Here is a 48007-nt window from a genome sequence, read left to right on the forward strand (position 1 = left end):
GTCTTCTTCTTTTTCAACCATGATTTCTGCATTTTGAGCTTCATCAGTTAACCCAACAAAGATATTTAAATGCTCTGTTAAAATCTTAGCTCCAAGTGCTACCGCTTCTTGCGGACCCGTACTGCCATCAGTCCAAACATCGAACGTTAACTTGTCAAAGTTAGACAACTGTCCTACACGTGTATTTTCCACTTGGAAAGCTACGCGTGAAACTGGAGTGTAAAGAGCATCAATTGGAATTACACCAATAGGTTGATCTTCTCTCTTGTTTTGAACAGCAGGAGTGTAGCCGCGGCCGCGACGTGCAGATAAGCGCATGCGCATATGACCGTTTTTACCGATTGTAGCAATATATAAATCCGGGTTAAGAATTTCTACATCACTATCATGAGTGATATCAGCAGCCGTAATGACTCCTTCACCCGAAACGTCAATTTCTAGCGTCTTTTCCTCATCGGAATAAATCTTTAGAGCTAGCTTTTTCACATTAAGGATGATTGAAGTTACATCTTCTACGACGCCTTCAATAGTTGAGAACTCATGTAGCACTCCATCAATTTGTATAGCTGTGACAGCAGCACCTGGGAGTGAGGATAATAGGATACGACGTAAGGAGTTACCCAATGTTGTACCATACCCACGCTCTAGTGGCTCTACGAGGAATTTACCGAATTTGGCATCGTCGTTGATTTCAACCGTTTCGATTTTTGGTTTTTCTATTTCGATCATCAACAAACCCTCCTTCAAAACGTCAAAACCCCGGTAAGTAAGCTTGTCACTTAACCGAAATTCCCCATGTATACGTTCCCGCTGTGCGCAACAACTGAAAAATTAATCTTCTGTAAGAACGCAAACTCAGTATTATATCCCATTATTGACAGGAATACAAAATCTATACAGAAAAATTAAACACGGCGACGTTTTGGCGGACGACATCCGTTATGTGGTACTGGAGTTACATCTTTAATTGCAGTTACTTCTAGTCCAGCAGCTTGAAGTGCACGAATAGCAGCTTCACGTCCTGCACCTGGTCCTTTAACTGTAACTTCAAGAGTTTTCATACCATGTTCAATAGATGTTTTAGCAGCAGTTTCTGCAGCCATTTGTGCAGCGAAAGGAGTAGATTTACGAGATCCACGGAATCCTAATGCTCCAGCACTTGACCAAGAAATAGCATTACCATGTGCATCAGTGATAGTAACGATAGTGTTGTTGAATGTTGAACGAATATGTGCAATACCAGTTTCTATATTCTTTTTCACACGACGTTTACGTGTATTAGTTTTGCGTGCCATGAAAAGTAACCTCCTTTACTAATTATTTTTTCTTGTTAGCTACTGTACGACGAGGTCCTTTACGCGTACGTGCATTGTTTTTTGTGTTTTGTCCACGAACAGGAAGACCACGACGGTGACGTAAACCACGGTATGAACCGATTTCCATTAAACGTTTGATGTTAAGGGAAATTTCACGACGTAGATCGCCTTCTACTTTTAACTTGTCAATGATATCACGAATTTTGTTTAATTCGTCTTCCGTTAAATCACGAACGCGAGTTTCTTCAGAGATACCAGCTTCTGCAAGAATTTTAATCGCTGTTTGTTTTCCAATACCATATATATATGTTAATGAGATAACAATTCGTTTGTCACGGGGAATATCTACTCCAGCAATACGTGCCATGCTTGAGTGCACCTCCTTCTATTTAGCCTTGTTTTTGTTTATGTTTAGGGTTTTCGCAAATAACCATAACTTTACCTTTTCTGCGGATAACTTTACACTTTTCGCAGATTGGTTTGACTGATGGTCTGACTTTCATTGCTATCTAACCTCCTTATACAGATCGGAGCGTAACCGGAATTATTTAAACCGGTATGTGATTCTGCCGCGAGTTAGATCATACGGGGAAAGCTCAACCGTAACTTTATCTCCAGGCAAAATGCGAATAAAGTGCATACGAATTTTACCGGATACATGAGCTAAAACAGTATGACCATTTTCTAATTCTACCTTAAACATTGCATTTGGCAAAGTCTCTTGTACTGTGCCTTCTACTTCAATTACATCGTCTTTCGCCATTAAAGTGATTCTCCCTTCTCTATGCGTGAACCTATTACAGGTACACATCTTTCCGTCAACTTTACTCCAGTCCAATTATCCTCAAAAGTCTTACAATTCTGCATCAAGTATTCACCATTTTTGTAGAACCAGGCTTTAACTGAGGACCTTATCAGCTGGACCGAAATGAGGATTTTATGGGTCCTCATGTAAGTCTTGACCGATTCCGTGACCGACATACTCTCAAAAAAAGAGAAGCAATTAGTCTCGACATAGGCTTGAATAGCATGGGAGATGTTTGAAAGGCGCACGCCTGGCATAGCTACTTTCTACCCTCTATATCACGACTCTTTAGGAAATCTACTAGAGTCGTTGCATTTCTTCAACAATTTTGCCGACCGGATATGTCCATGAAGATTACTTAAAACGTAATCGCCCAATTCAGGGAATACCAAGTGCAAGAACCTGATCGATAAATGTGTAAATGCCGTTGCGAAATCCATTATACCCTTTGTATGAAAGGAATGCACCATATTTAAACAGGAAGTTTTTAAATGGCAGGATTTCATAAATTATCAAGAATGATTATTTTTGCAATGGATCAAGTAGCACATCAATGTTTTCAAATACCTTATTAATATCTTGCTGTCCATTAATGTCGACCAAGTACCCTTTTTCTCCGTAGAAATCAAGAAGTGGCTTAGTTTGTTTCAAATTCACATCTAAGCGATTTTGAACCGTTTCTTCATTATCGTCAGCACGTTGATATAAGTCTCCGCCGCAACGGTCACATACATCTTCTTTTGTTGGAGGATTGAAAACAAGGTGATATGTCGAACCGCAAGATTTGCAAATGCGACGACCTGTCAATCTTTCCATTAAGATGCTTTTATCAACATTGATATTAATTACAAAATTAATTTTTCGATCTAAATCAGCAAGAATGTTTTCAAGAGCTTCTGCTTGTGCCACAGTACGTGGGAAACCATCAAGTAGAAATCCTTTTACGCAATCTTCCTTGCTTAAACGCTCACGAACAATGCCGATGGTTACTTCATCAGGAACCAATTCGCCCTTATCCATGAATGATTTAGCCTTTAGACCTAATTCTGTTCCATCTTTGATAGCTGTTCGGAACATATCTCCAGTAGAAATATGAGGGATGTTATATTTTTCTACGATTTTTTCGGCTTGAGTACCTTTACCAGCACCCGGTAGCCCCATTAAAACTAGATTCAATGTTCTTCCCCCTCAAACTCTATAATGGGTAAAGGGAACATATCGTTCCCAGAACTCATTACTTTATAAAGCCTTTATAGTGTCTCTTCACTAGTTGTGCTTCTAGCTGTTTCATCGTATCAAGGGCAACCCCGACTACGATTAGCAAACTAGTTCCGCCAATCTGAGCAGATTGTGGAAGATCAGCAAGCTTTATGAAGAATACCGGTAAAACGGCAATGGCTGCTAAGAATAAAGAGCCAACGAACGTTAAGCGATATAAAACACTAGTTAAATATTCTTGTGTACTCTTACCTGGACGAATCCCTGGCACATAGCCACCTTGCTTTTTCAGATTTTCAGACATTTGCTCAGGATTAACCTGAATGAACGCATAAAAATATGAGAAGGCAATAATAAGAGCAACATATATGATCATGCCAATTGGCTTAGTATAATCAAGGTTTGTTGAAATCCAAGTAGTCACGCTATTCTTCCCGAAGAAAGAGGCGATCGTTGTTGGAGTGATAATAAATGCAGTTGCGAAGATTACCGGGATAACACCCGCAGCATTTACTTTCAATGGTAAATGGGTAGATTGACCACCCATTTGCGTACGACCCACCGCAGCACGTTTGGCATATTGGATTGGAATCTTACGTAATGCTTGCTGAATGAAGATTACAGCAACCACGATTGCTAATACTGCTACTATGATAAGGATAATGGTTACAATTCGTAAGAATAGTTGGTCCCCAGCATTTTCAAACTGCTGTGCATAGATCTGGTTGGCCGTATTAGGCAAACTAGATACAATACCAGCAAAGATAATAATGGAAATCCCATTACCGACACCTTTAGCAGTAATCAACTCTCCTAACCACAAAAGAAAAGCTGTTCCTGCCGTTAAGACAGTCGCAATAAGCAAGTATGTTGCAACCCCAGGAGATTCAATTAACGAGCCACCCGACATATTGTTAAATCCATAAGACATACCCAAAGCTTGGATAAATCCAAGGACAATAGTGAAGTAACGTGTAAATTGAGCCAATTTACGGCGCCCTGCCTCCCCTTGTTTCGACCATTCAGTGAACTTTGGAACAACGTCCATCTGTAATAGCTGTACGATGATTGATGCCGTGATATACGGCATGATCCCCATCGCCAAAATAGAGAAGTTTTGCAGTGCTCCGCCGCCAAAGGTATTTAAAAGACCGATGACGCTCATTTGGTCCTGTTCAGCAAGAAAACCGGCATTCACATGCGGTACAGGAATAAATGTACCGATGCGATAGACGATTAACATGAGAAGGGTAAAAATTATCTTATTTCTTATTTCACCCACGCGCATAAAATTGGAGATCGTGCGAAACATTAGATCACCTCTGTGTTACCGCCAGCAGCTTCGATAGCTTCTTTTGCAGTAGAAGAGAATTTGTGAGCTTTAACAGTAAGCTTTTTCTCAATGTTTCCTTTAGCAAGAATCTTGATTCCTGCTTTTTCTTTACTTACGATACCAGTCTCAAGTAAAAGAGCTGGAGTTACTTCAGTACCGTCTTCGAAAAGATTTAACGTATCAAGATTTACGATAGCATAGTCTTTACGGTTAACGTTGGTAAATCCACGTTTAGGCAAACGTCTGAATAGAGGAGTTTGACCCCCTTCAAATCCAAGGCGTACACCGCCGCCAGAGCGAGCGTTTTGTCCTTTGTGTCCTTTACCTGCTGTTTTACCGTTACCAGATCCAATACCGCGACCTTTACGTTTACGTTCTTTACGAGAACCTTCTGCAGATTTTAACTCATGAAGTTTCATGTTGGCACCTCCTTGTTAAGTTAAAAATTATTTTATTGTTCTTTTACAGTAACAAGATGAGATACTTTGGTAATCATACCACGAATCGCAGGGTTGTCATCTTGAACAACCGTTTGATGCATTTTGTGTAAACCCAAAGTGTTAACTGTAACACGTTGATCTTCAGGACGACCGATCAAGCTGCGAGTGAGGGTAATTTCTAATTTATTAGCCATTATACGATTTCCCTCCTTATCCTAACAGTTCTTGTACTGATTTACCACGTAACTTAGCTACGTCCTCAGCACGTTTTAATTGCTTCAATCCTTCGATTGTTGCACGAACCATATTAATAGGTGTGTTAGTACCTAATGATTTAGACAAGATATCACTAATTCCGCCTAATTCAAGGACCGCACGAACAGGACCACCAGCAATAACTCCTGTACCTTCAGAAGCTGGTTTCAAAAGAATGTGACCAGCGCCAAAGTGACCATTCACAAGGTGAGGAATTGTAGTTCCTACCATTGGTACAGTAATTAGATTTTTCTTAGCATCCTCAATAGCTTTACGGATTGCATCCGGAACTTCTTGAGCTTTACCAGTACCAAATCCAACATGACCGTTTTTATCACCTACAACAACTAGTGCAGTGAAACGGAAACGACGTCCGCCTTTAACAACTTTAGCTACACGGTTTACGGTAACTACGCGTTCTTCAAGTTCTAATTTATTAGGATCAATGCTACGCATCTGTATATGTCCCTCCTTATCCATTAAAATTCTAAGCCGTTTTCACGAGCAGCGTCAGCTAATGCTTTAACACGACCATGGAAGAGGTAACCACCGCGGTCAAATACCACAGCTTTTAAACCTTTTTCAATAGCACGTTTCGCAATAAGTTCGCCAACTTTTTGAGCTGCTTCAGCGTTGCTACCAGCTTCAATGCTAATCTCTTTATCAAGAGTTGAAGCACTTGCTAATGTTACGCCTTTTGCATCGTCAATCAATTGTGCGTAAATGTGTTTGTTTGAACGGAACACATTTAAACGAGGACGAGCTTCCGTTCCAGAAATCTTTGCACGTACACGTGCATGGCGTTTCTGACGAGTAGCATTTTTATCAAGCTTCGTAATCATTTACGTCACTCCTTTCGTTTACTTAAGCAGCATTACTTACCAGTTTTACCTTCTTTACGACGAACGAATTCGCCAACGTAACGGATACCTTTACCTTTATACGGTTCAGGTGGGCGAGTATCACGAATGTTAGCTGCAAGAGCACCTACACGTTCTTTACTAGCACCTTTAACGATTACTTTTGTATTAGAAGGAACTTCGACTTCAACGCCTGCTTCTGGTTCTATTTCTACAGGGTGAGAATATCCTACGTTAAGGATAAGCTTAGTACCTTGCTTTTGAGCACGGTACCCAACCCCAATAAGTTCTAGTGACTTTTCGAATCCTTTTGAAACTCCTTCAATCATGTTAGCGATAAGAGCGCGAGTAGTACCGTGTAAAGAACGGTGAGCTTTCTCGTCAGACGGGCGTGTAACAGTTACCACGTTCTCTTCAACAACGATTGTAAGATCAGGATTAAATGATCTAGTTAATTCACCTTTAGGGCCTTTAACAGTTACTTCACTTCCGTTTACAGTAACTGTTACGCCTGCAGGGATTTCAACAGGTTTTTTACCTATACGAGACATATTGTGCACCTCCATTCTTGTGAAAATGTATTACCAAACGTATGCTAAAACTTCTCCGCCAACTTGTTTAGAGCGAGCTTCCTTGTCTGTTAAAACTCCGTGAGAAGTAGAAACAATTGCGATACCTAAACCGTTTAGAACGCGTGGTACCTCTCCAGTTTTTGCATATACACGCAAACCAGGTTTGCTGATACGTTTAAGACCAGTGATAACACGTTCGTTGTTTGCACCGTATTTTAAGAAGATACGGATGATACCTTGTTTGTTGTCTTCGATTAATTCAAAGTCACGTACGAAGCCCTCACGCTTTAAGATCTCAGCAATTTCCTTTTTGATCTTTGAAGCAGGAACTTCTAGCTTTTCGTGACGAACCATATTCGCATTACGGATGCGAGTAAGCATATCTGCAATAGGATCTGTCATGACCATTTTATTTTACCTCCTTCCCAAACTCGGGTTTTACCAGCTAGCTTTTTTAACGCCAGGAATTTGTCCTTTATGTGCAAGTTCGCGGAAACAAATACGACATAGTTTAAATTTACGTATTACAGAATGTGGACGGCCGCAACGTTCGCAACGTGTATATTCTTGTACTTTAAACTTTTGTTCGCGTTTTTGCTTTACGATCATAGACTTTTTAGCCACGATTTCGCCTCCCTTTATTTAGAGATTACTTTTGGAACGGCATTCCAACTTGAGTAAGTAGTTCACGAGCTTCTTCGTCAGTGTTGGCAGTCGTTACGATAACGATATCCATACCACGAACTTTGCTCACTTTATCGTAATCAATCTCAGGGAAGATAAGTTGTTCTTTAATACCTAATGTATAGTTCCCACGTCCGTCAAAAGATTTCTTTGAAACGCCGCGGAAATCACGTACACGTGGTAAAGATACAGATACTAGCTTATCAAGGAATTGATACATACGTTCTCCACGTAGTGTAACCTTCGCTCCGATAGGCATACCTTCACGCAAACGGAATCCTGCGATTGATTTTTTAGCTTTAGTTATTACTGGTTTTTGACCAGCGATAAGTGTTAATTCTTCAACTGCTGTATCTAAAGCTTTTGAGTTAGATACTGCGTCACCAACACCCATGTTAATAACGATCTTTTCAATAGTTGGTACTTGCATTACTGATTGATAGTTGAATTTACCCATTAATGATGGTGTAATTTCGCTGTTATATTTTTCTTTAAGGCGGCTCATTGCTTCGTGTACCTCCCTTCATTTATGACTTATTTATCTAAAGATTCACCTGATATTTTAGCTACGCGTACTTTCTTGCCGTTTTCAATCTTATATCCAACACGAGTCGGTTTACCTGTTTTCGGATCAAGAGGCATTACATTGGATGCGTGAATAGCAGCTTCTCGGCTGATAATTCCACCTTGTGGATTAACTTGAGATGGCTTAGAGTGCTTTTTCACAATATTAATTCCTTCAACAAGCACACGATTTTGTTTCGGATATGCTTCAAGAATTGTTCCTTGTTTGCCTTTGTCCTTACCAGAGATGACTACGACTTTGTCACCTTTTTTAACATGCATTAGCTTGGCACCTCCTTGAAAGGCTTTACGAAATTTAACTATTATAAAACTTCTGGAGCTAGAGAAACGATCTTCATGAAACTGTTATCACGTAATTCACGAGCAACAGGTCCAAAAATACGAGTTCCACGTGGGCTCTTATCGTCACGGATAATTACACATGCGTTCTCATCGAAACGAATGTAAGAACCGTCAGGACGACGCATACCACGTTTTGTACGAACAACAACAGCCTTAACGACTTCACCTTTTTTAACAACGCCTCCAGGTGTTGCTTGTTTAACGGTACAAACTATAACATCGCCGATATTAGCATATTTACGTCCAGAACCACCTAGTACTTTAATAGCTAGAACTTCACGTGCACCTGAATTGTCAGCGACTTTTAAACGAGATTCTTGTTGAATCATGTACGGTACCTCCCTTCGGAATTAACTTAATCCGAACAAAATTAAATGATTACTGATTTTTCTACTACTTCTAGAAGACGGAAACGTTTTGTAGCTGAAAGTGGACGAGTTTCCATGATACGTACTACATCGCCTGCTTTAGCTTCATTCAGCTCGTCATGAGCTTTTAACTTTTTAGAGTATTTTACGCGTTTACCGTATAAAGAATGCTTTTTATAGGTTTCTACAACGACTGTTACGGTTTTATCCATTTTGTCGGATACTACGCGGCCAGTGTAGACTTTGCGTTGGTTGCGTTCGCTCATTATGCAAACCTCCATTCATTATCGATTAGTGACACCGATCTCTCTTTGACGAACAACTGTTTTCATACGAGCGATCGATTTGCGAACTTCACGGATGCGAGCTGTATTTTCAAGTTGTCCAGTAGCTAACTGGAAACGAAGATTAAATAGTTCTTCTTTAAGAGATTTTAGTTTTTGTTCAATTTCAGCAGTGGTTAGATCTTTGATTTCATTAGCTTTCATTTGTTTCACCACCAATTTCCTCTCTTTTTACAAACTTACATTTGATTGGAAGTTTGTGTGCTGCAAGGCGCAATGCTTCTCTTGCCACCTCTTCAGATACACCAGAGATTTCAAACAATACTTTGCCCGGTTTAACGACTGCTACCCAACCTTCAGGAGCACCTTTACCGGAACCCATCCGTACTTCAAGCGGCTTAGCAGTGTAAGGTTTGCTTGGGAAGATCTTGATCCAAACTTTACCTCCACGCTTCATGTAACGAGTCATCGCTACACGAGCTGCTTCGATTTGACGGTTAGTGATCCAGGAAGCTTCTTGAGCTTGAAGTCCAAATTCTCCGAAATGAACTTCACGTCCGCCTTTAGCCATCCCTCTCATCTTACCGCGATGTTCACGACGGTATTTTACGCGTTTTGGCAATAACATATTATTTTCCTCCTTCCTCAGATTTCTTCTTAGTAGGAAGAACTTCTCCACGGTAGATCCAAACTTTCACGCCTAGCTTCCCGTAAGTAGTATCTGCTTCAGCATGAGCATAATCTATGTCAGCACGAAGTGTGTGAAGTGGAACTGTTCCCTCGCTGTAGTGTTCAGCACGAGCAATATCTGCACCGCCAAGACGACCAGAAACTTGAGTTTTGATTCCTTTAGCGCCTGAACGCATTGTACGTTGAATAGCTTGTTTTTGAGCACGACGGAATGAAACACGATTTTCTAATTGACGAGCGATGTTCTCAGCAACCAATTTCGCATCAAGATCTGCTCTTTTGATTTCGATGATATTGATGTGAACTCTTTTGCCAGTTAATTGGTTTAATGCTTTACGAAGTGCTTCAACTTCAGTGCCGCCCTTACCGATAACCATACCTGGTTTAGCAGTATGAACTGATACATTGATGCGGTTAGCTGCACGTTCGATTTCAACCTTGGATACAGAAGCATCACTTAGACGTTTCGCGATATACTCACGAACTCTAAGGTCTTCATGCAAAAGAACTGCGTAGTCTTTATCAGCGTACCATTTGGATTCCCAATCACGGATGATCCCGATACGCATACCGACTGGATTTACCTTTTGACCCACAGATTACCCCTCCTTCTTTTCTGATACAACGATTGTAATATGACTAGTACGTTTGTTAATTGCACTCGCACGACCTTGAGCGCGAGGACGGAAACGTTTTAATGTTGGTCCTTCGTTAACGTATGCCTCTGAAACGACTAGGTTATTGATATCCATTTCGTAGTTATGTTCTGCATTTGCGATAGCAGATTTCAGAATTTTTTCTACGACTGGAGAAGCAGATTTTGGTGTTAAGCGAAGAATCGCTACTGCTTCACCTACTTGTTTTCCTCGAATTAAGTCTGCGACTAAACGCACTTTACGAGGAGCAATACGAACTGTTCTAGCGACAGCTTTTGCTTGCATGAGATGCCCTCCTCTCATTAACGTCTTGTTTTCTTGTCATCACTTGCGTGACCTTTATAAGTGCGTGTAGGCGCGAATTCGCCTAGTTTGTGACCTACCATGTCTTCTGTTACATAAACCGGCACATGCTTACGACCGTCATAAACAGCGATTGTATGTCCGATGAATTGCGGGAAGATTGTTGAGCGACGAGACCAAGTTTTTACTACCTGTTTCTTGTCTGCTTCATTTAATTTTTCAACTTTTACCAATAAATGATCATCAACAAAAGGCCCTTTTTTTAAGCTACGACCCATGCGAGTACCTCCCTTCGTGATCGTTCTACGGTCCGATTAATGAACCGTAGCTCAACCCCGTTATTTTTTACGACGACGAACGATAAATTTATCGGATTTATTTTTCTTCTTACGTGTTTTGAATCCAAGAGTTGGTTTACCCCAAGGAGACATTGGTGATTTACGTCCGATTGGTGCTTTACCTTCACCACCACCGTGTGGGTGATCATTCGGGTTCATTACTGATCCACGTACAGTTGGGCGTTTACCTAACCAACGATTACGACCAGCTTTACCAATGTTGATAAGTTCATGTTGTTCGTTACCAACTTGACCGATTGTAGCACGGCAAGTAGCAAGAATCATACGAACCTCACCAGAATTTAAACGTACAAGAACATAACGACCTTCTTTACCAAGTACTTGTGCAGATGTACCTGCAGAACGGACTAATTGTCCACCTTTTCCTGGTTTTAATTCGATGTTATGAATTACTGTACCAACTGGGATGTTAATTAGAGGAAGTGCGTTACCCACTTTAATATCGGCTTCTGGGCCAGACATAACTTCCAAACCTACTTCTAGGTTTTTAGGAGCTAGGATATAACGTTTTTCTCCATCAACGTAATTAATTAATGCAATGTTTGCAGAACGATTTGGATCGTACTCAATAGTAGCAACGCGTCCTGGTATACCATCTTTATTCCGTTTGAAATCGATGATACGGTATTGACGCTTGTGGCCGCCACCTTGATGACGAACTGTTAACTTACCTTGGTTATTACGGCCGCCTTTATTGTGTAAAGGAGCAAGTAATGATTTTTCGGGTTTGTCTGTAGTAATCTCAGCAAAATCCGAAGTTGTCATATTACGTCGACCGTTAGAGGTAGGTTTATACTTCTTAATCGCCATTTGTATTTCCCTCCTTCTCTAATGAATTAAGCTTCGAATAGCTCGATTTCTTTGCTGTCAGCAGTTAATTTAACAATAGCTTTACGGCGCTTGTTAGTATAGCCTGCATGTTTGCCCATGCGTTTGAATTTACCTTTGTAGTTCATGATATTTACCTTTTCAACTTTTACGCCGAAAACTTCTTGAACCGCATCTTTAACTTGAGTTTTGTTAGCTCTAACATCAACTTCAAAAGTATACTTCTTTTCAGCCATAGCGTCTGAAGAAGCTTCTGTGATTACGGGGCGCTTAATGATATCGCGTGCATCCATTATGCAAGCACCTCCTCTACTTTTTCGACAGCTGATTTAGTCAAGATCAATTTGTTGTGTGAAACAACATCAAGAACATTAAGACCAACAGCTTCAACCACAGTAACACCTGGGATGTTACGTGCAGAAAGAGCAACCTTCTCATCTAAACCGTCAGTAACGATCAACGTTTTAGTATCTACAGAAAGATTTTTTAGTACAGCTACAAATTCTTTCGTTTTTGGAGCTTCGAAAGTCAAGCTTTCAAGTACTAAGATGTTTTCTTCCAATGCCTTTGCAGACAATGCAGATTTAATAGCTAAGCGACGTACCTTTTTAGGCAACTTGTAAGAGTATGATCTTGGAGTTGGTCCAAAAACGATACCACCGCCACGCCATTGTGGAGAACGGATAGAACCTTGACGCGCACGTCCAGTTCCTTTTTGTTTCCAAGGTTTACGTCCACCGCCTGCAACTTCAGAACGGTTTTTAACTTTATGAGTTCCTTGACGTAAGGAAGCTCGTTGCATGATGATTGCTTCAAATAATACATGATTATTAGGTTCGATACCAAAGATGGATTCGTTTAGCTCGATGTCGCCAACTTGTGAACCTGTTTGGTTGAACAATGTAACTTTTGGCATTCTATTGCTCCTCCTTTCTCAGAAATTACTTTGCTTTAACAGCAGTTTTAACTTTGATCAGCGCTTTTCTAGCACCAGGTACATTACCTTTGACCAATAGTAGATTACGTTCAACATCAACTTTAACGATAGCTAAGTTTTGAACAGTAACTTGTTCCCCACCCATACGTCCTGGTAATAGTTTACCTTTGAATACGCGGTTTGGAGCAACAGGACCCATTGAACCTGGGCGACGGTGGTAACGAGAACCATGAGTCATCGGTCCGCGAGATTGTCCGTGGCGTTTAATAGCACCTTGGAAACCTTTACCTTTTGAAATTCCTATTACATCTACTAAATCGCCTTCAGCGAAAATACTAACATTGACTTCTTGACCGATCTCGTATGAAGCAAGATCCGTTCCGCGGAATTCGCGAATGAAGCGCTTAGGAGTAGTATTTGCTTTTTCAACGTGTCCCTTTTCAGGTTTGTTAGAAAGCTTTTCGCGTTTGTTTTCAAAACCAACTTGAATTGCTTCATAACCGTCAGTTTCAACAGTTTTCTTTTGAAGTACTACATTGTTAGCAGCTTCGATTACTGTTACCGGGATAAGTTCGCCATTTTCAGCAAAAACTTGAGTCATACCGATTTTTCTTCCTAAGATTCCTTTGGTCATAAGTCACACCTCCTAGAGTAATTGTTCTTATTATATAAATTATAATTTAATTTCGATGTCAACGCCTGACGGTAAATCTAAACGCATCAATGAATCAACTGTTTGCGGAGTTGGATTAACGATATCGATTAGACGTTTATGCGTACGCATTTCGAATTGTTCGCGAGAGTCTTTGTATTTATGAACCGCACGAAGGACCGTATAGATAGATCTTTCAGTTGGCAATGGAATTGGACCAGCAACAGTCGCACCAGAACGTTTTGCAGTTTCAACAATTTTCTCAGCAGATTGATCAAGGATTCTGTGATCATATGCTTTCAAACGAATACGAATTTTTTGTTTTGCCATAATTTTCCCTCCTTTTCGCCTATTTTATAAAATAGACCTTCTCAATGGAAATTTCCCACACACTCGCCATGGCAAAGCGGCCGGGTGTGTCAGCAACCTTCCATATCATCGCAGTCAAAGACCAACATTGTCTATTATACATAACACACAAGTTAAATGCAAGTTAAACTTAAATCTTTCTTGTGCAACACACTTTTATTATTATACATACAATCTTTAGGATTTACAAGTAGATTCTATATCTCTATTTCTAACCAGTTTCTTCTATTATAATCCTAAAGGCAAAAAAAAGAAGCAGACGGCGTCCCATCTGCTTCTTCCGGAAGGCGTCCCTTCCAATATTCGATTTAGAATCGATTATTCTTGGATTGTAGCAACTACACCAGCGCCTACAGTACGTCCACCCTCACGGATAGAGAATTTAGTACCTTCTTCGATAGCGATAGGAGCGATAAGTTCTACTGACATTTCAATGTTATCTCCAGGCATAACCATTTCTACGCCTTCAGGAAGGTTACAAATACCAGTTACGTCAGTTGTACGGAAGTAGAACTGCGGACGGTAGTTTGTGAAGAATGGAGTATGACGTCCACCTTCTTCTTTAGAAAGAACATATACTTCAGCTTTGAATTTGCTGTGTGGAGTGATTGTATTTGGCTTAGCAAGTACTTGTCCACGTTGGATATCTTCACGAGCAACACCACGAAGTAGAGCTCCGATGTTGTCACCAGCTTCAGCATAATCAAGAAGTTTACGGAACATTTCAACACCAGTTACAGTTGTTGGTTTTGCTTCGTCGTTGAAACCGATGATGTCTACAACGTCACCGACTTTAACTTGTCCACGTTCAACACGTCCTGTAGCAACTGTTCCACGACCAGTGATTGAGAATACATCCTCAACTGGCATCATGAATGGTTTGTCAGTGTCACGAGTTGGTTCTGGAATGTACTCGTCAACAGCAGCCATTAATTCATGAATTTTTTCTTCCCAAGCAGCATCTCCTTCAAGAGCTTTAAGAGCAGAACCTTTGATAACTGGAACGTCATCGCCAGGGAAATCGTATTCAGAAAGAAGATCACGAATTTCCATTTCTACTAATTCAAGAAGTTCTTCGTCATCAACCATGTCGCATTTGTTCATGAATACAACTAGGAAAGGAACACCAACTTGTTTAGAAAGAAGGATGTGCTCACGAGTTTGAGGCATTGGGCCATCAGCAGCAGAAACTACTAAGATACCACCATCCATTTGTGCAGCACCAGTGATCATGTTTTTAACATAGTCAGCATGTCCTGGGCAGTCAACGTGTGCATAGTGACGAGTAGCTGTTTCGTACTCAACGTGTGCAGTAGAGATTGTGATACCACGTTCTCTTTCTTCTGGCGCACCATCAATTTGGTCATACGCGCGTGCTTCTGCTCCACCAGCTTTAGCAAGTACAGTAGTGATTGCAGCAGTTAGAGTTGTTTTACCATGGTCAACGTGTCCAATTGTTCCAACGTTAACATGCGGTTTTGAACGATCATATTTAGCTTTTCCCATTAGGAATTCCTCCTTAAAAATATAAAAATAGTTTAAGTATATAAGGGCTGTGAAAGAAGATAAATTCTTCCAACACAGCTTACATAAGTAGTTATACTTTAATAAGAGATGAAAATCAATTATTCACCTTTATTTTTTTTGATGATTTCTTCAGAAATGCTCTTAGGTACTTCTTCATAGTGATCGAAGTGCATAGAGAATGTTCCGCGTCCTTGAGTGTTTGAACGTAATGAAGTTGCATAACCGAACATTTCGGATAGTGGAACCATCGCTTTAACCATTTGAGTGTTTCCGCGAGCTTCCAAACCTTCTACGCGTCCACGACGAGATGTAATATCTCCCATGATATCGCCTAGGTAATCTTCAGGGATTACAACTTCCACTTTCATGATAGGTTCAAGGATAACCGGCTTACATTTTGAAGCAGCATTTTTAAGCGCCATTGATGCAGCGATTTTAAATGCCATTTCATTGGAGTCAACGTCATGGTAAGATCCGTCGAATAATTTTGCTTTAATATCAACTAATGGGTAACCAGCAAGTACTCCACGGTCAAGTGAATCAACTAATCCAGCTTGTACTGCAGGAATATACTCACGAGGTACTACACCACCGACGATAGCATTTTCAAATTCGAATCCTTTACCTTCTTCGTTTGGTCCAAATTCAATCCAAACGTGTCCGAATTGTCCACGTCCACCAGATTGACGAACGAATTTACCTTCAACTTTAGCTGAACCACGGAAAGTTTCACGGTAAGCAACTTGAGGAGCACCTACGTTAGCTTCCACTCTGAATTCACGACGCATACGGTCAACAAGGATGTCCAAGTGAAGTTCACCCATACCAGCGATAATTGTTTGACCAGTTTCTTGGTCAGTATGCGCACGGAATGTTGGATCTTCGTCTTGAAGCTTTTGTAAAGCTTGAGACATTTTGTCTTGGTCTGCTTTCGATTTTGGTTCAACAGAAAGTGAGATAACTGGTTCTGGGAATACCATTGATTCAAGGATAACTTGATCCTTATCATCACATAGTGTATCACCAGTAGTCGTATCTTTCAAACCAACAGCTGCAGCGATATCCCCAGCATATACTGTAGAAATCTCTTCACGGCTGTTTGCATGCATTTGAAGGATACGTCCAATACGTTCACGTTTACCTTTTGTTGAGTTGATTACATATGATCCAGATTCTAATGTACCAGAGTACACACGGAAGAATGTAAGCTTACCAACATAAGGGTCTGTCATAACTTTAAACGCTAAAGCAGAGAACGGTTCAGAATCATCTGAGTGACGTTCTACTTCTTCTTCAGTATCCGGAAGAGTACCTTTGATTGCAGGTACGTCTAATGGAGATGGAAGGAAGTCAATAACGTTATCAAGCATTAATTGAACACCTTTATTTTTGAACGCTGAACCACAGATAACTGGGAAGAATTCAACATTAACGGTTGCAGTACGGATAGCAGCTTTTAATTCAGCAATGCTGATTTCTTCGCCACCAAGGTATTTTTCCATTAAGTCTTCATTAACTTCAGCCACCGCTTCGATTAATTTCTCACGGTACTCTTCAGCTAATTCAAGGTGTTCTGCAGGAATTTCACCAACAGTGATATCAGTCCCTAAATCATTTGAGTAGAAATGAGCTTTCATTTCAATTAAGTCAATGATAGCGGAAAAATTATCTTCAGCACCAATTGGTAATTGGACCGGGTGAGCGTTTGCTTGCAAACGATCGTGGATAGTTCCTACTGAATAAAGGAAATCCGCACCGATTTTGTCCATTTTGTTAACGAATACGACACGTGGTACACCGTATGTTGTAGCTTGGCGCCAAACTGTTTCAGTTTGAGGCTCAACACCTGATTGGGCATCAAGTACAGCTACAGCTCCATCAAGTACACGTAGAGAACGTTCAACTTCAACTGTGAAGTCTACGTGTCCCGGTGTATCAATGATGTTTACGCGGTGACCTTTCCACTGTGCAGTTGTTGCAGCGGATGTGATCGTGATTCCACGTTCTTGTTCTTGCTCCATCCAGTCCATTTGTGAAGCACCTTCGTGTGTTTCACCAATTTTGTGGATTTTACCAGTATAGTAAAGAACGCGTTCTGTTGTAGTCGTTTTACCAGCATCAATATGTGCCATGATACCGATATTACGAGTATTTGCTAAGGAGAACTCTCTTGCCATTTGTCTTTCTCCTTCCTATTATAAGGATTTTATTGTTATTGATCTTACCAGCGATAGTGAGCAAATGCTTTGTTAGCTTCTGCCATTTTGTGCGTATCTTCACGTTTCTTAACAGCTGCTCCAGTGTTGTTTGCAGCATCCATGATTTCGAAAGCTAAACGCTCTTCCATCGTTTTTTCTCCACGAAGGCGAGAGTAGTTTACTAACCAACGAAGACCTAGAGTTGATTTACGGTCTGGACGTACCTCAACTGGTACTTGGTAGTTAGCTCCACCCACACGGCGTGCTTTTACTTCTAATACAGGCATGATGTTTTTAAGTGCTTGATCAAACACTTCGATTGGCTCATTGCCAGTACGTTCTTTAATTAACTCAAATGCAGAGTAAAGTATTTTTTGTGATTTTCCTCTTTGTCCATCAACCATTAATTTGTTGATTAAGCGAGTCACAAGTTTAGATTTATAAATTGGATCTGGTAATACATCTCTTTTTGTTACGGGTCCTTTACGAGGCATTATATTTCCTCCTTTCTCGGATTATTTTTTTGCTGCTTTCGGACGCTTAGTACCGTATTTAGAACGGCTTTGCATACGATTGTTAACTCCTGCTGTATCAAGAGCACCACGTACGATATGGTAACGTACCCCTGGTAAATCCTTTACACGTCCACCGCGGATTAGTACCACGCTGTGTTCTTGTAAGTTGTGACCGATACCTGGGATATAAGCTGTTACCTCGATACCGTTAGTTAAACGTACACGCGCATATTTACGTAAAGCGGAGTTTGGTTTTTTCGGTGTCATAGTTCCCACACGAGTACAAACACCACGTTTTTGCGGAGATGATACGTTAGTTTGTGCTTTCTTAAAGCTGTTGTAGCCTTTGTTAAGTGCTGGAGAGTTAGATTTAACCTCTTTAGACTCGCGTCCTTTACGCACTAATTGATTAATAGTAGGCATTACATTTTTCCTCCCTTCGCAATTTCATGTCTAGTACCACACATCCAGGTGGTTCATAAATGGGTAAAAACAAAGTCCTTGCAAATAGTATTGCAAAAACATTTTTACTTTTTAATGGCAACAGTTGCTGCTCCGACATCAATACCACATGCTTTTCCAAGCATTTTCATCGAATCAACATATGTGATAGGAACATCCACTAGTTTAGCGGTCTCAACAACACGCCCAGTCAAGTATATATCTGCATCATCAGCGATGATAACTTCTTGAATTAAATTGTTCTTCAAAGCTCTAACTGTTTGTTTCGTTCCTATAACCACTGACTTTGCCTGTATTACTTTTTCATAAGACATGGTCCATATCCTCCAAAGTTACAGGGTAACATAGGAGCACCTTTGCTATAGTATCATTTTTAGTCAGATGCTGTCAACTTGTTTCAAAAAATTATTTAAGCAAAAGGTTTTCCAGTTAAATCATTCTATAGGTTTTTAAGTCTACCAAATTGGTTCTATCATAACTAATTTTTTACTGATTACTCTTTATTAATAAAAAGAAACCAGCTCATTTAATCCGAACCTCAATCCCCCAATATCGTTAGGGGGATCAAGTTCTTCAGTATTTATATGAGCTGGGTCTAATTATCCTTTAGTCAACCGATACTGTCTCAGGATTCTCTACGACAACAGGGTTAGCTTTTCTGTAGCGAGGCATACCTGTTCCAGCTGGAACAAGTTTACCGATGATAACATTTTCTTTCAGTCCAAGCAATTCGTCGCGTTTTCCTTTAATTGCTGCATCAGTCAATACTCTAGTTGTTTCTTGGAATGATGCTGCAGACAAGAAGGAATCCGTTTCAAGTGATGCTTTTGTAATTCCTAGTAATACAGGACGACCTGTAGCAGGTAGCTTGCTGGTTAGCAATGCGTTTGTGTTTGCCACGGTGAACTGGTTAACATCCAATAGCGTACCTGGAAGAACTTCAGTTTCCCCTGCATCAAGAACACGAACTTTACGCATCATTTGTCTAACCATAACCTCGATATGTTTATCGCCGATTTCTACCCCTTGCATCCGGTATACTTTCTGTACTTCATGAAGTAGGTATTCCTGAACAGTAAGAACATCCGTAACTTTCAACAATTCTTTAGGATCGATAGAACCCTCTGTTAACTCCTCGCCTCGACGAACGAAAGTATCAACAGACACTCTTAAACGCGCTGTGTATGGCGCTGTATAAGTACGTGATTCAACCGCACCTTGGACCACGATTTCTTGTTGTTTATCGCGGATTTCATTGATTGAAACGATAGTTCCCTCAATTTCAGAAATAACTGCTTGACCTTTAGGGTTCCTCGCTTCAAATATTTCTTGGATACGAGGTAAACCTTGAGTAATATCGTCTCCGGCAACCCCACCTGTATGGAATGTACGCATTGTTAACTGAGTACCAGGTTCACCGATTGATTGGGCAGCAATGATACCAACTGCTTCTCCCACTTCAACTTCCTGACCGGTAGCCAAGTTACGTCCGTAACATTTCTTACATACACCATGGCTGGTGTTACATGTAAAGGCAGAGCGAATCCATGCAGTTTCAATACCTAGAGATGCAATATAAGCTGCTAGATCCTCAGTGATAAGGTCATTTTCAGCCACAATTACTTCATCTGTTTCTGGATGTCTAATGGCTTTTCTTGCATATCGGCCAATTAAACGTTCTTCAAGATGCTCGATTATTTCTGTTCCCTCTCTCAAGGCAGAAATTTTCAAGCCGCGGTCTGTTCCACAGTCATCATCACGGATGATAACATCTTGGGCTACGTCTACTAGACGACGTGTAAGGTAACCAGAATCGGCAGTTTTAAGGGCTGTATCGGCAAGACCTTTACGAGCACCATGTGTAGAGATAAAGTACTCTAACACAGTTAGACCTTCACGGAAACTTGATTTGATCGGTAATTCGATGATACGTCCAGCCGGGTTGGCCATCAGTCCACGCATACCCGCAAGCTGCGTGAAGTTGGAAGCATTACCACGGGCACCGGAGTCACTCATCATGAAGATCGGATTGCGTCGGTCAAGAGATTTCATCAGTTTAGACTGAATAGTATCTTTTGCTGCGCTCCAGATCGAAATGACGCGATCATAACGCTCATCTTCGGTAATTAGACCACGTCTAAATTGTTTTAGGACGTTATCCACTTTTGTTTGAGCTTCCGTAATGATTTCTTGTTTTTCTTTTAATACAACAATATCAGCTACACCAACAGTGATACCTGCTTTTGTCGAATATTTGAATCCAAGATTTTTCATCCGGTCAAGCATTTTAGATGTTTCGGTGATTTTGAAACGTTTAAACACTTCCGCAATGATATTACCAAGAATTTTCTTCTTGAACGGATCAATAGCTGGTTGTGCTTTAATCAATTCAGGGATATTAGCGCCTTTTTCCACGAAATATTTCTCTGGAGTTTTAGTTTCCAAGTTATAACGTGTAGGTTCGTTAATATATGGGAATGATTTTGGCAGAATTTCATTAAAGACCAATTTACCAACGGTAGTGATTAGAAGCTGGCTGTTTTGTTCTTCCGTGAACGTTTCATTATTCAGTGATGATGCATGCACTGCACAACGAGAATGTAAGTGAACATAACCATTTTGGTATGCAAGCAACGCTTCACTAGTATCTTTAAAGATCATACCTTCACCGATAGCGCCTTCTCTTTCTAATGTTAGGTAGTAGTTACCTAATACCATATCTTGAGAAGGAGTAACGACTGGTTTTCCATCTTTAGGATTCAAGATGTTCTGGGCAGCAAGCATTAGCATACGTGCTTCAGCTTGAGCTTCAGAAGATAAAGGAACGTGGACGGCCATTTGGTCACCATCAAAGTCAGCGTTATATGCTGTACATACTAACGGATGCAAACGAATTGCACGGCCTTCAACCAATGTTGGCTCAAACGCTTGAATGCCAAGTCTATGAAGAGTTGGTGCACGGTTAAGTAATACTGGATGCTCCCTAATGACTTCTTCAAGTACATCCCAAATCTCAGGAGATAGTCGTTCAATTTTTCGTTTTGCAGATTTGATGTTATGAGCTAATCCTCTTTGAACGAGTTCCTTCATAACGAATGGTTTGAATAATTCAATCGCCATCTCTTTCGGCAGACCACATTGGTACATTTTCAGGTTAGGACCAACTACGATTACAGAACGACCAGAGTAATCGACACGTTTACCAAGAAGGTTCTGACGGAAACGACCTTGTTTACCTTTTAACATGTGTGATAAAGATTTCAATGGGCGGTTACCCGGGCCAGTTACTGGGCGACCACGACGTCCATTATCGATTAAAGCGTCAACGGCTTCTTGAAGCATACGCTTTTCATTTTGGACGATAATGCTTGGAGCGCCAAGATCAAGCAATCTTTTCAAACGATTGTTACGGTTAATAACACGACGATATAGATCATTTAAGTCAGATGTCGCAAAACGACCGCCATCTAATTGAACCATTGGACGAAGTTCTGGTGGTATAACTGGAAGCACATCAAGAATCATCCATGAAGGCTCGTTACCAGAATTACGGAAGGCTTCTAATACTTCCAAGCGTTTGATTGCACGAGTTCTACGTTGTCCTTGAGCTGTCTTAAGCTCTTCTTTCAACGTTTCTACTTCTTTTTCCGTATCAATGTCTTGTAAAAGTTTTTTAATAGCTTCCGCACCCATTGCAGCTTGGAACTTCTTACCGTATTTTTCACGGTATGTACGATATTCTTTTTCAGAAAGAAGTTGTTTCTTTTCTAAAGTTGTATCGCCAGTTTCAGTTACCACATAAGATGCGAAGTAAATAACTTCTTCTAATGCCCGTGGAGACATATCCAGGACAAGACCCATACGACTCGGAATTCCTTTGAAATACCAAATATGTGAAACTGGTGCTGCCAGCTCAATATGACCCATTCGTTCACGACGGACTTTAGCACGCGTGACTTCAACCCCACAACGGTCACAAACTACGCCTTTATAACGAACACGTTTATATTTACCACAGTGACATTCCCAGTCCTTTTGAGGTCCGAAAATTCTCTCACAGAATAAACCGTCTTTTTCTGGTTTTAACGTACGATAGTTGATTGTTTCTGGTTTTTTAACTTCCCCATGAGACCAAGAACGAATCTTGTCTGGTGAAGCAAGACCAATTTTCATATACTCAAAATTATTAACATCTAACAAGGGGCCTACCTCCCTTTTAATCTCCAGGTTTTACCCTGATTGCCTTCATTCATTCGGGCAATCTAAACCGGATGATGGGTGATTGAATCAATAAGACTCCGACAAGGCAGCAGGATCTTTAAAGAAAAACCTTGCTGCCAGTCAGAGCTGATAATATATAGATTGATTTATTTAAATTATTTACTCTTTTGATGGTGCTCCTGCTTCAGTAGCAACCATATCTTTAGTTTCTGCATCTAGGCTTAATTTGTCTGACTGATTAGGGTCTTCTTCATCTTCTAAATCACGCATTTCAATTTCGCGGTCTTCAGCATTCATGATTTTAACATCTAATCCTAAGCTTTGAAGTTCCTTAATCAATACTTTGAATGATTCAGGGACACCAGGCTCAGGGACATTTTCGCCTTTGACAATCGCTTCGTATGTTTTCACACGGCCCACGACATCATCTGATTTAACGGTAAGGATTTCTTGTAATGTATAAGCAGCTCCATATGCTTCAAGTGCCCATACTTCCATCTCACCAAAACGTTGTCCACCGAATTGCGCTTTACCACCAAGTGGTTGTTGCGTAACAAGGGAGTAAGGTCCAGTTGAACGAGCATGAAGTTTATCATCAACCATATGTGCAAGTTTAATCATGTACATGACACCAACAGACACACGGTTATCGAATGCTTCACCTGAACGGCCATCGTAAAGTACCGTTTTTGCATCACGTGACATGCCAGCTTCTTCGATCGTACTCCAAACGTCTTCCTCAGTAGCTCCATCAAATACCGGTGATGCTACGTGAATGCCTAGTGCACGGGCTGCCATACCTAAGTGAAGCTCAAGTACCTGACCGATATTCATACGGGAAGGTACACCCAGTGGGTTTAACATGATGTCAACCGGTGTTCCATCAGGCATGTAAGGCATATCTTCTTCAGGAAGGATCCTTGAGATTACACCTTTGTTACCATGACGTCCGGCCATTTTATCGCCTTCATGTATTTTACGTTTTTGAACGATATATACACGTGCAAGTTGATTTACACCAGGTGGTAGCTCGTCGCCATCTTCTCTGTTAAACACCTTAACATCGAGGACGATTCCGCCGCCGCCGTGGGGAACACGCAATGATGTATCCCGTACTTCGCGCGCTTTTTCACCAAAGATTGCATGTAAGAGACGTTCTTCCGCCGTTAGTTCCGTTACCCCTTTAGGAGTTACTTTACCTACTAGAAGGTCACCGTCTTTTACTTCAGCACCGACACGGATTATTCCACGCTCATCAAGGTTGCGAAGCGCATCTTCTCCGACGTTCGGAATATCACGAGTGATTTCTTCAGGTCCCAATTTCGTATCGCGAGACTCAGATTCATATTCTTCAATATGGATGGAAGTGTACACATCATCTTTAACTAGACGTTCACTCATGATGATGGCATCTTCATAGTTGTATCCATCCCAAGTCATGAAGGCAACTAATACATTTCGTCCAAGTGCTAATTCACCTTTTTCCATTGAAGGACCATCGGCAAGAATTTCACCTTTGACAACATTGTCACCAACACTAACGATAGGACGTTGGTTATAACACGTTCCTTGGTTAGAACGAATGAATTTTAATAAACGGTATTTATCAAGGTTTCCTTTTACTTGTTGACCGTCAACCTCACTTACCCGGCGTACCCATACTTCACGTGATTCCACGTGTTCGACGATACCAGGGTGTTTACAGATGACAGCTGCCCCAGAGTCTTTCGCTGAAACATATTCCATACCTGTTCCAACTCTTGGTGCCTCTGGTTGTAATAAAGGTACTGCTTGACGTTGCATGTTCGCTCCCATTAGGGCACGGTTGGAGTCATCATTTTCCAAGAAAGGAATACATGCTGTCGCTGCAGATACGACTTGTTTAGGCGATACGTCCATATAATCTACGCGGTCACGCGGAACAACGGTATTTTCACCGCGGAAACGTGCAACAACCATATCATCAAGGAATGTTCCATCATCGGATAGACGAACATTCGCTTGGGCAACTACGTAGTTATCTTCTTCATCAGCCGTTAAGTAATCTATTTTGCTCGTAATTTTCCCTGTCTCATGGTCAACACGTCGGTATGGTGTTTCAATGAATCCATAAGGGTTAACCTTTGCAAAACTTGATAGGGAGTTAATCAATCCAATATTCGGTCCCTCAGGCGTTTCAATCGGACACATACGGCCATAGTGGGAGTAATGAACGTCACGTACTTCGAAACCAGCACGCTCACGAGTCAAACCACCAGGTCCCAATGCAGATAGACGACGTTTATGCGTCAATTCGGCCAATGGGTTCGTTTGGTCCATGAATTGTGAAAGCTGTGAGCTACCAAAGAATTCTTTAATGGATGCTATAACAGGACGAATGTTAATCAATTGCTGTGGAGTGATCGTATTCGTGTCTTGAATAGACATTCTTTCACGCACGACACGCTCCATACGAGATAAACCAATTCTGAATTGGTTTTGCAGCAATTCACCAACGGAACGCAGACGACGATTTCCTAGATGGTCAATATCATCTGTAATTCCCACGCCATGAAGCAAGTTAAAGAAATAGCTAATAGAAGAGATGATATCAGCTGGAGTAATGTTTTTAACCTGATCGGTTACATACGCATTACCAATGATATTGATCACTTTTTCGCCTTCAGCGTCATTTGGAGCAAAGACTTTGATTGGTTGAAGAAGGGTTTCTTCTTCTACTACGCCACCAGACGGGTGGAACGTTTTAAAACCGATTCCTGCTTCAAGATGAGGCAGAATTTTATCAAGTGTCCTTCTATCAAGCAAAGTACCCTTTTCGACAATGATTTCCCCTGTTTCAGGATCGATTAAAGTCTCGGCGATCTTTTGTCCGAATAGACGATTCTTGATATGCAGTTTTTTGTTGATTTTATAGCGTCCTACGTTAGCTAGATCATAACGTTTTGGATCGAAAAAGCGGGATACTAGTAGACTTTTCGCGTTATCGACTGTAGGTGGTTCACCCGGGCGAAGACGTTCATAGATTTCTAGCAATGCTTTTTCTACACTCTCCGTGTTGTCTTTTTCAAGAGTGTTGCGAAGATACTCATTATCACCGATTAAATCAATGATCTCTTGATCAGTTCCAAAGCCCAATGCACGCATCAATACCGTGATAGGTAATTTCCTAGTGCGGTCGATTCGAACATAAACTACATCCTTGGCATCTGTCTCATATTCAAGCCATGCACCACGGTTAGGAATAACGGTCGCAGAGAAACCTAGCTTACCGTTCTTATCCATTTTCCCATTATAGTAAACACTCGGTGAGCGTACTAATTGGGATACGATTACACGTTCAGCACCATTGATGACAAACGTGCCCGTTTCAGTCATAAGTGGGAAGTCACCCATGAATACATCTTGGTCTTTTACTTCCCCTGTTTCTTTGTTAACAAGGCGCACTTTCACACGAAGTGGTGCAGAATACGTAACATCGCGTTCTTTTGTTTCTTCAACAGAATACTTCGGTTCAGCAAGGCTGTAATCGATGAATTCTAATGACAAATTACCTGTAAAATCCTCAATAGGAGAAATGTCCTGGAACATTTCTTTTAAACCTACATCTAAAAACCATTGATAAGAAGCCGTTTGAATTTCAATCAGATTCGGAAGATCCAAAACCTCACTGATTCTTGCATAACTTCTACGTTGGCGGTGTCGTCCATACTGAACAAGTTGACCTGTCAACTGATTCACCCCTTAAATCAAGCGTTATAAGGATCTATTTGCCACGGAAAAAAGCAATCTAATCCATAGACAAAAAGAAAATGGTTTTTATTTTAAAAACCACTATTTCTCATAAAACGAACTATTATTTATATATTTTTCCCATATTATCCATTGGTTATACACCAATGGTATAAAAATTGCATAGTAACGGAATTATATATATGCATTTTATAATACTAACATAGCGAAAATTTAGAGTCAAACTTTTTTGGATAATAGTATGTAGTAGCCTTTTTTCTTTACAGCCACTTCGACATTACCAAATAACAGCTCTAGTTTATCCATGGCGGAAGGAGCGCCTTGCTTTTTTTGAATGACAACCCATAGTTCTCCACCAGTCACCAAACTTCGATAACTTTCTTCTAGAATTTCGTGGACTACACTTTTACCTGCGCGAATGGGAGGGTTCGTAAGAATTGCAGCGAATTGTTTAGATCCTACCTTTTCAAAACGGTCGCTTTCGTACACTTTAACATTAGCGATTCCGTTTGTAGCGGCATTTTCCTTCGATAATTCAACTGCCCGGCTATTTATATCTATCATTTCTACCGTTCTTTCGGGATAAGCCGCAGCAATTGATATTCCAATGGGGCCATAACCGCAACCAACATCAAGAATATTCCCTTTTACAGCTTTATTAAGATTGAAGGATTCTATCAAAAGACGAGAACCAAAATCAACTTCTTTTTTTGAAAAAACACCATTATCACTTTTAAAGTGGAATGTGCGTCCTTTTAATACAAAATCCCAAAATTTAGGATTGCTTTCGACATCCGGTTTTTGTGAGTAGTAATGCTCTGTCAGAGTCATCTCCCCCTATCAGAAAGGAATATTGAAGATTTAACGAGAGAAGAGATATGAAGAATGGATACTTACCTGTCATAAAGTTTGTACATCTTTACTAAATCGTCTACCATTTTTCTTTAAAAATGAAGAGAAAAAAGCTCGCCAGTGATAGCGAGCTTTTTGTTTATGCAAGATTACTTAACTTCAACGCCAGCTCCAACTTCTTCAAGTTTAGCTTTAAGTTCTTCAGCTTCCTCTTTAGAAACGCCTTCTTTGATTGCTTTTGGAGTGTTATCAACAACTTCTTTCGCTTCTTTAAGTCCAAGACCAGTTGCTTCACGAACAGCTTTGATAACTTTGATTTTTGAATCTCCAGCAGATGTAAGAACTACATCAAACTCAGTTTTTTCTTCAGCAGCAGCGCCACCAGCAGCAGCTACAGCTACAGGTGCAGCAGCAGTTACGCCAAATTCTTCTTCGATTGCTTTTACAAGGTCGTTTAATTCTAAAACAGTCATGTTTTTAACTGCTTCAATGATTTGATCTTTAGTCATTGTTATTTCCTCCTCGAAATGGTTGGTTTTTTTTTTGAATCAATAGGCAAGATAAGCGGTTAGCTTACGCGCCTTGTTCTTCTTTTTGTTCTGCAACTGCTTTTGTAGCAAGAGCAAGACCGCGCATAGGTGCTTGTAGCACACTTAGCAACATTGAAAGTAGGCCTTCGCGTGAAGGTAGTTCTGCAAGAGCTTTAATGTCTTCAGCAGATGCTACGTTTCCTTCGATAACTCCAGCTTTGATTTCTAACGCTTCATGTTTTTTCGCAAAATCGTTAAGGATTTTAGCTGGCGCAATAACATCTTCATTTGAGAATGCAATTGCGTTTGGTCCTGTTAAAGATTCGTTTAAAGAGCTAAGTTCAGCACTTTCAGCAGCACGACGAGTTAAAGAGTTTTTGTAAACCTTGAACTCAACGCCAGCATCACGAAGTTGCTTACGAAGTTCTGTTAATTCAGCAACAGTCAATCCACGGTAGTCAACAACAACTGTGGATTTGCTAGCTGTTAATTTACCAGTAATCTCAGCAACGATAGTTTGCTTTTGTTCAATAATTGCGTTCATCCTTACACCTCCTGTAGATTTGCTTGAAAACATTTATACCGTTTCAAAGAAAAAGCCTTCATCTCTAATACAGACATGAAGGCAGTAATTTCAAAGGTCATAGTCAACGACTATTTTTATCGAATTACCTCGGCAGGGAATTAAGCTCTTGTGGAGCACCTACTGTCTTCGGTACAAATGATATTCATTTATCACAACAAAACATATTATAACAACAATAGTTTTGGAATGTCAAATTATTTATTGAAAGAAGAAGAATCAACTTTCACACCAGGGCCCATTGTAGTCGTTACAGAAATATTCTTCATGTAAGTTCCTTTAGCAGCCGCAGGTTTAACTTTCATTAATGTATCAAAGATAGTAGTGAAGTTTTCCACTAGTTTAGCATCTTCGAAAGATACTTTACCGATTGGAGCATGGACGTTACCAGCTTTATCTACGCGGTATTCAACTTTACCTGCTTTGATCTCATTAACAGCTTTTGTTACATCAAATGTAACTGTGCCAGTTTTAGGGTTTGGCATTAAGCCTTTAGGTCCTAATACGCGACCAAGTTTACCAACTTCACCCATCATGTCAGGAGTCGCAACGATTACGTCGAATTCGAACCATCCTTGTTGGATTTTGTTGATGTAGTCAGATTCGCCAACGAAGTCAGCACCAGCAGCTTCAGCTTCTTTTGCTTTTTCGCCTTTTGCGAATACTAATACGCGTTGAGTTTTACCAGTTCCGTTCGGAAGCACAACTGCTCCACGAATTTGTTGGTCAGCTTTCTTAGGGTCTACACCCAAACGGAAAGCAACTTCAACAGTCGCATCGAATTTTGTGAAGTTTGCTTTTTTAACAACTTCAATCGCTTCAGTTACAGCGTATGCTTTTGAAACTTCAACAAGCTTAGCTGCTTCAAGATACTTTTTACCTTTTTTAGCCATGATATAAATCCTCCTAAATTGTGGTTTTAACGGAATTACCTCCCACGAATAAAGGTTGCGAGTATCAATCGCAACCCCGTAGAAACAAATAACAATTACATGGATTAGTCTTCGATGACAATACCCATGCTGCGAGCAGTACCTTCAACCATACGCATTGCAGCTTCAACGTTTGCAGCGTTTAGGTCAGGCATTTTAGTTTCAGCAATCTCGCGCACTTGATCACGCTTGACTGTAGCAACTTTTTTACGGTTAGGTTCACCAGAACCAGACTCGATACCTGCTGCTTTCTTAAGTAGTACTGCAGCGGGTGGAGTTTTTGTAATGAATGTAAATGAACGGTCTTCAAATACCGTGATTTCAACAGGAATAATTAGACCAGCTTGGTCTGCTGTACGAGCGTTGAACTCCTTACAGAATCCCATGATGTTTACACCAGCTTGACCTAATGCAGGACCAACCGGCGGTGCAGGATTCGCTTTACCAGCAGGAATTTGCAATTTAACCATTTTAATTACTTTTTTAGCCACGAGACACACCTCCTTATAAGTCCGTGATGTGGTAATAGGGATATACCCTCCCACTCATCTTGAATTCTTTATATGTTAATAAAGAATACTTGTATCGTTGAGGCCTAAAAATTTGAAACATACTGACCTTTGAAATTTTACCACTTCCAAAAGGCTTTTTCAAGTTTTTTTCCGTTTATAATTTTTCCACTTGATTAAAGTCTAGTTCTACCGGCGTATCGCGGCCGAACATATTAACAAGAACTCGGACTTTTCCTTTATCTGTATCAAGTTCTTCGATAGGCCCAGCAAATGTTGCAAATGGTCCTTCTTTCACTTGAACAGTGTCGCCGACTTCAAAGTCGATGTCAAATTTACTTTCGTCAACACCCATGCGTTTAAGGACAACTTCTATTTCTTCATCAAGCAGTGCTGTCGGTTTAGATCCCGCTCCTGATGAACCTACGAAACCTGTTACACCAGGTGTATTGCGGACAACATACCAAGAATCATCGGTCATGATAATTTCTACCAGTACATATCCTGGGAAAACCTTTTTCTTCGTTACTTTCGTTTTGCCATCTTTGACTTCGGTTTCTTCTTCTTCAGGAACTACTACGCGGAAGATTCTATCTTCCATCCCCATTGTTTCAACACGCTTCTCCAGATTGGCCTTTACCTTGTTTTCATAACCTGAATAGGTGTGAACTACATACCAATTCTTTTCCATTTTTTAGGACTGTGACGTCCTTCCCTCCCTGCAATCAATCATTTTCTTTATGAAACTTTATTTTCTAACGATCTAGCCAAAATTAACATCCTGCACTATCCCGACTTGTCTAAAGAATAACAGCAATGCTAGAGTTTGAACTTTTTCTTAAAAAAGACAAATTAAAAAACCCGTTTCCGGGCTTTTCTGCTGACACATATTATTCTATCACTATTATACCTTATTTTCGAATCTCTTATTCAATAACTAAGCGAATTAATTCGGAAATGCCCATATCGACCACTAAAAAGAATAAAGCCATAAATAACACAGTCGTCACTACAACGATTGTATATTTGGTTAATTCTTTACGTTTTGGCCAGCTTACTTTACGCATTTCACGAGTGACTCCGCTGAAAAATTCGGTTAAGCGTTTCATGAATGTATCCTCCAAGCATTAGACTGCTTCTGTCAATCTATTTATAAAACGGTTATTTTGTTTCCCTATGATTCGTATGTGAATTACAGGTGCTGCAAAATTTCTTTAATTCTAGTCGTTCAGCGTTGTTTGACTTATTGCTTTCATAATTATAATTTCTTGAACCACAATCGGTGCAAGCTAGTGTGATTTTCTTTTGCAATTGATACACCTATCCTATCTACTATTTCCATAAAACCTTATCACGGCTGGCTTTTATTGTCAATAACAAGGTGAGGCCACCTAAGTCCATGTCAACTCTATCAGCCTATGTCTACCATAAGTGAATGCATCATCCAAGTGGAGTTAGTGTCAGATGAAATAAAGCGGAAAAGGCGGAGGGACTATAAACTGATCTCCCTTACTTCCAGATAACGCTCGAGCTTTCTTTTCACCCTCTGGAGGGCATTATCGATTGACTTCACATGACGATTCAACTCTTCTGAGATTTCCTGATAGGTTTGCCCATCTAAATAAAGGGCTAATACCTTTCTTTCCAAATCGCTCAGCAGCTCGGCCATTTTCAATTCGATATCGTCAAACTCTTCTTTATTGATAATCAGTTCTTCTGGGTCTAATACCTTCGTACCCGATATAATATCCATGAGAGTACGGTCGGACTCCTCATCATAAATGGGCTTGTCCAGGGAAACATAGGAATTGAGCGGAATATGCTTTTGACGTGTTGCTGTTTTAATAGCGGTAATGATCTGTCTCGTAATACATAATTCGGCAAATGCTTTAAAAGAAGAAAGCTTATCGCCTTTAAAATCACGGACAGCCTTATACAAACCAATCATGCCTTCTTGAACGATGTCTTCCTTATCTGCACCTATTAAAAAATATGTCCTTGCCTTCGCTCTTACAAAATTACGATACTTTTGAATCAGATAATCCAGTGCTTCACTGTCTCCAGTGTGTACTAACTCAATTAATTCTTCATCATCGAACTGCAGATACTTTTCGTTCAGTTTCATACCGAAATTGAGACCCAAATTATATCCCCCTGACCTGACTCAGATAGAAATATTATACAGCAGGTAAAAAATACCCGTCAATGGTTCAAATTTTCCCCCGACGCCATTTTTCGAATATTTCCGCTACTTCTTCACTTAAAGGAATTTTAGCCGTAGGTTTTACCGCCGCTGTTTTTTGGACATCTTTTTTTATTTCTCCCTGAATTTCCTCCATATCCATTAGCAGTTCACGGGCAGATTTCCTTAGGGCCCCTTGGCCAAAGATGACCCATTGCTCCGTAAAGTCTGAAGTAGCCACTTGAATCTGCGTCTTGATATTATTCAGTTCAATCGCCATCTTTTCTATTCTCTCATCGGCTGTTTCATTTTCTTTCGTGAAAATTACGTCGACTTTATGATTCTTGAAAATACGGGCTATTCCCTGGACATATTGGGCATCGAATACGACAATGACCCGGGACCCAGTAAACGCCTGATATTCCGCCATCATTTCTATCAGTCTGTCTCTTGCTGCAGCAAGGTCTCTTTCTTTCAATTCTCTCAGTTCCGGCCAGGCTCCAATAATGTTGTAACCGTCCACTAACAGAATATTCATCTCATTATTGCCCTAGAGGGTTTCTTTTTCTGTAGACCTCATACATCAATAAACCTGCTGCCACCGATGCATTTAATGATGTTACTTTCCCGGCCATAGGAAGACGAATTAGAAAATCACATTTTTCTTTCATTAACCGTGCCATTCCCTTGCCTTCACTTCCAATAACAAGGCCAATAGGCATATTCCCGTCCATGTTCCGGTAATCATCGCTACCTTTCGCATCGGTACCCACAATCCAGACACCGCGTTCTTTTAACTCTTCGACTGCTCTTGCCAAATTCGTAACCCGTGCAACCGGAATATACTCAATGGCCCCTGTCGATGCTTTCGCAACCGTTGCCGTTAAACCAACTGCTCTACGCTTCGGAATGATGATTCCGTGAGCTCCGACCGCATCCGCTGTTCTCATGATTGACCCTAGATTATGTGGATCTTCTACTTCATCCAGAATCATGAAGAAGGGAGCCTCATCCCGTTCAGCTGCTTTGGCAAATAAATCGTCCAACTCTACATAATCGTAAGCTGCGACTTGCGCTACGACTCCTTGATGGATACCTTCTACCATTTGGTCTATTTTTTTCTTAGGTACGATTTGTACGAATACCTTTTTTTCTTTTGCAAGTCCGATTAGCGGAAGCATGGACCCTTTCTGTGAGCCCTCTGATATCCAAATTTTATTAATATCCCGTTCGGAGCGAAGTGCTTCCAAGACGGGGTTTCTTCCAATGATAAATTCTTCACTCATGGGTTATTTCCCCTTTTCTTCTTCAATGAATTGAATTGATTTTTCAACAAGGTCTTCCATTCTTTCTATTCGGCCGGATAAATACAGAAAGCCCATAAGCGCCTCAAAGGCAGTGCTATACCGATACGTTTGCACATCTGTATTCTTCGGAACCGACCCGGACTTCGCATTACGACCTCTACGGACGACAGCGGTCTCTTCTTCTGATAACCAACCTGACTCTAGAAAAAAGTGAATGATTTTGCTCTGCGCTTTAGCCGATACAAAAGATGTCGCTTTTTTATGAAGCAGATTAGGCTTAACTGCCCCGTTTTGAATAAGGTGATGCCGTATGTAGGTTTCGTATACGGCATCTCCCATATAGGCTAGAGCAAGACTATTTAACATTTTTTCGTCTACCTTATTATCATATTGAAGCATCTGTTACCCTCTTTTCCATCTTGTACCTTGAGGGGTATCCTCTAATATAATGTTCATGCTCTTTAGACGATCACGAATCTCATCAGACAACCCAAAGTTACGGTCTTTCCTAGCTTGAATCCTTTGTTGAATTAAACTCTCGATTTCCTCGTCCAGTAATCCCTCTTCCTCTTCAAGGGAAAAGCCCAGGACGGAGAGTAGATTTTGGAATTTACCAAGAAAAGCTTTAATGACTTCCTGGTTAGTATTCTTCTCCATCAAGTAATAATTCGCTTGCTTAGACAGTTCAAAAAGAATGGATATCGCGTTCGCCGTATTGAAATCATCGTCCATTTCCTTAATGAATTGTTCGTGCAGTTCATCGATTTTCTGCAACCATACCTCATTATTTTCTGTTAACCCATCGCTTACTTGAAGGCGATGTTTCAGGTTTTGATAGGATGTTTTCAAGCGATCGAGAGCAGCCGTTACATTTTCAAGCACTTCTTCACTATAATTGATTGGATGACGATAATGTACGGATAACATGAAGAAACGCAATACTTGTGGGTCATACTTCTGTATGATGTCATGAACAAGAATAAAATTGCCTAATGACTTCGACATTTTTTCATTATCAATATTGATGTATCCATTGTGCATCCAATAATTCGCAAAGGATTTTCCCGTTAACGCCTCGGATTGTGCAATTTCATTTTCATGATGGGGAAAAGCTAAATCCTGACCGCCTGCATGGATATCAATCGTATCACCAAGGTACTTCTTAACCATCGCTGAGCATTCTATATGCCAGCCAGGGCGCCCCATCCCCCATGGGCTTTCCCAAGAAATTTCGCCAGCCTTCGCCGCTTTCCAGAGGGCAAAGTCAAGTGCATCCTGCTTCTTCTCGCCGACTTCAATACGAGCTCCGACCCGCAGTTCATCAATGGATTGATGAGACAACTTCCCATACCCATCGAATTTACGAGTGCGAAAATACACATCCCCTTCAGATTCATACGCATAGCCTTTTTCAATCAACGTCGAAATGAATTCAATGATTGTATCCATGTTTTCCATTACGGTTGGATGTTCATCCGCTTTTTTGCAACCTAGAGCAGAAACATCTTCAAAATACGCTTGAATAAAACGCTCTGAGATGGTTGGGACATCCTCCCCTAGTTCTTTGGCAGCTCGAATTAGCTTATCATCAACATCCGTGAAATTCGAAACGAAATGCACATCGTATCCTCTATACTCCAAGTATCTTCTCACGGTATCGAATACGATTGCTGGCCTAGCATTCCCAATATGAATGTAGTTATAGACTGTAGGCCCGCATACATACATTTTCACTTTTCCTTCTTCCATCGGTACGAAGGTTTCCTTCTGTCTAGTCGCTGTGTTATATATTTTTATCGCCATTTTTATAAACTCCTTTCTTCCTGCTTCCATTTTGCTAACTCTGTTTTCAAAGCATGAATTTCCCTATCCATTTCCTTTAGACGGTCAGCAATTGGATCAGGAAGATCTGAATGATTAAAATCTTTCTTGATTTTTATGCCATCTTGAATGACGACTTTTCCAGGAATGCCAACCACCGTTGAATTAGCGGGCACTTCCTTTAAAACGACCGAGCCTGCACCAATTTTGGAATTTTCACCGACGGTAATCGAGCCAAGCACTTTGGCTCCCGTGGCAATCAATACGTTATCTTTTATCGTAGGATGACGTTTGCCTTTTTCCTTTCCCGTTCCTCCAAGTGTCACTCCTTGGAAGACAGAGACATTGTCACCAATCTCGCATGTCTCACCAATGACAATCCCCATCCCATGATCGATGAAGAAACGACGACCTATTGTAGCCCCGGGGTGAATCTCAACCCCGGTAAAAAACCGACTGATTTGTGATACACTTCTGGCCAGGAAAAAGAACTTTTTCTTGTATAGTACATGAGCCATCCGATGACTCCATATTGCATGCAACCCTGCATACGTTAAAATAACTTCTAAATAGCTACGCGCTGCAGGATCCTGTTCAAAAACCACTTCGATATCCTCTTTAAACATCTTTAACATGATGATTCCCCCCTATGCTATATCCTTTTAGTCATCCCTTATTTTAAAGCATATAAAAAAGCGCCTCTGTCCAAATAGACAGAGACGCTTTGAAGCGCGGTTCCACTCTGTTTGGAATGAATAGCAGGACCAAAGGCCAACTTGTTCCATTCCCAACTTTTATCCTGTAACGGAGGACATTCCGCCTATGCCTACTAGAGGTTAGTTCAGCAAAGGACTCAAGGGTGCATTTCGGAAAACGAGAGGCTTGAACCATTTTCAGCAGGTTATGGTTCTCTCTAATAAGCTTCGTTTACTTACTTCTCCCTATCTACGCGTTCTTTTGTAAGATTATTAATTACTATATTACATTTTTGTCTAATTGTTAATATTAAATACTTAGAATGCGTTGTTTAATTTTTTCTTTGCCCAGTAGGGAAATCGCTTTTGGTAGGTCAGGACCATGAGTTTGACCAGTCACCGCCGCACGGATTGGCATGAATAACTTTTTACCCTTATGTCCTGTGCTTTTTTGTACCGCTTTGATCGATTTCTTGATTTCGTCGGCTTTAAATTCCTCAAGCCCTTCTATTTCTTTAAGGAAGGCTTCCATGACTTCAGGTACTTGTTCCTCCGCTAGGACTTCTTTCGCTTCAGGCTCATATTCAAGATCATCTTTGAAGAATAGTTCGGAAAGTTCAACGATTTCCGCCCCATAACTCATCTGTTCTTGATAAAGAGAAACTAGACCACGCACCCACTCTTCTTCTTCCGGAGAACGTGTTTCAGAAATCTTGCCGGCCTTCACTAGGTGAGGGATGGACAATTGCACTGCACGTTCCTCATCCAATTGCTTCACATACTGATTATTCATCCAAGTGAGTTTTTGCTTATCGAATAGGGCCGGTGATTTGGATAGACGGTCCGCTTCGAAAAGTTTAATGAACTCTTCCTTAGGGAAGATCTCTTCCTCGCCGCCTGGTGACCATCCAAGTAAAGCAATGAAGTTGAATAAAGCTTCAGGCAAGTAACCCAACTCTTCATATTGTTCGATGAATTGGATAATTGATTCATCACGCTTACTTAATTTTTTCCGGCTTTCATTGACGATCAACGTCATGTGTCCGAACACAGGAGGCTCCCACCCGAATGCTTCATAAATCATTAATTGCTTAGGTGTATTAGAAATATGGTCATCACCGCGAAGTACATGCGAAATCTTCATTAGGTGGTCATCGACCGCTACCGCAAAGTTATACGTCGGGATTCCATCTTTTTTGATAATGACAAAATCGCCAAAGCCATCCGTCTCAAATGAAACATCATCCTTAACCATATCTTTGAAAGTAAGGACTCTGCCCGAAGGAACGGCGAATCGAATACTCGGTTTTCTGCCTTCAGCCTCTAGTTTTGCTTGATCTTCCGCTGTTAAATGACGACACTTACCGGAATACTTGGGTGTTTCGTTCCTTTCAACCTGTCCTTCACGTTCTGCTTCAAGCTCTTCTTCCGTACAATAGCATTTATAAGCCAACCCTTTGTCAAGAAGCTCTTGGTACAACCCTTGATAAATGTCGTTCCGCTCTGATTGACGATACGGTGCGAACTCCCCGCCAATATCAACGCCTTCATCCCAATCCATTCCAAGCCATTTTAAATACTTCAGTTGGCTTTCTTCGCCGCCCTCTATATTTCTTTTTTTGTCAGTATCTTCAATGCGGATAATGAATTTTCCACCATTATGACGTGCATACAGATAATTAAATAAAGCAGTCCTCGCATTTCCTATATGTAAATGTCCAGTCGGACTTGGTGCATAGCGAACTCGAATATCGCTGTTCATGATATATATAGACCTCCCAGTCTCTCTTTTCTTCGTTCTATTTTACCATTTAACCTCAAGGGAATAAAGGTTTCCACCTAAACGACAATCAGTTAGTTTTAACCAACAAGACAACAGCCTGTGCTGCGATTCCCTCGCTTCTGCCCGTGAATCCAAGTTTCTCGGTCGTAGTCGCCTTCACATTGATTTGATCCACTGAAGCATCTAAAAGCTCTGCTATCCTTACACGCATTTCTTCAATATACGGCGCCATTTTAGGGCTTTGGGCAATAATTGTACAGTCTGCATTACCCAACTCATAACCTTCTTTTTTGACGATTGCCCAAATATACTGCAATAACTTAGCGGAATCAGCATCCTTAAATTCCGGATCGGTATCCGGAAAATGCTTGCCGATATCACCTGCACCAATTGCACCCAAACAAGCATCTGCAACCGTATGTAGCAATACATCAGCATCTGAATGCCCAAGTAACCCTTTCTCATGCGGGATTGTTATCCCTCCAATTATTAAAGGCCTACCTTCAACTAGCTGATGTACGTCATATCCCTGGCCAATTCGAAACATCTCATTCTCCCCTATCTTCACTTTTCAAGTTGTTGTTTATGTAAAATCGCGTCCGCAAAATATAAATCTTCCTGAGTCGTAATCTTAATATTATCATAATTGCCTTCAATAATGACTACCTGTTCATCGATCCGTTCTAGCAAGCTTGAATCATCCGTACCTAAATACGACTCCGCTTCCGCTTTTTCATGGGCGTTAATTAATATGGATGCACGAAAAGCTTGTGGTGTCTGTACCGCCCACAAGCTTGATCGTTCCACTGTTTCCGTGACTGACCTGTCATTTGCTTTTTTAATCGTATCCTTTACGGGGACTGCAATGATGGCTCCACCATGGAGACTGGCTGCGGACGTTAATTCACTAATTTGCTCTTGGGCGATAAAAGGACGTGCCCCGTCATGGACTAGAATTATCTCTTCCCTCACATACTTCAATGCATTATGGACGCTCTGTTGACGTTCCTTACCACCTTCAACGAGTTTCTTGACCTTCTTAAATCCGAAGGAAGCCACCATTTCCTTGAAGTAATCCTCTTCTGTTGGGTTTATCGAAAGGAAAATACCCCGGCAGTTTGGATCCTCTTCAAAGACACGAAGGGTGTAGACAATGATCGGGGTACCCGATAGTTCAATAAAAAGCTTGTTCTTGCCGGCCTTCATTCTCTTTCCTTGTCCGGCTGCAGGTATCACTACTTCATAAAACATAACGGTTTCTCCTACTCTTCTTTATAATGCTTTTTCTAATAGTTTAGGTTTAGCAAAGATCATCCGACCCGCTGATGTTTGAAGAACGCTTGTCACAAGGACATCAATACGTTTTCCAATATAATCGCGTCCGCCTTCGACAACGATCATCGTCCCATCATCCAAATAGGCAACACCTTGATTTTGCTCTTTCCCATCCTTAATCACCTGTACATTCATTTCTTCCCCGGGTAGTACGACGGGTTTTACGGCGTTCGCTAAGTCATTTATATTGAGGACCGCTACATTTTGGAACTCGCATACTTTATTTAAATTGAAATCATTAGTGACCACCATGCCACCTGAAATCTTGGCAAGCTTCACTAATTTACTATCGACTTCCTGGATGTCTTCGAAATCCCCTTCGTACATCTCCACTTTAATCGGAAGGTCTCTTTGAATCCTATTCAGGATATCCAAGCCCCTTCGACCCCGGTTTCTTTTCAAGGCATCAGAGGAATCCGCAATGTGTTGAAGCTCATTTAATACAAACTGAGGTATCACGATGGTTCCTTCGAGGAAGCCGGTCTGACAAATATCCGCAATTCTCCCATCAATGATAACGCTTGTATCGAGGATCTTCAACCGTTTGCTGTAGCCTTCCTCATCCTCTTCGGCCATTTCCCCGTCAGAGGCTTTTTTCTTATTGTTTTTGGAGAAAAGATTCAGCAGTTCATCACGCTTTTTAAAACCGACCTGAAACCCTAGGTATCCAAATAAAAGCGTAAGAATAATAGGCACGACTGTATTTAAAATGGGGACTCGAATCGCACTGAAGGCCGACCCTACTAAAAACGCCGCAAGCAGACCAACTAAAAGGCCTACACTTCCAAAAATTATATCGGTAATTGGAAACTTAACCAGTTGTTCTTCTAACCACTTCATAAAATAGACCACATGATCTACTGCCCAAAAAGTAATAAGATAAAAGATAATAGCACCCAACAGTACACTAACATAAGGATTGTTTAATAAAGCAATATCATCTGCATGGACAACACTTAATAATTCAGGAATAAGTAGCATACCAAGTGTCCCACCAATTATTAAGAAACATGCCTGTATAATGCGTTTTAACATTCCCTTTCACCTCCCTCTTCTCATTATTGACCAATCCAAAAAAAATGAAACCATTGAAAATTCGTTTTCACTATATATCAAGAAATTCCCTGAAGGACTCCTGTGATGTATCCATATTGACCCTTCTCTTTTTCGTAATTTTAGCCTAGCATCCTGGGTTTTGGGTGTCAAAAATAAACACTATTCAATTTCAAGCTAAAATAGGAAAATTTAGAAAGTGATGGATCACTTTACATCCTTCGATTAGTGACAAGTTGATTTTTTAATATCCGAAGACCCTCTCTAATTTTATTCGCGCGAACTTCCCCAATTCCTTCCACTTCATCAAGTTGCTCAACCGTCGCCTTATTGATTTCTTTAAAGCAATCAAATTGTTTCACTAGATTATCGATGATCAGACCTGGTAATCGGGGGATTTTATGAAGGATTCGGTACCCCCTGGCATGGACAGGGGCATCTACATGAATATGACCCTGGTACCCCAGTATCTTCAGCAGGATGCTCTCATCTAGCTTTTCCTGCATGGCAAGTTCCTGAAGGCGAAGAATGGTTTCCTCCGGATTATCTTCCTTATTGGACGAGTAATCTTTGATAAGCCATTTTCCTTCTGTTTCGATATCTGCTAATATCTCATTCATCTGCAGGCGAATCAGCCTACCTTCTGTACCCAGTTCATTGAGGTATGTCAGTAACTCCGCTTTGATTCGAAGAACCATCACGTACCGGTGGAACACTTGCAAAAGATCCTCGTACGTTACTATTTCCTCGAATTCGAGGGCTCCCAATACCGAAATGCTCTGCTGTAGCACGACCTTATACTTTTCCAGGGTCTGGATGGCCAGATTGGCTTTCGCGAGGATGACTCCTATATCTTTAAGGGCATATCGAAAATTCCCCTGGTATAGGGTGATAACAGTCCTCCGCTGAGAAATGGCAATCACTAATGATTTCGTCTCCCTCGCTACCCTTTCCGCTGTTCGATGCCTCATGCCGGTCTCTGTAGATGGCGCACTATTATCCGGGACCAATTGTGCATTGGCAAAAATGATTTTGTCGGCCTTCTCGTTCAAAATGATGGCTCCATCCATTTTTGCCAACTCATATAATGTACTTGGGGTACAGGCACAGTTAATTTGGAAACCACCATCCACAATCGCTCGTACCTTTTCGTTGTACCCCACAACAATCAATCCACCCGTATTCGCCCTTAATACATTTTCAATTCCTTCTCGAAGAGGTGTGCCTGGGGCCACAATTTGCAAAATCTCCAACTTTGTTTTCTCATACCCTTTTTTCTCTGTCATCCTTAACCCCCTAGCGTATGGTGAAGCGCCTCAGAAACTGATGAAACCCCAATGATTTTGATGCCTTTTGGAGCAGTCCAGCCCCCTATATTATTGGCTGGGATGATGACCCGTTCAAATCCGAGCTTCGCTGCCTCCTGAACTCGTTGTTCAATCCGGGAGACCCTTCTAACTTCCCCCGTCAACCCCACTTCACCAATAATGCAATCAGCTGGATTCGTGGACTTGTCACGGAAACTTGATGCAATACTAATGGCAACTGCCAGATCTATGGCTGGTTCATCTAATTTAACGCCCCCCGCGACTTTTAGGTACGCATCTTGGTTTTGCAGGAGCAAACCGACTCTCTTTTCTAAAACTGCCATTAAAAGTGAAACTCGGTTATGGTCAATTCCAGTGGCCATTCTCCTTGGGTTTCCGAAACTAGTCGGTGATATCAGGGCTTGTATTTCGACAAGTACTGGTCTTGTCCCCTCCATCGAGGCGACAACGGTCGATCCTGAAGCACCTTGGGAACGCTCCTCAAGGAAGATTTCCGATGGATTCGCCACTTCTTCCAAACCATGTTCCTTCATCTCAAAAATGCCCATTTCATTTGTCGAACCGAATCGATTCTTGACTGCACGGATTATCCGATATGTATGGTGTCTTTCTCCCTCAAAATATAAAACGGTATCCACCATATGTTCAAGCAGACGAGGTCCGGCAATCGCCCCTTCTTTTGTAACATGTCCCACGATAAAAATGGCAATTCCATTGGTCTTGGCAATGCGCATTAAAGAAGATGTACATTCCCTCACTTGGGAAACGCTTCCCGGGGCTGAAGTCACTTCCGAATGGTACACGGTTTGAATGGAATCAATGATGACCAGGTCTGGCTTTACCTCTTGGATGGCCTGCTGGATATAGTCCATATCGGTCTCGGCATACACCAATAAGTTCTCCGACATCGCTCCTAACCGATCCGCTCTTAACTTCGTTTGTTTGATGGATTCTTCCCCAGAAATATATAATACTTTCTTCTGTTTATGAGCTAATTGTGCAGACACTTGCAAAAGGAGTGTTGATTTGCCTATCCCCGGGTCTCCGCCGATCAATACAAGTGATCCTTGGACAATACCACCGCCAAGTGCACGATTCAATTCTGCCAAATCCGTCGTAATGCGTGGTTCTTTGTCCGACTGAATGGTTGTGATGGGTGTCGCCTTCTCACGCTCTGCAGATCCCCTCACTTCTGAATGGGTAAATGCTCCCTTTCGAGCTGGCTTAACAATCTCCGTCTCTTCAACCATCTTGTTCCATTCCCCGCATCCAGGGCATTTTCCCATCCATTTTGCTGACTCATACCCACAAGATTGACACATGAATTTCGTTTTCTTTTTTGCTGCCATAGTAACTCCTCTTTCTCATAATACTCATGTAAAAGATATTATATATTGGTTTTATTTAATCCTTCTTATTTAAAGTTATTAAGAAATTTATTTTTACTCTCTATTCGATTCATCTTATAGAGTAGTTCCTCTAGGTACAATTTCGTCATGAATAAAAACAGAGGTACACTGCTGAGAAATCTGAGTGTACCTCGAAGTTAAAGAATGACTTTATTCACTTATGTTGACGGGATCGCCATTTCTGATCGCAAATTTATTGTCCACGACATCCATCACGACCGTTTGCCCTTTTTGCACATTTCCTTTGAGCAGTTCTTCAGATAGGTAATCTTCGACATGTTTTTGTAGTGCCCTGCGAATTGGACGTGCCCCATATTCCGGATCATATCCTTCAGATGCTACTTTTTCTCTAGCTGCATCTGTAAGCTCTAAGAAAATTTCCTGTTCCTTCAAACGGGAGATGAGCTGATTGGACATCAACGTAACGATTTGTTTCAAATGATCCTTTTCTAATGAATGGAAGACGATCGTCTCATCAATACGATTCAGGAATTCTGGACGGAAGGCACGTTTTAATTCTTCCATCACTTTCCCTTTCATATTTTTGTAGTCTTGACCAGTGTCCTGAATATTGAAGCCTACATACTTATCAGTCTTCAATGCAGAAGCTCCGACATTCGATGTCATAATCAGAATCGTGTTCCTGAAATCCACAGTACGGCCTTTTGAATCCGTCAATCTTCCGTCTTCAAGGACCTGTAGAAGAATGTTGAATACATCTGGATGTGCCTTTTCAATTTCATCAAGTAGAACGACGGAGTATGGCTTTCTACGTACTTTTTCAGTCAGTTGTCCGCCCTCCTCATATCCCACATAGCCTGGAGGAGAACCAACTAGGCGTGAAGTTGAATGTTTCTCCATATATTCCGACATGTCGATACGGATCATGGCATCTTCATCACCGAACATGGATTCAGCCAATGCACGACCAAGTTCCGTTTTACCGACTCCTGTTGGCCCTAGGAAGATGAATGAGCCGATTGGACGTTTAGGATCCTTCAGCCCCGCTCTTGCACGTCGTACTGCTTTGGAAACGGCTATAACAGCCTCTTCCTGACCAATTACACGATCATGGAGAATAGATTCCATATTTAGAAGTTTATCTGACTCCGTTTGTGCCAATTTAGTAACCGGGACTCCAGTCCAGCTGGATACGACATGTGCGATGTCTTCCACCGTCACTTCACTATTTTCTTGCCCTTGTTTCTCTTTCCACGTTTTCTTTGTTTCTTCCAATTGTTCTCTTAAGCGTTGCTCCGTATCACGAAGCGATGCAGCTTTTTCAAACTCCTGGCTTTGAACGGAAGCGTCCTTTTCTTTCCGGACTTCATCTAATTTCACTTCAAGTTCTTTTAAGTTTGGAGGTGTAGTATATGAACGCAACCGGACTTTCGAACCTGCTTCATCAATTAAATCGATTGCTTTATCCGGAAGGAAACGGTCGGAAATATATCGATCAGATAACTTAACAGCCGCATCGATAGCCTCATCAGTGATTGATACACGGTGATGGGCTTCATACCGGTCACGTAACCCTTTAAGAATTTGAATGGACTCTTCTGTTGTTGGTTCATCCACTTGGATGGGTTGGAAGCGGCGTTCGAGTGCAGCATCCTTTTCGATATATTTACGGTACTCATCCAATGTGGTTGCACCGATACATTGCAGTTCACCACGGGCCAATGATGGCTTAAGGATATTAGATGCATCGATGGCACCTTCCGCCCCACCAGCACCAATCAATGTATGCAATTCATCAATAAACAAGATGATATTTCCTGCTTGACGGATTTCGTCCATCACTTTCTTTAATCGATCCTCGAATTCACCACGGTATTTCGTCCCCGCTACGACCGTCCCCATATCAAGTGTCATGACACGTTTATCACGTAGGATTTCAGGAACCTCATTATTGATGATTTGCTGTGCTAGGCCTTCAGCAATAGCAGTTTTACCCACCCCTGGCTCACCAATTAATACAGGGTTATTCTTCGTGCGTCTGCTCAACACTTCGATGACACGCTGAATTTCCTTGCCTCTACCAATGACAGGGTCCAAGCTGTCTTCACGAGCGATGGCCGTTAAATCACGAGCAAGACTATCAAGGGTTGGAGTGCTTGCATTAGAGGCGGTTGAACCTTGATGTCCACCTGACTCATTGCTACCTAATAGTTGTAATACTTGCTGTCTTGCTTTATTTAAACTGACGCCAAGGTTATTTAACACACGGGCTGCTACACCTTCTCCTTCTCGAATAAGTCCAAGGAGTACATGTTCTGTGCCTACATATGAATGACCTAATTTCCTTGCTTCATCCATGGATAGTTCAATGACTTTCTTCGCTCTTGGCGTATAATGAATCGTTTGGGCTTTGTCCTGGCCACGGCCGATTAAGTTTTCCACTTCTTTCTGGATCTTTTCCGCACCTAATCCGAGAGCGTATAATGCTTTGGCTGCAATACCGTCTCCCTCGCGAACTAAACCTAAAAGGATGTGCTCAGTACCAATATTATTATGACCTAACCGGATAGCTTCTTCTTGGGCTAATGCTAATACTTTCTGGGCTCTTTCAGTAAAACGACCAAACATCATAGGGAATTCCTCCTTTAGAATTTTCGTTTTGAATAAAGCTTTTGACTCTGCATAAAATCTTGCAGATGCTTCGCTTTAACATGTATAGCAGATGATCGATTGACTTTTCTATGAGAAGGAGGATTCTGTGAAATCCAAGTGTTCTCGTATAAGAGCTGCTCGACGGATATCCCTTTCATGTGTCCTTAAAGGTCCACCTGCGTATTTTTGTAAAAAGCCTGGCTGAGTCAGAATCATTAACTCATTTAGGATGCTTTTTGAAATGTTTTTTATATATCCTATATCTATCCCTAACCTAACATCGGAGATACAGGTAGCTGCTTCCTTGGTCCCAATGATTCGGGCATTTGATAATATACCATAGGATCGGAAAACCCTATCCTCTAATTGTATGTGAGAGGTCTTCACTAATGCATCTCTGGCTGACCTTTCCTGGGCAATGATCTGCTGAACTACACTCGTTAGATCCTCCACGATATCCTTCTCGGATTTTCCGAGAGTGATCTGGTTGGAGATTTGAAAGATGTTTCCTAGAGCTTGACTGCCCTCTCCATAAATCCCGCGAACCACCAGTCCCAATTGATTAATGGCCGGTATAATATGATTCATTTGCTGAGTTAGTACAAGACCCGGGAGATGCATCATGACTGAGGCCCTCAATCCTGTTCCCACATTAGTCGGACAGCTAGTTAAGTATCCTCTTTCTTCATCATATGCATAGTCTATGGATTCTTCAATCCAATCGTCAAGAACATTTGCGAGTCTTAAGGTTTCCTTAAGTTGCAATCCTGACATCAAGCACTGGATTCGGAGATGGTCCTCTTCGTTAACCATGATGCTTATTTCTTCATTCTCGGAAAGAAGGCATGCCCCTTTTGCCGATTCTTCCACTAAATGTGGGCTGATCAAATGTTTTTCAACAAGCACTCTCTTTTCCAGTGACTGCATTTGATCAATTTCCAGAAGTTCCAGCTTGCCAATCTCTTGGGTAACTTCCTCTTCAATTCTTTTCTTCACTAATTCAATGATTTCTTTTGCCTCTTCATTGGAAAAGGCGGTAGGAAAGGTAAAGTCTTTAAAATTTCTGGCTAAACGAATTCGTGAACTTAATACAATATCCATTTCTGGACCTTCATGATTCATCCAGGAACTCAAAGCGTTCTCCATAAATTTCTCCAAACTCATGATTCATCGCCCCCCTCCTGTGCCTCATACCTTTTTTCAAGGGAACGAACCTTATCTCTTACTTCGGCCGCCTTCTCGAACTCTTCCTGTTCGATGTGTACCTTTAAATTCTCTTTTAAGTCAGAAATTTGTTTTCGAAGGTAAATACCGCCACCAATTCTTTTTGGGATTTTCCCAATGTGTGCAGTATTTCCGCTATGAACCCTCTTTAGAATCGGATTTAACTGATCATTGAACGTTTTATAACACTCGGCACATCCAAACTTTCCAATATGGACGAATTCCTTATATGAACGATGACAATGAGGACAGCGTTTTTCTTCTGTCATAGGAAATGAATTAGCCTTTGTCTGTTGAATATTCGACTCGATATTTAACAATCCTGCTAACAAATTATTTATTGAAAATCCATGCCCACCCGCATCCATGAACATCTCACCTTTTTCCTGAGCACATTTCTCACAAATCATGACTTCAGTCTTTTTTCCATTAATGATTTTGGTAAAGTGAAGAGTCGCAGGTCTTTGATGGCATTCTTGACAAATCATTCATTCATCACCTCTGCCAGTTTATTTATATTTTAAAGTTGTAAGCATGGCTGATAAAATTCGCGCCCTTAATTCATCACGATCAGGTAGGTCTATATAGATAACGGATCTATCAATGACACTCATCATGATTTTAGCTTCCCTTTCATTAATGACTTCCTCGCTCATCAGCCGAGCGATGACCCCTTCCGCCATAGATTGAGGCACTCTGGAACCAATAAGGGATAATAACTGGTTGATGAGTTGCACGTAATCCTGCGATTTCACCTTCATAATCCGAATATACCCGCCACCGCCACGCTTACTCTCAACAACATAGCCTCTTTCGATTGTAAACCTGGTATTAATTACGTAATTGATTTGAGAAGGAACACACTGAAATTTATCTGCTATTTCACTTCTTTTAATTTCTAGGATATCTTTCTGACTTATTTCTAGCACTTGCTTCAAATAAGTTTCGATAATATCAGATATGTTTCTCACTCAACCTCCTCCAATCTGACTTTGACTATATTTGACTATTATTATACAAGGAAAAATGCATATTGCAAATTAAAACGCACTAACTTCTTTTTGCATTACCTATTTTCTCCAAATTATATGTAGTTACATACCTATTGCACACGGTAAAATTAAAATATCTTTATAATTACCCCTAATGGATATATTCAAAACCACCTTAATCCTTTAATCGTACTTTTAGAACGCAAAAAAAGGCCAGCCTAATGGCTGACCTTTAAAATGGCTTGGCGGCGTCCTACTCTCACAGGGGGAAACCCCCAACTACCATCGGCGCTGAAGAGCTTAACTGCCGTGTTCGGAATGGGAACGGGT

General features: G+C 41.0%; 59 protein-coding genes, 1 rRNA gene and 2 other annotated features. All 60 genes read right to left on the minus strand.

Annotated features, from left to right (window positions below):
- On the minus strand, positions 1-729 hold a 729-nt coding region (locus ACIQXH_RS19575; RefSeq protein WP_403125371.1), incomplete at its 3' end, for a DNA-directed RNA polymerase subunit alpha.
- A gap of 176 nt (positions 730-905) precedes the next feature.
- Positions 906-1295 (minus strand): 30S ribosomal protein S11, encoded by a 390-nt coding sequence (gene rpsK / locus ACIQXH_RS19580; RefSeq protein WP_040372575.1) that lies wholly within the window; start codon positions 1293-1295, stop codon positions 906-908.
- A gap of 22 nt (positions 1296-1317) precedes the next feature.
- On the minus strand, positions 1318-1683 hold the full coding sequence (gene rpsM / locus ACIQXH_RS19585) for a 30S ribosomal protein S13 (protein WP_063235804.1): 366 nt from the start codon (positions 1681-1683) through the stop codon (positions 1318-1320).
- 22 nt (positions 1684-1705) lie between these two features.
- A complete protein-coding gene (rpmJ, locus tag ACIQXH_RS19590; protein WP_003156543.1) occupies positions 1706-1819 on the minus strand; it encodes a 50S ribosomal protein L36 in 114 nt (37 codons plus the stop codon).
- 41 nt (positions 1820-1860) lie between these two features.
- Entirely contained in the window at positions 1861-2079 is a 219-nt protein-coding gene (gene infA / locus ACIQXH_RS19595) for a translation initiation factor IF-1 (RefSeq protein ID WP_028390440.1), read from the minus strand.
- Between the two features lie 564 nt (positions 2080-2643).
- Positions 2644-3297 carry an adenylate kinase gene (locus ACIQXH_RS19600; RefSeq protein ID WP_402875676.1) on the minus strand — a complete coding sequence of 218 codons (654 nt, stop codon included), beginning with the start codon at positions 3295-3297 and terminating at the stop codon, positions 2644-2646.
- Between the two features lie 58 nt (positions 3298-3355).
- Positions 3356-4651: a preprotein translocase subunit SecY gene (gene secY, locus ACIQXH_RS19605; RefSeq protein WP_402875677.1), complete on the minus strand. Its 1296-nt coding sequence runs from the start codon at positions 4649-4651 to the stop codon at positions 3356-3358.
- Positions 4651-5091: a 50S ribosomal protein L15 gene (gene rplO, locus ACIQXH_RS19610; protein WP_402875679.1), complete on the minus strand. Its 441-nt coding sequence runs from the start codon at positions 5089-5091 to the stop codon at positions 4651-4653. Before rplO ends, secY begins: the two co-directional genes overlap by 1 nt.
- 32 nt (positions 5092-5123) lie before the next feature.
- Positions 5124-5306: a 50S ribosomal protein L30 gene (gene rpmD, locus ACIQXH_RS19615; protein WP_402875681.1), complete on the minus strand. Its 183-nt coding sequence runs from the start codon at positions 5304-5306 to the stop codon at positions 5124-5126.
- 16 nt (positions 5307-5322) lie between these two features.
- On the minus strand, positions 5323-5823 hold the full coding sequence (gene rpsE, locus ACIQXH_RS19620; protein ID WP_402875683.1) for a 30S ribosomal protein S5: 501 nt from the start codon (positions 5821-5823) through the stop codon (positions 5323-5325).
- Between the two features lie 23 nt (positions 5824-5846).
- A complete protein-coding gene (gene rplR / locus ACIQXH_RS19625) occupies positions 5847-6209 on the minus strand; it encodes a 50S ribosomal protein L18 (RefSeq protein WP_402875684.1) in 363 nt (120 codons plus the stop codon).
- A gap of 32 nt (positions 6210-6241) precedes the next feature.
- Complete coding sequence (gene rplF, locus ACIQXH_RS19630) at positions 6242-6778, minus strand: 50S ribosomal protein L6 (RefSeq protein ID WP_402875686.1); 537 nt, start codon at positions 6776-6778, stop codon at positions 6242-6244.
- 30 nt (positions 6779-6808) lie between these two features.
- On the minus strand, positions 6809-7207 hold the full coding sequence (rpsH, locus tag ACIQXH_RS19635) for a 30S ribosomal protein S8 (protein ID WP_285769160.1): 399 nt from the start codon (positions 7205-7207) through the stop codon (positions 6809-6811).
- A 30-nt stretch (positions 7208-7237) separates the two neighbouring features.
- Positions 7238-7423 (minus strand): type Z 30S ribosomal protein S14, encoded by a 186-nt coding sequence (locus ACIQXH_RS19640; protein ID WP_402875689.1) that lies wholly within the window; start codon positions 7421-7423, stop codon positions 7238-7240.
- Between the two features lie 25 nt (positions 7424-7448).
- Positions 7449-7988, minus strand: coding sequence for a 50S ribosomal protein L5 (gene rplE, locus ACIQXH_RS19645; RefSeq protein WP_402875691.1), 540 nt, complete (start codon positions 7986-7988; stop codon positions 7449-7451).
- 29 nt (positions 7989-8017) lie between these two features.
- A complete protein-coding gene (rplX, locus tag ACIQXH_RS19650; RefSeq protein ID WP_402875692.1) occupies positions 8018-8329 on the minus strand; it encodes a 50S ribosomal protein L24 in 312 nt (103 codons plus the stop codon).
- Positions 8330-8370: 41 nt separating this feature from the next.
- On the minus strand, positions 8371-8739 hold the full coding sequence (rplN, locus tag ACIQXH_RS19655) for a 50S ribosomal protein L14 (RefSeq protein WP_402875694.1): 369 nt from the start codon (positions 8737-8739) through the stop codon (positions 8371-8373).
- A gap of 41 nt (positions 8740-8780) precedes the next feature.
- Positions 8781-9044: a 30S ribosomal protein S17 gene (gene rpsQ / locus ACIQXH_RS19660; RefSeq protein ID WP_402875696.1), complete on the minus strand. Its 264-nt coding sequence runs from the start codon at positions 9042-9044 to the stop codon at positions 8781-8783.
- Positions 9045-9062: 18 nt separating this feature from the next.
- Positions 9063-9266 carry a 50S ribosomal protein L29 gene (rpmC, locus tag ACIQXH_RS19665; protein ID WP_034305010.1) on the minus strand — a complete coding sequence of 68 codons (204 nt, stop codon included), beginning with the start codon at positions 9264-9266 and terminating at the stop codon, positions 9063-9065.
- Positions 9256-9690 (minus strand): 50S ribosomal protein L16, encoded by a 435-nt coding sequence (rplP, locus tag ACIQXH_RS19670; protein ID WP_402875698.1) that lies wholly within the window; start codon positions 9688-9690, stop codon positions 9256-9258. Before rplP ends, rpmC begins: the two co-directional genes overlap by 11 nt.
- A gap of 1 nt (position 9691) precedes the next feature.
- Complete coding sequence (gene rpsC, locus ACIQXH_RS19675) at positions 9692-10348, minus strand: 30S ribosomal protein S3 (RefSeq protein WP_402875700.1); 657 nt, start codon at positions 10346-10348, stop codon at positions 9692-9694.
- A 3-nt stretch (positions 10349-10351) separates the two neighbouring features.
- On the minus strand, positions 10352-10693 hold the full coding sequence (gene rplV / locus ACIQXH_RS19680) for a 50S ribosomal protein L22 (RefSeq protein ID WP_061440384.1): 342 nt from the start codon (positions 10691-10693) through the stop codon (positions 10352-10354).
- Between the two features lie 17 nt (positions 10694-10710).
- Positions 10711-10989 (minus strand): 30S ribosomal protein S19, encoded by a 279-nt coding sequence (gene rpsS, locus ACIQXH_RS19685; protein ID WP_034305018.1) that lies wholly within the window; start codon positions 10987-10989, stop codon positions 10711-10713.
- Between the two features lie 60 nt (positions 10990-11049).
- Positions 11050-11880, minus strand: a complete 831-nt coding sequence (rplB, locus tag ACIQXH_RS19690; protein ID WP_402875702.1) for a 50S ribosomal protein L2 — start codon at positions 11878-11880, stop codon at positions 11050-11052.
- Between the two features lie 26 nt (positions 11881-11906).
- Positions 11907-12191, minus strand: coding sequence for a 50S ribosomal protein L23 (rplW, locus tag ACIQXH_RS19695; protein ID WP_402875704.1), 285 nt, complete (start codon positions 12189-12191; stop codon positions 11907-11909).
- Positions 12191-12814 carry a 50S ribosomal protein L4 gene (gene rplD, locus ACIQXH_RS19700; protein ID WP_402875706.1) on the minus strand — a complete coding sequence of 208 codons (624 nt, stop codon included), beginning with the start codon at positions 12812-12814 and terminating at the stop codon, positions 12191-12193. The genes rplW and rplD overlap by 1 nt, the downstream gene beginning before the upstream one ends.
- A 25-nt stretch (positions 12815-12839) precedes the next feature.
- The gene (gene rplC, locus ACIQXH_RS19705) at positions 12840-13469 is read right to left on the minus strand and encodes a 50S ribosomal protein L3 (RefSeq protein WP_402875708.1); all 630 of its coding nucleotides are present in this window, start codon (positions 13467-13469) and stop codon (positions 12840-12842) included.
- Between the two features lie 39 nt (positions 13470-13508).
- Positions 13509-13817 carry a 30S ribosomal protein S10 gene (rpsJ, locus tag ACIQXH_RS19710; RefSeq protein ID WP_402875709.1) on the minus strand — a complete coding sequence of 103 codons (309 nt, stop codon included), beginning with the start codon at positions 13815-13817 and terminating at the stop codon, positions 13509-13511.
- A 357-nt stretch (positions 13818-14174) separates the two neighbouring features.
- Entirely contained in the window at positions 14175-15362 is a 1188-nt protein-coding gene (gene tuf / locus ACIQXH_RS19715; protein ID WP_402875712.1) for an elongation factor Tu, read from the minus strand.
- Between the two features lie 119 nt (positions 15363-15481).
- Positions 15482-17560: an elongation factor G gene (gene fusA / locus ACIQXH_RS19720; protein ID WP_402875714.1), complete on the minus strand. Its 2079-nt coding sequence runs from the start codon at positions 17558-17560 to the stop codon at positions 15482-15484.
- Positions 17561-17604: 44 nt separating this feature from the next.
- Positions 17605-18075 carry a 30S ribosomal protein S7 gene (gene rpsG, locus ACIQXH_RS19725; protein ID WP_402875716.1) on the minus strand — a complete coding sequence of 157 codons (471 nt, stop codon included), beginning with the start codon at positions 18073-18075 and terminating at the stop codon, positions 17605-17607.
- A 21-nt stretch (positions 18076-18096) separates the two neighbouring features.
- Entirely contained in the window at positions 18097-18519 is a 423-nt protein-coding gene (gene rpsL, locus ACIQXH_RS19730; protein ID WP_402875717.1) for a 30S ribosomal protein S12, read from the minus strand.
- A 104-nt stretch (positions 18520-18623) separates the two neighbouring features.
- The gene (locus ACIQXH_RS19735) at positions 18624-18872 is read right to left on the minus strand and encodes a 50S ribosomal protein L7ae-like protein (protein ID WP_402875719.1); all 249 of its coding nucleotides are present in this window, start codon (positions 18870-18872) and stop codon (positions 18624-18626) included.
- Positions 18873-19164: 292 nt separating this feature from the next.
- Positions 19165-22758: a DNA-directed RNA polymerase subunit beta' gene (gene rpoC / locus ACIQXH_RS19740; protein WP_402875721.1), complete on the minus strand. Its 3594-nt coding sequence runs from the start codon at positions 22756-22758 to the stop codon at positions 19165-19167.
- 180 nt (positions 22759-22938) lie between these two features.
- Positions 22939-26508, minus strand: a complete 3570-nt coding sequence (rpoB, locus tag ACIQXH_RS19745) for a DNA-directed RNA polymerase subunit beta (protein ID WP_402875722.1) — start codon at positions 26506-26508, stop codon at positions 22939-22941.
- Between the two features lie 240 nt (positions 26509-26748).
- Positions 26749-27354, minus strand: a complete 606-nt coding sequence (locus ACIQXH_RS19750) for a class I SAM-dependent methyltransferase (protein ID WP_402875762.1) — start codon at positions 27352-27354, stop codon at positions 26749-26751.
- 176 nt (positions 27355-27530) lie between these two features.
- Complete coding sequence (gene rplL / locus ACIQXH_RS19755; RefSeq protein ID WP_402875724.1) at positions 27531-27890, minus strand: 50S ribosomal protein L7/L12; 360 nt, start codon at positions 27888-27890, stop codon at positions 27531-27533.
- Between the two features lie 64 nt (positions 27891-27954).
- On the minus strand, positions 27955-28455 hold the full coding sequence (rplJ, locus tag ACIQXH_RS19760) for a 50S ribosomal protein L10 (protein WP_402875726.1): 501 nt from the start codon (positions 28453-28455) through the stop codon (positions 27955-27957).
- Between the two features lie 39 nt (positions 28456-28494).
- Positions 28495-28645, minus strand: a sequence feature (ribosomal protein L10 leader region).
- A 46-nt stretch (positions 28646-28691) separates the two neighbouring features.
- On the minus strand, positions 28692-29387 hold the full coding sequence (gene rplA / locus ACIQXH_RS19765; protein WP_402875727.1) for a 50S ribosomal protein L1: 696 nt from the start codon (positions 29385-29387) through the stop codon (positions 28692-28694).
- 104 nt (positions 29388-29491) lie between these two features.
- Positions 29492-29917, minus strand: coding sequence for a 50S ribosomal protein L11 (gene rplK, locus ACIQXH_RS19770; protein WP_402875728.1), 426 nt, complete (start codon positions 29915-29917; stop codon positions 29492-29494).
- 175 nt (positions 29918-30092) lie between these two features.
- Positions 30093-30626, minus strand: a complete 534-nt coding sequence (gene nusG / locus ACIQXH_RS19775; protein WP_402875730.1) for a transcription termination/antitermination protein NusG — start codon at positions 30624-30626, stop codon at positions 30093-30095.
- A 235-nt stretch (positions 30627-30861) separates the two neighbouring features.
- The gene (gene secE / locus ACIQXH_RS19780; RefSeq protein WP_402875732.1) at positions 30862-31044 is read right to left on the minus strand and encodes a preprotein translocase subunit SecE; all 183 of its coding nucleotides are present in this window, start codon (positions 31042-31044) and stop codon (positions 30862-30864) included.
- A gap of 52 nt (positions 31045-31096) precedes the next feature.
- Positions 31097-31246: a 50S ribosomal protein L33 gene (gene rpmG / locus ACIQXH_RS19785; RefSeq protein ID WP_402875733.1), complete on the minus strand. Its 150-nt coding sequence runs from the start codon at positions 31244-31246 to the stop codon at positions 31097-31099.
- Positions 31247-31427: 181 nt separating this feature from the next.
- On the minus strand, positions 31428-32060 hold the full coding sequence (gene sigH, locus ACIQXH_RS19790) for an RNA polymerase sporulation sigma factor SigH (RefSeq protein WP_402875764.1): 633 nt from the start codon (positions 32058-32060) through the stop codon (positions 31428-31430).
- Between the two features lie 85 nt (positions 32061-32145).
- Positions 32146-32655 carry an NYN domain-containing protein gene (locus ACIQXH_RS19795; RefSeq protein ID WP_402875735.1) on the minus strand — a complete coding sequence of 170 codons (510 nt, stop codon included), beginning with the start codon at positions 32653-32655 and terminating at the stop codon, positions 32146-32148.
- Between the two features lie 4 nt (positions 32656-32659).
- Complete coding sequence (gene rlmB, locus ACIQXH_RS19800) at positions 32660-33403, minus strand: 23S rRNA (guanosine(2251)-2'-O)-methyltransferase RlmB (protein WP_402875738.1); 744 nt, start codon at positions 33401-33403, stop codon at positions 32660-32662.
- Positions 33404-33406: 3 nt separating this feature from the next.
- On the minus strand, positions 33407-33823 hold the full coding sequence (locus ACIQXH_RS19805) for a Mini-ribonuclease 3 (RefSeq protein WP_402875740.1): 417 nt from the start codon (positions 33821-33823) through the stop codon (positions 33407-33409).
- 3 nt (positions 33824-33826) lie between these two features.
- Positions 33827-35227 (minus strand): cysteine--tRNA ligase, encoded by a 1401-nt coding sequence (gene cysS / locus ACIQXH_RS19810; RefSeq protein ID WP_402991656.1) that lies wholly within the window; start codon positions 35225-35227, stop codon positions 33827-33829.
- 2 nt (positions 35228-35229) lie between these two features.
- Positions 35230-35880 carry a serine O-acetyltransferase gene (gene cysE, locus ACIQXH_RS19815; protein ID WP_402875743.1) on the minus strand — a complete coding sequence of 217 codons (651 nt, stop codon included), beginning with the start codon at positions 35878-35880 and terminating at the stop codon, positions 35230-35232.
- Between the two features lie 77 nt (positions 35881-35957).
- Positions 35958-36202 (minus strand) — a binding site (T-box leader).
- Between the two features lie 48 nt (positions 36203-36250).
- Positions 36251-37702 carry a glutamate--tRNA ligase gene (gene gltX, locus ACIQXH_RS19820; protein WP_402875745.1) on the minus strand — a complete coding sequence of 484 codons (1452 nt, stop codon included), beginning with the start codon at positions 37700-37702 and terminating at the stop codon, positions 36251-36253.
- 88 nt (positions 37703-37790) lie between these two features.
- Complete coding sequence (gene ispF / locus ACIQXH_RS19825) at positions 37791-38270, minus strand: 2-C-methyl-D-erythritol 2,4-cyclodiphosphate synthase (protein WP_402875747.1); 480 nt, start codon at positions 38268-38270, stop codon at positions 37791-37793.
- 17 nt (positions 38271-38287) lie between these two features.
- On the minus strand, positions 38288-38974 hold the full coding sequence (gene ispD, locus ACIQXH_RS19830) for a 2-C-methyl-D-erythritol 4-phosphate cytidylyltransferase (protein ID WP_402875748.1): 687 nt from the start codon (positions 38972-38974) through the stop codon (positions 38288-38290).
- Between the two features lie 21 nt (positions 38975-38995).
- Positions 38996-40093, minus strand: coding sequence for a PIN/TRAM domain-containing protein (locus ACIQXH_RS19835; RefSeq protein ID WP_402959583.1), 1098 nt, complete (start codon positions 40091-40093; stop codon positions 38996-38998).
- Between the two features lie 230 nt (positions 40094-40323).
- A complete protein-coding gene (disA, locus tag ACIQXH_RS19840; RefSeq protein WP_402875752.1) occupies positions 40324-41397 on the minus strand; it encodes a DNA integrity scanning diadenylate cyclase DisA in 1074 nt (357 codons plus the stop codon).
- 2 nt (positions 41398-41399) lie between these two features.
- Entirely contained in the window at positions 41400-42788 is a 1389-nt protein-coding gene (gene radA, locus ACIQXH_RS19845; RefSeq protein WP_403125376.1) for a DNA repair protein RadA, read from the minus strand.
- Positions 42789-42998: 210 nt separating this feature from the next.
- Complete coding sequence (gene clpC / locus ACIQXH_RS19850; protein WP_402875756.1) at positions 42999-45440, minus strand: ATP-dependent protease ATP-binding subunit ClpC; 2442 nt, start codon at positions 45438-45440, stop codon at positions 42999-43001.
- 108 nt (positions 45441-45548) lie between these two features.
- Entirely contained in the window at positions 45549-46625 is a 1077-nt protein-coding gene (gene mcsB, locus ACIQXH_RS19855) for a protein-arginine kinase McsB (RefSeq protein ID WP_402875757.1), read from the minus strand.
- Positions 46622-47173 carry a protein-arginine kinase activator protein McsA gene (gene mcsA / locus ACIQXH_RS19860; RefSeq protein ID WP_402875759.1) on the minus strand — a complete coding sequence of 184 codons (552 nt, stop codon included), beginning with the start codon at positions 47171-47173 and terminating at the stop codon, positions 46622-46624. The genes mcsB and mcsA overlap by 4 nt, the downstream gene beginning before the upstream one ends.
- 21 nt (positions 47174-47194) lie before the next feature.
- Positions 47195-47656, minus strand: a complete 462-nt coding sequence (locus tag ACIQXH_RS19865) for a CtsR family transcriptional regulator (protein ID WP_402875761.1) — start codon at positions 47654-47656, stop codon at positions 47195-47197.
- A gap of 261 nt (positions 47657-47917) precedes the next feature.
- A 5S ribosomal RNA gene (gene rrf / locus ACIQXH_RS19870) occupies positions 47918-48007 on the minus strand; the annotation flags it as partial.

Origin of the sequence: Peribacillus sp. NPDC097225, from assembly GCF_044761955.1 — a bacterium.
Classification (GTDB): domain Bacteria; phylum Bacillota; class Bacilli; order Bacillales; family DSM-1321; genus Peribacillus.

What these genes read in the sequence shown, in the direction of transcription:
- rpsK (WP_040372575.1), bottom strand. Translation starts at nt 1,295, where the DNA reads ATGGCACGCAAAACTAATACACGTAAACGTCGTGTGAAAAAGAATATA.
- rpsM (WP_063235804.1), bottom strand. Translation starts at nt 1,683, where the DNA reads ATGGCACGTATTGCTGGAGTAGATATTCCCCGTGACAAACGAATTGTT.
- rpmJ (WP_003156543.1), bottom strand. Translation starts at nt 1,819, where the DNA reads ATGAAAGTCAGACCATCAGTCAAACCAATCTGCGAAAAGTGTAAAGTT.
- infA (WP_028390440.1), bottom strand. Translation starts at nt 2,079, where the DNA reads ATGGCGAAAGACGATGTAATTGAAGTAGAAGGCACAGTACAAGAGACT.
- secY (WP_402875677.1), bottom strand. Translation starts at nt 4,651, where the DNA reads ATGTTTCGCACGATCTCCAATTTTATGCGCGTGGGTGAAATAAGAAAT.
- rplO (WP_402875679.1), bottom strand. Translation starts at nt 5,091, where the DNA reads ATGAAACTTCATGAGTTAAAATCTGCAGAAGGTTCTCGTAAAGAACGT.
- rpmD (WP_402875681.1), bottom strand. Translation starts at nt 5,306, where the DNA reads ATGGCTAATAAATTAGAAATTACCCTCACTCGCAGCTTGATCGGTCGT.
- rpsE (WP_402875683.1), bottom strand. Translation starts at nt 5,823, where the DNA reads ATGCGTAGCATTGATCCTAATAAATTAGAACTTGAAGAACGCGTAGTT.
- rplR (WP_402875684.1), bottom strand. Translation starts at nt 6,209, where the DNA reads ATGATTACGAAGCTTGATAAAAATGCTACTCGTCAGAAACGCCATGCA.
- rplF (WP_402875686.1), bottom strand. Translation starts at nt 6,778, where the DNA reads ATGTCTCGTATAGGTAAAAAACCTGTTGAAATCCCTGCAGGCGTAACA.
- rpsH (WP_285769160.1), bottom strand. Translation starts at nt 7,207, where the DNA reads ATGGTCATGACAGATCCTATTGCAGATATGCTTACTCGCATCCGTAAT.
- rplE (WP_402875691.1), bottom strand. Translation starts at nt 7,988, where the DNA reads ATGAGCCGCCTTAAAGAAAAATATAACAGCGAAATTACACCATCATTA.
- rplX (WP_402875692.1), bottom strand. Translation starts at nt 8,329, where the DNA reads ATGCATGTTAAAAAAGGTGACAAAGTCGTAGTCATCTCTGGTAAGGAC.
- rplN (WP_402875694.1), bottom strand. Translation starts at nt 8,739, where the DNA reads ATGATTCAACAAGAATCTCGTTTAAAAGTCGCTGACAATTCAGGTGCA.
- rpsQ (WP_402875696.1), bottom strand. Translation starts at nt 9,044, where the DNA reads ATGAGCGAACGCAACCAACGCAAAGTCTACACTGGCCGCGTAGTATCC.
- rpmC (WP_034305010.1), bottom strand. Translation starts at nt 9,266, where the DNA reads ATGAAAGCTAATGAAATCAAAGATCTAACCACTGCTGAAATTGAACAA.
- rplP (WP_402875698.1), bottom strand. Translation starts at nt 9,690, where the DNA reads ATGTTATTGCCAAAACGCGTAAAATACCGTCGTGAACATCGCGGTAAG.
- rplV (WP_061440384.1), bottom strand. Translation starts at nt 10,693, where the DNA reads ATGCAAGCAAAAGCTGTCGCTAGAACAGTTCGTATTGCTCCTCGTAAA.
- rpsS (WP_034305018.1), bottom strand. Translation starts at nt 10,989, where the DNA reads ATGGGTCGTAGCTTAAAAAAAGGGCCTTTTGTTGATGATCATTTATTG.
- rplB (WP_402875702.1), bottom strand. Translation starts at nt 11,880, where the DNA reads ATGGCGATTAAGAAGTATAAACCTACCTCTAACGGTCGACGTAATATG.
- rplW (WP_402875704.1), bottom strand. Translation starts at nt 12,191, where the DNA reads ATGGATGCACGCGATATCATTAAGCGCCCCGTAATCACAGAAGCTTCT.
- rplD (WP_402875706.1), bottom strand. Translation starts at nt 12,814, where the DNA reads ATGCCAAAAGTTACATTGTTCAACCAAACAGGTTCACAAGTTGGCGAC.
- rplC (WP_402875708.1), bottom strand. Translation starts at nt 13,469, where the DNA reads ATGACCAAAGGAATCTTAGGAAGAAAAATCGGTATGACTCAAGTTTTT.
- rpsJ (WP_402875709.1), bottom strand. Translation starts at nt 13,817, where the DNA reads ATGGCAAAACAAAAAATTCGTATTCGTTTGAAAGCATATGATCACAGA.
- tuf (WP_402875712.1), bottom strand. Translation starts at nt 15,362, where the DNA reads ATGGGAAAAGCTAAATATGATCGTTCAAAACCGCATGTTAACGTTGGA.
- fusA (WP_402875714.1), bottom strand. Translation starts at nt 17,560, where the DNA reads ATGGCAAGAGAGTTCTCCTTAGCAAATACTCGTAATATCGGTATCATG.
- rpsG (WP_402875716.1), bottom strand. Translation starts at nt 18,075, where the DNA reads ATGCCTCGTAAAGGACCCGTAACAAAAAGAGATGTATTACCAGATCCA.
- rpsL (WP_402875717.1), bottom strand. Translation starts at nt 18,519, where the DNA reads ATGCCTACTATTAATCAATTAGTGCGTAAAGGACGCGAGTCTAAAGAG.
- ACIQXH_RS19735 (WP_402875719.1), bottom strand. Translation starts at nt 18,872, where the DNA reads ATGTCTTATGAAAAAGTAATACAGGCAAAGTCAGTGGTTATAGGAACG.
- rplL (WP_402875724.1), bottom strand. Translation starts at nt 27,890, where the DNA reads ATGACTAAAGATCAAATCATTGAAGCAGTTAAAAACATGACTGTTTTA.
- rplJ (WP_402875726.1), bottom strand. Translation starts at nt 28,455, where the DNA reads ATGAACGCAATTATTGAACAAAAGCAAACTATCGTTGCTGAGATTACT.
- rplA (WP_402875727.1), bottom strand. Translation starts at nt 29,387, where the DNA reads ATGGCTAAAAAAGGTAAAAAGTATCTTGAAGCAGCTAAGCTTGTTGAA.
- nusG (WP_402875730.1), bottom strand. Translation starts at nt 30,626, where the DNA reads ATGGAAAAGAATTGGTATGTAGTTCACACCTATTCAGGTTATGAAAAC.
- secE (WP_402875732.1), bottom strand. Translation starts at nt 31,044, where the DNA reads ATGAAACGCTTAACCGAATTTTTCAGCGGAGTCACTCGTGAAATGCGT.
- sigH (WP_402875764.1), bottom strand. Translation starts at nt 32,060, where the DNA reads ATGAAACTGAACGAAAAGTATCTGCAGTTCGATGATGAAGAATTAATT.
- ACIQXH_RS19795 (WP_402875735.1), bottom strand. Translation starts at nt 32,655, where the DNA reads ATGAATATTCTGTTAGTGGACGGTTACAACATTATTGGAGCCTGGCCG.
- rlmB (WP_402875738.1), bottom strand. Translation starts at nt 33,403, where the DNA reads ATGAGTGAAGAATTTATCATTGGAAGAAACCCCGTCTTGGAAGCACTT.
- ACIQXH_RS19805 (WP_402875740.1), bottom strand. Translation starts at nt 33,823, where the DNA reads ATGCTTCAATATGATAATAAGGTAGACGAAAAAATGTTAAATAGTCTT.
- cysS (WP_402991656.1), bottom strand. Translation starts at nt 35,227, where the DNA reads ATGGCGATAAAAATATATAACACAGCGACTAGACAGAAGGAAACCTTC.
- cysE (WP_402875743.1), bottom strand. Translation starts at nt 35,880, where the DNA reads ATGTTAAAGATGTTTAAAGAGGATATCGAAGTGGTTTTTGAACAGGAT.
- gltX (WP_402875745.1), bottom strand. Translation starts at nt 37,702, where the DNA reads ATGAACAGCGATATTCGAGTTCGCTATGCACCAAGTCCGACTGGACAT.
- ispF (WP_402875747.1), bottom strand. Translation starts at nt 38,270, where the DNA reads ATGTTTCGAATTGGCCAGGGATATGACGTACATCAGCTAGTTGAAGGT.
- ispD (WP_402875748.1), bottom strand. Translation starts at nt 38,974, where the DNA reads ATGTTTTATGAAGTAGTGATACCTGCAGCCGGACAAGGAAAGAGAATG.
- ACIQXH_RS19835 (WP_402959583.1), bottom strand. Translation starts at nt 40,093, where the DNA reads ATGTTAAAACGCATTATACAGGCATGTTTCTTAATAATTGGTGGGACA.
- disA (WP_402875752.1), bottom strand. Translation starts at nt 41,397, where the DNA reads ATGACAGAGAAAAAAGGGTATGAGAAAACAAAGTTGGAGATTTTGCAA.
- radA (WP_403125376.1), bottom strand. Translation starts at nt 42,788, where the DNA reads ATGGCAGCAAAAAAGAAAACGAAATTCATGTGTCAATCTTGTGGGTAT.
- clpC (WP_402875756.1), bottom strand. Translation starts at nt 45,440, where the DNA reads ATGATGTTTGGTCGTTTTACTGAAAGAGCCCAGAAAGTATTAGCATTA.
- mcsB (WP_402875757.1), bottom strand. Translation starts at nt 46,625, where the DNA reads ATGAGTTTGGAGAAATTTATGGAGAACGCTTTGAGTTCCTGGATGAAT.
- mcsA (WP_402875759.1), bottom strand. Translation starts at nt 47,173, where the DNA reads ATGATTTGTCAAGAATGCCATCAAAGACCTGCGACTCTTCACTTTACC.